A 57671-nucleotide genomic window follows, 5' to 3' on the forward strand; every position below is an offset into this window, starting at 1 on the left:
AACGCAACCAAGATCACCTGGCAAGCCCTGCTAGAATACGACTTCATCACTTTACAGCGCCCTTCTAGCGTACGCGCCATGATAGAAACTTCATTGCAAGAAATGGGCATGGAACTCAAGGTCGCCTTCGATGCTCATCAGCTCACCACCGTCGTCAGAATGGTCAGTGAAGGCATGGGCGTGGCCGTTGTGCCAGTCATCTGTCGCCAACAAGCTTATGAACAACACCTACTTTGTCGCCCTATTGTTGAACCCGAAATTGGCCGCCGAGTGGGAGTTCTATGTAAACCAAGATCCAGTCTTTCTATTGTCGCTGCGGCGATGCTAGACGTTCTCATAGATACTTATTCGTCAATTGAAAACGTGATACCAGCACAAGGCTCAATGGATTCTCAGTCAACGTAAACGGACCACTCGCTCTTTTTTTATCGGCATGACTCGCGTTATCCTATATACATACAATAGATAAATGCTGAGTCTTGCCGCCTACAACCGCCATTGCACGGAGTCGATATGCCGTTTAAAAAAACAGAAAAGCTCACTCAGGCAGCCAATACCTATAAATCGATTTTGAATGCGATGGAAGAATGGGTTGTCATCGTCGATCATCAATCAAAAATCTTCTTTATTAATCGCCCCTACGCACGTTTCCTAGGGGTTAAAGCCGAAGACGTTAAAGGCAAAAAAGTCACAGAAGTGATTGAAAATACGCGTATGCATATCACGGTTCAGACCGGGAAAGCAGAGCGCCTGTCACTACAAAAAATACTTGGCAGCACTATGATTGCCAATCGCTTTCCTATTATCGAACAAGGAGAGGTCATCGGCGCCGTTGGCACAGTGATTTTTCACGACACCCACGAATGGAAGCAAATCAACACGCACATCAAAGCCTTACTAGCAGAACAAGACTTTAGCAGCCAAAAGCAGCTTACATCGAATAAAACAGTGACTGGAGCCAGCTTTCAGCTCAACGATGTTATTGGCGATAGCCAAGTGATGAAATCTCTTAGCGCGAAAGTAAAGCAAGTCGCTTCAGGCGATGTGACCGTGTTAATTCGAGGAGAATCAGGCACTGGCAAAGAACTTTACGCCCACGCAATACACCAGCTTTCTGACCGTGCTGAATTTCCTTTTATTAAAGTAAATTGCGCCGCTATTCCAGAGAACCTATTAGAAAGCGAATTATTCGGTTATGAAGAAGGGGCTTTTACTGGCGCTAAACGAGGCGGCAAAGCAGGTAAGTTTCAACTCGCCAATGGCGGCACCTTATTTCTTGATGAAATCGGCGACTTACCCTTACCCATGCAAGCGAAATTACTGCGAGTACTACAAGACAGAGAAGTGGAATCAGTCGGCGGTACACATGCCACACCGCTCAATATTCGCCTTATCACCGCAACACATCGCCCTTTAGAAAGCTTGATCGCCTCCGGTGATTTTCGTGAAGATCTGTACTATCGGATCAACGTCGTATCGATTAACCTCCCAGCACTCAGAGAGCGACGCGACGATATCGCCAAACTGGCGGATTTCTTTCTACAAAAGCTGTCGCGTCGTACTGGAAGACGCGCGCCTAAACTCACCGTTCAAGCCCTCACTGCCATGCTTGCTTATGATTGGCCAGGAAATATTCGTGAGCTGGAAAATGTTATGGAAGCGGCGTTTTACACCAGCCATGATAGGAAAATCCCCTTATCCTTATTGCCAGTGCAATTATCTCAGATCATACCAAGGCCCCAAGAACACCAACCTCACTTTACGATCAAACAGGCCGAAGGCAGTCTAAAGGAACAGCTCAATGCAGCAGAAAGAGAGATCATCAAAGCAGCGTTAATAGAATGTGGTGACAACCGTACTAAAGCAGCTAAAAAACTGGGCATTAGTAAATCCACTTTTTATGAAAAAATAGACAAATACGGGATAAGCTAGCCACCTTCTTTACGAAAACTCAACAAAAAAGCCGAATAATCGTCCGATTATTCGGTCAATTTCCGACATACCGGACTATATTTGATAAATACCTAGCCTTATTCTTAATAACCGTCCGAGTTTTCGGAAGTTTATTCTGTTTTATTTTACAAAAATCTCAAATAAAACATAACTATATGATAAATAAAGATTTTATTTTTATGGCATTGTTTTTGATAGTAATCCTATTAGCTCCGAAGACGCCTTAACCTATATGGAAGATTCTTTGGCTTGCACGATATAAAAACTATAAAAATAATAGGATGAACACCATGAAAAAAGCTCTCGTAACAGCAATGTGCCTAACTGGTTTAACCTTTACAGCCTCTTCCTACGCTGACTTCAATAAAATACGCTGGCAAGTCCCTATGGCTTTCTCCTCTTCTTTAGTTGCGCTTGGCGATACCATGCCTGAAGTGTCTAAAATGCTAAAAGAAAGCAGCGGCGGTAAAGTAAACCTTAAGGTTTTTGAACCTGGCTCTCTTGTTCCTGCATTAAGTATTTTTGATAATGTCAGCTCTGGCAATATATCTGCTGGGTATTCATGGATGGGGTATGAGTGGGGACAAGTTCCTGCTGCCGCGTTATTTGGCGCGACACCTTTTGGCCTTGAATCAAATGAGTTTACCGCATGGATGTATTTCCATGGTGGCGACAAGATGCTTAAAAAGCTGTTTAAACCCTATGATGTCTACCCTATTCTTTGTGGCACAATCAGCCCAGAAGCCGCAGGTTGGTTCCGAAAAGAAATCAACACGGTTGATGACCTAAACGGACTTAAATTTCGTGCCGCAGGACTGGGTGGCGAAATCATGTCTGAATTTGGCATGTCGATTAACGTCTTCCCAGGCGGCGAACTCTACCAAGCGCTAGAAACTGGCGTACTAGATGGCACCGAATTCTCTATCCCTACGGTGGATGAGCAACTTGGCTTCTATCAAGTCGCAAAACATTACTACCTTCCAGGTTGGCACCAGCCTTCAACCAACCAATTCCTCTACATCAACACCAACGACTGGCAAAAGCTTAACAAGCAAACCCAATCGTTAATCGAAACAACCTGTATGGCAGCCAACACACTCGCGATTTCAAAATCCGAAGCCTTACAAGGCGGTGTATTAGCGAAGTTCGAAGAAAAAGGCGTTCAATTACACCAATACTCTCCTGAAATCTTAAAAGCTTTCGAAAAAGCCACCGACAAAGTCATGGCTCGCCATTCTAAAGACAACGCTCAATTTGCAGAAATCTATGCCTCTATGAAAGCGTTCCAAAAAGAACACAGCTCATGGAAAAAGCTAGGTTACTTACCGCGTGATTGGGATACGAAATAACTCTATTTGACACTCTGTTTAGTGAGTCGGCATCGAATGATGCCGACGTTTTTCACTGGATGCTAGCATCCGGAATCAAAGGAGAATGGTATGTCTGATCATACTACTGAGTTGGATTTGGCAGAAATTGAGGCAAAGCTATCGCACTCAAGCCTAAACCAGTTACCTCATACTAAAATTTCGAAAATCATCGAATCTAGCATTGAAAAAATCGGCCAGTATTCCTCTTGGCTATGGCTTATTTTAATGCTGCTAATTGTTGGTAACGCGCTCATGCGTTATTTATTCAACACCACTTTTGTCGCACTAGAAGAGCTGCAATGGCACCTATACGCCGTTGGTTTTATGCTAGGCCTTTCTTATTGTTATATTCATGATGGTCATGTTCGTGTCGATGCATTGGCAGAACACTGGCCGCTTCGCACCAGAGCATGGGTTGAAGTGTGTGGCATCACCTTATTACTGCTCCCCTTTTGTATTGTGATGTTTAGCTATGCTCTGCCCTTTGTTGAAAGATCTTATCGCTTGCATGAAGTGTCCCAATCTTTTGACGGACTGCCTATGCGCTGGATTATTAAATCATTCATTCCAATCGCTTTAGGTTTATTAATGATAGCCGCCACTTCTCGCTGGCTGAGATGCGTCGCTTTTTTAACTAAGACGCCCACCTCCAATAACCACACACCACGCTAATCATTAGGGGAAGAATGTGTTCGAAACATACGAATTTTTAGTCATAGCCATGCTTGGCTGCTTTATCTTACTTATTTTTTCTGGCTTCCCTGTTGCTTGGGTTTTAGCTGGGCTCGCCATCATTTTCAGTGTTGTCGGCGTTGTCACGTCTCAGTATCTAGACTGGGACACCTACTACATGACCGATTGGCGGATTTACGGCACCATAGTGCAACGGATTTACGCTCAAATGAGCAACTGGGTATTAGTCGCCCTGCCCATGTTTATTTTTATGGGACTGATGCTAGAACGCTCCGGTGTCGCTGAACGCCTGATGGTCAATTTTGTAAACCTATTTGGACGCTTCCGCGGCGGGCTCGGCGTAGCGGTTATCCTAATCGGTATCTTATTCGCCGCGTCTACCGGCATTGTCGGCGCCTCTGTGGTATTGCTCGCTATGTTGTCCATGCCGATCATGCTTGAGCAAAAATATTCGCCATCCTTTGCCAGTGGTATTGTTGCATCGTCAGGCACATTGGGTATTTTAATTCCGCCAAGTATCATGCTGATCATCATGGCTGACCAATTATCACTGTCGGTTGGTAACTTGTTCATGGGGGCGCTCGTTCCAGGGTTATTATTAGGCACCTTGTATATTGTTTACGTCATCCTAACGGCGATTTTTAACCCAAAAGTTTGTCATCCACCAATAGACTTACCCCCTATTAGCAAAGCATTAATCTGGTCTACGATGAAAGCGGTTTTTCCACCGTTAGCGCTCATCCTCTCTGTTCTAGGCTCTATTTTTATGGGCATTGTTTCGCCAACCGAAGCCGCTGGTGTGGGCGCCTTGGGAGCGACGTTATTAGCCATTCTAAATAAACGTTTTAACCTCGCCATGCTCGCAGACGTGTGCCGAAAAACCACCATCACTACTTCATTCGTATTTGGTATTTTTCTCGGTGCCACCGCTTTTGCTGTTGTCTTAAGAACCCTTGGGGGAGATGAGTTTATTAGCAGCCTGCTGCAAGGTATTCCATTGTCTCCAACCGGAATTATCATTGTTATTCTGCTCATCGCATTTGTGGCTGGTTTCTTCCTAGATTGGCTTGAAATAAGCTTGATACTGCTGCCTTTGGTTGGCCCTGTTGTTGTCGCTCTAGGCTTTAATTTAGTGTGGTTTGTAGTACTGTTTGCTTTGGCATTGCAAACATCTTTCTTAACACCGCCCGTCGGTTTCTCTCTGTTTTACTTAAAAGGTGTTGCACCCCCTAGTGTCACAACATTGCATATCTACAAAGGGGTTATCCCGTTTATTTTATTGCAACTATTGGCTGTACTTCTGGTTTTTATTTTCCCAGACCTCGTTCTTTGGTTGCCTAAAGTCATCTACGGCTAACCTTAATTGCTTTCTTGTTTGAAGAATAAAAGTTTGGAGAATAAAATGAATAAAAAAACCGTTTTAATCACAGGCGCAGCCAGCGGTATTGGGCTAGAAATAGCCCACGCTTATCTAGAAGCCGGCATGCAGGTCGCTATTTTAGACTTTAGCCAGCACGCCATCGAAGACGCCAAAATACGCTTTTCAGCATTCCAAGAGCAATGCGACTTCTTCATTTGTGATGTCACCCACGAAGCCCAGTTTATATCCGCCATTGATGACGCTATAAAAAGATTTGGCCACATCGATATCTTAATAAACAACGCCGGCATCCAATACATAGCACCGATTGAAGAGTTTCCGTCCGACATGTACCGCAAGCTAATTGATATTATGTTGATCGCCCCATTTGTTGCCATTAAAAAGCTCTTGCCACTAATGAAAGAAAAAGGCGATGGGCGAATTATCAACATGGCATCGATCAACGGCCTAATCGGCTTTGCTGGCAAAGCGGGATACAACTCAGCGAAACATGGCGTTATCGGCCTAACCAAAGTAACCGCATTAGAAGCCGCCCCATTCGGCGTCACCGTGAATGCACTTTGTCCAGGTTATGTAGACACCCCACTGGTTAGAAACCAACTGGAAGAATTGTCTAAAAGCAGAAATGTTCCACTCGACAACGTACTTGAAGAAGTTATATGGCCACTGGTGCCACAAAAACGCCTACTCAGCGTCAAGGAAATTTCAGACTACTGCTTATTTCTCACCAGCCCATCCGCAAAAGGCGTCACAGGGCAAGCCATCGTTATTGATGGGGGTTATACCGCCCAATAAGTAAAATCATCAAACAAAAAAAGGCATCGTGGAAAAATCAACACGATGCCTTTTTATTTTGCAATTTAACCTAGTCGTAAAAACAGAGCTTTCTTTGCAGTTACCCCGTGTATTGAATCGCTCTTAGTTGCTCTTCTGCGGCATGACCAAGATAGCTGCGTATGCTGGTAAAAAACTTAGGCCAATGAGCAGCGCTATTTTTTCTCAACATCATTTTGGCCAATTTTTCACGGGCATCCCCAATAGACAATCCTTCTCTGACTAGGTTTGTCATTTGAGCGTTCAGGTTATTCAAGCTCGCCTTACGAAAACGCCTTAACCGCTCAGCATCAAGATTCAGCTCATCAATGGTATTTTGGGCAACGGCTTCATCCACCCCTGCTTGCTCGCAAGCGTCTGAGTCAACAGAGAAAGCGCCTGTGGATCTGTCACAGGAAAATAGTTTAGGAAACGCAGGAACGTGGAGTGGGTTCAAAATAATACCGTCTAGGTTTTTCTCACCTTTTGGCACATCACAAGAACTTTCAGGACTGGTAAAACGCTGGCTCGCATCAACAACATGACGTTGGCTGCCACCGTGACAGCAGCCCAATAAATTTTGCCAATCTAAATGCCAGTTTCGAGAAGACGTGCTAGTTGATTTTGGGTGGAAATGCTCTACTCGAAAATCCGCCAGCGCTTCTGTATTCTTTTCAAGCAAATCAATTTCACAGTAAGCACACAAGCCGCCTTGATCTGCTTTCAATTGCTTTTGAACAGCCTGCTTTCTGTCTGTTTGCAAAGCAAATTGTTCCCATATTCCCGAAGGATGGTTAGTGCGAAATTGGCTAAGTTTTGCTGGTTCAATTCCTTTTGTCAGCCTTTTCATCCTTGTTCGCGCTCCCATTCTTTCATACGAATATCCATATCCAAACGAGCTAATTCTGGTTCATGCTCTGCGCCCCATTCATCTAGGTGCTTGCGCAGAGCAATGGCGTCTTCTGAATCCCATTGGTCTTTGGCGACAAGCTGTTGATACGCTTCTAACGTCTTCACTATCTCTAAAGACTCAACACGAGGGGAATCCAAGCCTAATACATCTAGTAATACTTGCTGGGCTTCTGCCCCTTCAGAAAAAGCAATGGGCAGCAATACAGGTTTGTCTTCTTGCCAGTCAATCACCCGTAGGCTTGTAGGTTTCACTGACGAAATAACCTGAGGACTGTGAGTCGACACAATAAATTGCACATTCGGGAAGGTACGCATCAAATCCAACAGAATGGTTTGCTGCCAACCAGGATGAAGGTGCAAATCCACTTCATCTATCATCACCACGCCTTCACTTTGCAAAGGGTCATCCATGCTTGGGTTCGCTTCTGCCATACGAGCCGCGATGTCCATTACCATCGCCAATGTTGTTCGGTAACCATCGCTCAGCTGTTCTATTCTCAGTGTTTTTTTGCTATCGCCTTGCAACCAATCCAGCTCGATACCAGCAGGGTAAGCACCACGGGGATTGGAAAAATCAGGGATCATCTTTTCCACGGCCCGACGAATGGCTTTCAATTCAGGAATTTCAAACTCAAAGGAACGACGCTCCTTTTGTTGTTTATTTTCTATCTCTTCAAGAGAATAAAAATATTCAACAAAACCTCGAAAATTGGTTCGGCTCTCTAAGCATTTTTTAAGGCTATCAAAACGAGAAAAGTGTTTACCAAAACCACGCTTTCTTGCCGGCACATCAAATACGCCACGGCCAGCGCCATAGTAGGCAAAGATGGGCAGCTCAAAAGGCTCATTATGATTAAACGCATCGATAAAAGAATCCGCATAATCATTCAGGGCTTTAATACCCAATGCATCAGGGATCAATTTTGCCGTGCTTTTGCTTTTATCTCTTTTTTCCGTTCTATCCCAACGAACCCCATCGTAAGACTGACCAGTGATTCGCATATAGGCAGGCTTCTTGCCATCCGCTAATAGCTGAAAGTCGGTGTCTTTCGGGTTCAAACCGCTGACACCCGGTAAACGAGTCAGAAATGGCCCCAAAGCAATCGCGAGCGCATCCAAAACACTGGTTTTACCCGCGCCATTTCTCGCCACTAACACCGTCAGTTTGTTATCAAACAAAAGTTCAAAATCCTCAAAGCGACGAAAGTGCTTTAAATCCAGTGATTGTATTTTCATAGACTAAAGCTCCGCTTACTTCGATTGCTTTCAGACAAAGGGGTTAGAAGACAAACTAACAAAATAAAAGCCAGTTTATCACGGACAGAAGAAAAAACTTGAGCGCTCATGTTAGCTCTTCTTCACTACTTTCTTCGTTGTTTTATTGGCGGCTTGCTTCGCCGCTTTAGCCAGCGCTTCACTTTCTGCTCGGGCGGCGGCGATGCGTTTTAGCAGTTGGTCGGCGGGTTCGTAGTGTTTATCCAATGTGTGTTCTTGTGGCACCAACTCACCTTTGAAGGCTTTGGCTAAAATAGATTGAGTGAGCTTGTCTACTCGCTGTTGAGCTTTTTTCACTTGTTGTTCAATGGTGTCAGCGAAGGCAAAGTATTGATCCACAAGACGGACGATTTCGGTTTGTTCTTCGATTGATGGTACTGGAATATATTGGATTCTGAATTTTTTCAAATTAACTTTTTGTTGAGCAACACCAGCAGAAATAGCTAAAACTGATTTTTGAAATAAGCTGGACCTCATTGCATAAGCTACATATTTCGTAATTGCTATAGCTGGATTAACAGTTAATTTTATGCAATCAGCAGTTATGACCGCTTCTGGTCTATGCATTGGATATATTGCAACATCTCCAGGAGGATCTCCCATTTTTGTAATTAAAATATCGCCTGATTTTACTCTATGTGCTTTAAGCTCTTCAAATTTCGAACCAGAAACAAATTTAGTTTTATCTGATTCAAATACTTTAGATCGAATATCTCTAACAAAAACTAAAGGGTGCCCCTCTAACCTATAATCATCAACTTTAAGGTTACTTCCAAAAGGCCCAATTCCTAATGAATAACGCTGTTTTATAGCAATTTCTTCAATTTTTAAGTCTTCATAATCTACTTGATCCCCTCCCCTCCACTCTTCTGTCAATTTCCCACTGACAGCGGCGGCGAGGACGGATTGGTGGAAGCGTTTTAGGATGGCGGGGATGCCGTCGAGTCGGGCTTTGATGGTGTCGACTTGCGCTAACACTTGATCCAGTTTCTCGACGATGCGTTTTTGTTCGGCGAGTGGGGGAAACCAAATTTCATGCGCTTTAATTATCTGCTGTGAAATATTAGGTTGTGCACCACCTTTTCCTTTCTTTATAAAGTCTTGTTTTTCATTTTGTAACAAGTAATAAAGAAAATTGGTTTCTGTAACTCCAGCTATAGGTGAACCAACAGCACAGGCCTGATTTGTAGATGCGTTAAAGTCTAAAATAGATGTTTTACCTATTGTAGCGCCATACATCGCAATCGCTACCGATCCCTTTAAAAATAGCTTCGCACTAGACTTCTTAAGCCCTTCTTCTGTTATAAACTCAGAGGAATGTTGCAAATATTTAGGACCTAAGTCACCTGTTTTTACCCATGGAATATCCCCTCCATAATAAGAGCTTTCATTTCTTTTAGGAGTTCCACCAGATCCCCAATTAGCTACTTTGTCTAAAGAGACCTCAACCCACCCTTTCGGTAATTCGCTCACGCTTTGTCTCCCTGCAACTCGCTTTTTTCTTCTAGACCAAAGGCTTGCTCTAAAAGTTGCTTTTGCGCTTCGGCTTCGTCGTCTGCGCCTAGGGCTTGCATCAGTTGGTAAAGTTCGCCCATGGCTTCGGTGAGTTCTGCCATGGCTTCGCCAGCGAGAATGTCGGGTTCTGGAAGGTTTTCTGAATTGCTGGCTTCGAGGTCTTTTAACCATGCGATGTCTAGGCTGTCGCCTTTTTGCTCGCGTATGTAGTCGCGGCTAAACACGCGCCAGCGGGCGTTGTCACTCACCTTTTCAAGGTTATTTTCTAAGGAATGATCTAAGGACAGCCCTTCGATTTCACCAAGCTGGCTTTCGTGGCTGCTTGCACCTTCCTGCCCGGTATAAACGCCTTCTTCTCGTGGAGATTGGCCATTGGCGTCGTCGCCATAAACGGCTTTAAAGGCGTCAAAGTGGCGTGTGGTCAGCGGGCGGCGCTTGCCGAAGGTTTGCATGTTGGTCCGCATGTCGTACACCCAGGTTTGTGTGGTGCAGTCGGTGTCTTGCTGTGGGTTGTCTGGCGTGCCTTTTTGGAAAAACAGCACGTTGGTCTTCACGCCAGCGGCGTAGAAAATGCCCGTTGGCAAGCGCAAAATAGTGTGTAGGTTGCACTTGTTCATTAGGTCACGGCGAATGTCGGTGCCCTTGCCGCCTTCAAACAAGACGTTGTCTGGAATCACCACGGCAGCACGACCACCGGGCTCTAAGGTTTCGACGATGTGCTGCATAAAGCACAATTGCTTGTTGCTGGTTGGGTGCACAAAGGTACGGGTAATGTTGGTGCTGGACGCGCTGCCAAATGGCGGGTTCGACAACACCACGTTGGCTTTTTGCATATTTTCGCCATCGGCGCCCAGCGTGTTACCAAGGTGAATCGCGCCGTGTTCTTCATCGCCTACCACATCGTGCAGTAAGCAGTTCATTAATGCCAAGCGGCGTGTTTCTGGTACTAATTCCAAGCCGACAAAAGCACGGGTACGTTGGAATTCTGCATCGTCGTCTGACAAGGCGTCTAAATCGTTCGTTTGGGATTTGATGTATTTGTCCGCTTCAATCAAGAAGCCTGATGTGCCCGCTGCAGGATCTTGGATGATCTCACGGGGTTGCGGTTTCATCAGTTCCACAATGGTGTTGATCAATGGGCGAGGCGTGAAATATTGCCCTGCACCGGATTTGGTTTCGTTGGCGTTTTTCTGCAACAAGCCTTCGTACATATCGCCAAAGTCGTCACGGCCTTTTTCAAACCAATCCAGTTTGTCCATTTCTGTTATGAGTTCATTAAGTTGCGCTGGCTGAGTAATCGTTGTGGTGGCGTTGACGAAAATCGCCTTCACAATGGCGTGATGGTCGCCATCTAGTTTGTTGAGTAAGTCTTTGTAGAATTTATGTTGTTCGATGCCGGTTTTTTCTTTTAGGTCTTTCCAGCGAAAGCCTTGTGGCAGTAAGTCGTCTTCTTGCCCCGTTTGTTCACACATTTTTAAAAACAGCAAAGACGCCAATTCGTTCACGTAATTTTGATAAGACACACCGCCATCGCGCAGATTGTCACACAGCTTCCAGAGTTTGGCGACTAGGTCGTTGTTGTTCATAAATACAGTCTCTTAAATGGTTTCTTTCTGTGGGGTCAATAAAGGTCGGCGGCAAAGAAGCAGAAAAGCGCCTGCCGACGTTTTAAAAGTTGGCGGTATGATACGGAGTTAAGCGGGTTCATCCCAGATATACTCATTAAATTTTTGCAGGATAGGCTCTAGCTCGCCGTTTAACGCTTGCTCTAGTCGGCGCTTGCCACCTTCTCGTTGGTAATTGCCTATTTTGTAGACATCGTCGTCGAGTACGACTTTGTCTTTGATGGAGCTGGCAAGACGGTCCAACCACTTGAGCTGTCCGCTGTTCCAATCGTTTTCACTTTTGATTCTCTCTAGGGCGTGATCCACACGACGGTCAAACGGTAACAGCGCATCGCCGATGGCAGCACGGCGAATGTGCCCCACCAGCTTGGCGGCAATGTCTTTGTTGGTTTTATTTTTCCACGCGGTTTGCAAGGCGGATTCGTCAAAGTGCTTGGCATCGAACCATTCTTGTAATTCCACCAAGCCTTTACGGGTCAAATCTCGTGGCCGATTTACCACGGCATCTAGTGCGGGCAGTTGATTGATATTGTGTTGCACGAGATGATCAAACGCTTCAAGAAAATCTTCTGGGTCATTAAACTCGCCATAAAGGCTCTCGGTGCCGATTACTTCGTCTGCTAAGTCGGAAAAAATCGGCCTATCTCGTAAGCTATTTAAGGTGCGCTTTAAGGTGTCTATTTGCTCTACTAGGTTGGGCAGCTCAGCAAAATACTGCGCCGATTGCTTTGGCCCTTGCTCGCGTAGTGTGTTGGCAAAGTCGACAAAGCTCGCCTTGGTCACATTATTAAGGCGCTCGTCGAGGTGGTTCATTTGTTGCTCTACGTCTCGGTCGCGATTGCGCTGGTAATTCGCTTGGGTGATTACCCGTTGTAACTTAGACACCAACTGCTCATGGCTATTATCTGCAAAGGATTGATCGTTGACTTCGATAACCTGATAGGTTTTCTCATCGCTGATTTCAGCCACTAACGTGGCTAAGGTCACATTGGGGCGAACCACCACGGCTTGCATGGTATCCACCGCTTCTAGCGTGCTGTACAGATCCACGGCGTCGAATATACGAAAGCTGGTTTTGCCAACTTCTGGACACAAGCGCGTGGCGCGACCTTTCATTTGCTCATACAAAATACGGCTGCGTACTTTGCGTAAAAACACCAGATTACAAATACTCGGAATATCGATGCCGGTCGTCAGTAAGTCCACGGTGACGACTATGTTGGGTAAGCGTTCTTTTTCAAATCGTGTGATCAGGGTTTGTATTTTATTGGCGTCTTTGTCCGCGTTGCCGGTGATCTTGATGATAGCATCGTGTTCAAGGTTGGCGTATTTTGCCTCGCCTGAGTCTCGGTAGGCGTTTTTTAGGGTCTCGACCACCATGTCCGCATGGGCGTTATTCACACAGAATATCAGCGTTTTTTGTCGGCTGGTTGGGTCGATTTGCCATTTGGGCTGGACTAACTCTTGGCAAATGGCTTGGTTAAACGCGGGGATGATCACTTGTTTGTTAAAATGATCGACCTCAAAATTTTGCTCATCTTCTAGGGTGTCTGTGACTAGCTGCCCGGTGATGTCGAGCCGCTCTACTTGGTCACCTTGGGCAAAGCAAACCCCTTGTGTATTGAGCTTGGTATTGATTTTAATCGGTGGTTCAAAGTCGTTTAAGTAGCCGTCTATCACCGCAGTTCGATAAGAATAGTTGTAAATAGGACGACCGAAAATCTCGGTGGTATGGAGAGCAGGCGTGGCGGTGAGGGCCAATTTAAAGGCGTCGAATTGGTCAATCACCCGACGATACGCTGAGATATAGTCTCGCTGATCACGAAATTCCGCTTCGCCTTCGGTTTGCTCTTTATCCAGAATATAGCCGCGATGGGCTTCGTCTATGATGATGGCATCGTACAAACCAACGGGAATAAACTCGTCATTTTGTAACACTCGCTTAACTAAGGATTGCACCGTTGCTACATGGATTTTGGTACTGTCCTCGGGAAAACGATCCGTTAAACCTTGTATGTGAAAAATACTGTTGAAGCTTTGGTTTTGGATGCGCATGTCGTCAAACGAACCAAGGGCTTGATTGCCTAAGGAACGACGATCCACTAAAAACAATACCCGTTTAAAACGCTGGGATTGGATCATCCGGTACATGATGGCAATCGCGGTGCGGGTTTTTCCGGTGCCCGTTGCCATGGCCAGTAAGGCGATGCGCTTACCTTGGGTTACGGCGGTTTCTACGGCTCTAACGGCATCTTCTTGATAATAACGCAGTCCCAGCTCGCTCATGTCTTGGTGGGTGGCAAACCAGTTATTCCGCTGCCCCGTGTCTTGGTTAAACTTACTAAGCAACTCCTCAGGCTTAAACCATTGTGGCAAGGCGTCGGGTTGATTCGTGCTTAAACGGACATCCCGATACCAGATGCCACTTTTGGTTTTTATCGCCGCGCTGAAAGCACGACCGTTGGCCGAAAAACAAAACGGGATATGAAAGCCAGTCGCCTTGTATTGGTTTATTTTTAACTCTGCAATTTTCTGCGCTATTTCCGTCGACATTTCCGGCGATATAGCATCGTCATTGGCGGCTTGCTGTTGTAATGCTTGTTCGTAACCGAGTATGTCGAAAGTACGACTGTAGCGATAGGCTTCATTGAGTTTACTGGCGACATCTTGGTTGTAACGTTTGGCTTCGACCACGCCTATCGGCAATAAACCGACAAATAAGACGTAATCGGCAAAACCCAAGTGCCCAGTTTCATCCATGCCGGTTGGCCATTCGGCAATGGCTATATTGCGACCTACTTGTGGTCGCGTGCCATTCGCGTAGGTGAGGTTTTGCGTGTCTGCCTCCCAGTCAGCTCGACGCAATTGCTCGTCTATCAGGTAGCGCGTTTCGGCTTCATTCAAACCCAACTTGTTATGGTTGGCTTGCGCCAGTACTTGGTGATGGAAGGCGTTACGATCTTGCTCACTTAATGTCGCTAGCTCGGCGTCTTTCTGTTTGAGTTGGGTTTCTAATGCCGCGATCCGCGCGTCACTCTGTGCAAGGGTTTCTGCTTGCTTACTTTCATAAACAGATAAGCAACCCTGTAACTCAATGAGCTTAGCTTGCTGTGCTTCTAACTCGGCTTGGCTTTTGTGCTCTTTTTGCTGGGCGTTTTTTTCGGCTTGGGCAAGTGCTTGTTTCAGCAGAGCGACTTCTTGTTGCGTTTGCTGGTTGCTTTGTCCGGTTGAGGCTTTGCTTGGTAAATTAAATAATGGTGAGGCAAAGTCTTTGTCTTTACTGATCAGACGGTAATACCAGACGGCTAAGCGAAAGGCCAAACGCAGGCACATCTCGGCGTCGCTCTCATCGTTGTGATATTGATGAACCACCTTGTTGCCTATACCCCGAAGCTTATGGAAGACATCAAGAATGGTGTCGTCGATTTTCGTGTTGCGGTTAATTTCCTCCAGCAGCTTAAACTGGGTTTCTTGTGGCTCGATATTCAGCAACTTGCCCAAATGATTCGCCACGTATTCGCCAAAAATACGCAACTTCACTAACGTGGTATTAGGATCATCGGGGTAATTCTTCTCCGCCGCCCGGGCTATGGTAAAAAGAAAATCGTTGTGGCCTTTGAGAAAGGCAAAATTAGAAGCTGAAGTCGTCATGAATAAAGTGAAAATCCTTCTCATTAAAAACAAAACTGTTTATCTAAGGATTTTTACTATTATTCGCCGGTAATGCAAATAAAATAACCAAAACAGGGAGATAACCCCACCCTAACCCTCCCCTTGGAAGACATAAGGGGAGGGAATAATGACATTGTGATCTGGCTCTCGACTTCAGTAGCCGTTTGTTAAGTCTATTTGGTTGTTCAATTCACCTTTACTGACAAAGCTTAGTACGTTGTCTGCGACTTGTTCGATGATGGTGGGTAGTGAAGCATCAGAGGCTAAATGCGGGGTGATTGTGACGCCTTTGGTGGTCCATAATGGGTCTGTGGCGGGTAAGGGTTCTTGGTTGAATACGTCTAATAAGGCGCCTCGTAGATGACCTGCATCGATCGACTCGATTAAGTCTTCTTGGATCAAATGACCACCACGCCCTACGTTGATGAGGTAACCACCCTCTGGCATTTTATTAAACAAGTCTTTGTTTAATATGCCTTTTGTCGCTGGGCTTAATGGCAATAAGTTTACCAGTAGTTCGGTTTCTTTTAGCATTTCACCTAGCCCTTCTTGACCGTGGTAACAATGGATGCCATTCAGAGTTTTAGGGCTACGAGACCAACCAGAAACACGATAGCCAAATTGCGCTAATCCACGCGCGACAAACTGCCCTAGCTCTCCTAACCCTAAGACACTGACGCGAATGTCGGACGCGGGACGCTGACGAAAGCCCTGCCATTTTGACTCGCTTTGGTTCGCACTTATCTTGTCAAAGTTACGCTGTACAGTGAGTGCGCCCCACAATACGTATTCCAGCATGCCTTGTTTTTGATGGTCATCCACCACTCGACATACAGGCAAGCCTGAGGTTAATAACCCCGCACCCAAGTGGTCGACACCTGCCGCGACAGAATGCAGGCATTTTAAATTTGGGTAGCGGGTTAATAAGTCTGCTTCTGGGTGCCAGCAAAGGGCCATTTGCGCCTGCTCTGCACCAGCATCACCAGCCACTAACACATTGATTTCTGGACGACGTGCTAAAAAGGCCGCTTTCAATTTGGCGGTATATTTCTCATTATTCGTGACAAGTAAAAGGTCATTGTTCATTGCGAATCTCGGTACGATGAATGGGCTCATGTGAATGTTCGTGATCAAGCCTGCCACAACAAGGAATACTTTTACAAATGCTCTTCTATATAAAGTTGCCAAGACGTTATTGCATGGCATTTTTTAGCCATTTAGCAGGGCTACCAACTATTCACCCGAAGCGGGATGCATTACACTCTTCGTTAAATATTAATAACGCCTTAAACGCAGTATAAACTGCCAAAAACCTCAGCAAAGGCTCAACAAAGCCCCTGATGTTGCAACAATTTAAGACAGACCACAAAGGACCCCACGCTGTGAAAAAAGTATTTATTGATGGTGAAACTGGTACCACCGGCTTGCAAGTAAGAGACCGTTTGGTCAACCATCCGAACATTAGCATCATCAGTATTGATCCCGCTAAGAAACGCGATGTAGAAGAGAAGCGCCGTCTGATGAAAGAAGCTGACGTCACCGTACTTTGCTTGCCTGATGACGCGGCCAAAGACAGTGTTGTGCTGGCTAAAGAAGAAGGCTGCCGTATTCTTGATGCCAGTTCCGTTCACCGCGTGGCGGATGGCTGGGTGTACGGACTTCCTGAATTGGATGTGACTCAGCGCGCTAAAATCAAAGACGCGCAGTTTGTTTCCAACCCTGGCTGTTACCCTACCGGTGCGATTCTGTTCCTAAAACCTTTAATAGAAGCAGGGTTATTACCCGCGTCTGGCGATTACTCTATCAACGCCGTTTCTGGTTACAGCGGCGGTGGTAATGCGTTAATCGATCGTTATGAAAGCACGCATAATGCACCAACATTCGGCGCTTACGGCCTGACATTTAATCATAAGCATTTGCCTGAGATTAAAACCTGGTCTGGATTAGATAAGTCCCCTATTTTTGTGCCAAGCGTAGGCAGTTTTCGTCAAGGCATGCTGACATTTTTACCGATTCAGCTAAAAGGCAATGTCACCATGGAGCAGCTACACGCTGAGTTGCTAAAAACCTATGCGACGGATGTCTTTGTAACCGTCAATGATTTTAATGCCGTGGTGGATAATTCGGCGCCGTTCTTAACTCCTCACGGTCTTGAGAACACGAATCAAGTTGAATTGTCTGTGTTGAGTGGCCCTGATAATCAATCAGGTGTATTAGTGGCTAAGTTAGACAACCTTGGCAAAGGTGCTTCGGGTGCTGCCGTGCAAAACCTAAACATCATGCTAGGTTTTGCTGAAGACATTGCCGTTACCCTGTAAATTTCGAATTTAGCGAGAAAAAGTCGAGCACTTGTGTTCGACTTTTTAATTTCTGCTTTTCATTTTTCTGCTTTTTGATTCTCTCTCTGCTTATCAGCAACCTTGGCTTACTACGCTCTTATTACGAGTAATGAGAAAGCTCTGCTAGCGGAGTATTCAACTCTTCCCACAAGGTTTTACTGGCCGTCCATACTGAATTCCCTTCAAGCAAACCATTATTAGCAAGAAAATTAGGCACACGACCACCCGCCTCTTCGATTAATAGCAGGCCCGCAAGAGCGTCCCAGCTGTTTAAGTGCGCTTCAAAATACCCATTTACCTGACCGGAAGCCACATGGGCTAACATCAACGCGCCCGAACCAAAACGACGATATTCAACATTGTGCTGGTCCAATAGATGCAGTACATCCAAATAATTTTTCAAAGGACGACGATTTGAACGGCCTAGGCCTATAATGGCTTGCCCACTTTCTGGCTCTTGTATTGTTAGACGTTGGTTATTTAAAAATGCTCCCTTACCTCTTTTAGCAACGAAAAACTCATCCCGATCTGGCGCATAAATAAAGCCAAGTTGGATTTCACCAGCGACCACGTAAGCAATAGATAAACACCAATAGTCCATTTTTTGCAGATAATTAGTAGTGCCATCAATGGGGTCGATCACCCAAACACCGTTCCCATCAAGCGTATTATTGGCTTTAGTCAGGCCACTTTCTTCACCCAAAAAATCATCGTCTGGGTAAAGAGAAAGTATCGTTTTTCTAAGTTCACTTTCAACAAAGAGGTCTGCTTGAGAAACAAAATCCTGACGCCCTTTTTGCGTCACAGACAATCCAGTTTTACGAATTTCTTGCGCTCGCATTCCGGCTTCTCTAATCGCATTTTCTAATAATGTGTAGTCTTGAATCGGTTCCATTAACAATGCCTTTTTAAGTTGTAGGTTCTTTTAAATGCTCTTGGTGCTTCGCAATAAAACACTTGCACGCTATCGCGGTTCTCTTATTTGGGGAGAGGTATGTCGCAGCACCAGCTTGACGGGAACCACTTCAAAACGTTGGTTGATATTTGCATCACGCCCTCTTGATTCTAAGCAGGACACGGCGCGAACGGCGGTTTCTTCAATATCTTGGCTAACCGTTGTTAGGCGATAACTGTATTGAGCGGTTAATGGCGTGTCATCGAACCCAATCAAATGAAAGTCCTTTGGCGCGTGAAATCCATGCTCTCTCATGCCGTCTAAAAACCCACACGCGAGCTGAGCATTCGCGCAAAACACGCCATCGGCAGACGCCCCTGATCGACAAAACTCATGCGCGGCGCTTCGGCCACCTTGATAACCGTCTTGTGTGGCTTCAATTTGAAGCAACGCAAACCGATCCTCTGCATGTTTCTCCATGATAATGCGATGAAAGGAGTCTCCTCGCTTTACACCCGCCCAGGTAGAGCCTGCGTAATTTAGCCATGCAAACTTTTTACAGCCAGATGCAATCAATTGCTCAGCCGCTAATGTTGCGCCTGTTTCGTTGTCTGAACAGACAAAGTCAACGTCAGGTAGATCCATATGACGATTGATGCCAACCACCGGAATATTATGCTGCACACAATCTTTCACCAGTTGCGTTGGCGGCTGACCAGAAGTAACAATAACGCCCGAGACCTGAAACTGAGTAAATCGACGAATGGTTTCTTCAAGCTCATCAGGGTTTCTTACTTCTGTGACCAACGCTTGGTAACCTTTTCTCTGGATTTCAGCCAATAAACCTTCCAGTAAACTACTGCGAAACGGGTCACTCAAGCGCGCTACAACAACACCGATCAATTGACTACGCTTGCGATTCAATCCTTGCGCTAAAAAATTAACTTGGTAGCCCAAGGCATCAGCGGCGCTAATTACCTTCTCCCGAGTGGCTTTGGAGACGCTACCATTGTTGGTAAAAGTACGAGATACCGCGGCTCTTGATACACCCGCTTTGGTGGCGACATCCTGTGCGGTTACCGTGAATTTCTTTGAGATTTTTGCCAAGAGCATCGCTCCTCTTTCAATCAATTTATAGTGCGTCAGCGGTATTCAGTATTAAGCCGTCATAACTGATAAATAGGTTTGGGATAGTGCCAGCAGCGTCACGGAGGTTTGGCAAAGCCGCATCAAAACAATGGTAAAGACCCAACTTTTTAACATTCGTATCTTTCAATAAACGAATACAGTCTGGTAAATCCCCATGAGAAGCGTCGTCGTCCAGCGCCTTAAAAGAAGCACACTCTTGAAAAGCCAGATCCGCATCTTGCATCAAGACTTTACTTGCCGCCGTAGGTCGGCCATCGCCACTGTAAAATAACGTTTGGCCGTCAACCGTAAGGCGAATCGCTCGATTGCTTATTTCATGCTGCGTGTTAGCCGTTTCAATCTCCCAGTGCTGCCATGTAAATGCATCTGTAATGTCGTGCCAACGAATATCAAAGCAAATATCGGTCTCTGGCCAGATTGCCAAATCCACTAAAGACGTTAGTAAGGGCTGCTGTTCAAGTTGACAGAAAATATCCAAAGGTTCAGCGCGTTGGAAACTTTTCCACTGGTTCACTAATGCCGCTAAGCCTGAACAGTGATCAGGGTGGCAATGTGTAAAGTAAATAGCTTGTATTGCATTCACCTCAATGCCACGTTGCCACAGCGCCCTAGGAATGGTGGGGCCACAGTCAATCAACCACTGATTATGGCTATTATCTTCAATGTGAATTGAAGATGTATTGTTAATTTCAGAGAACGCACTTCCACTACCAATCACATCAATTTTCATCTCGCCGCACCAAAATGTCTTTTTAGTTTAATTAAAATGTCATAAAGATCAGACAAAGTAGGCAACCATAATGTCTTCAATTGATTACATTTTTTTTACAAACAAGTGAACACGTGTTCATTTTTTAAAAATAAATTGAATAAAGAAAAAATAGGCCAGATTCGGAGCCCTATATGACGCAATTGAAAATTGAGAATCTACACGCTGGTTATGGCAGCAAGATGATCTTAAACGATTTTAATTTAGAGATTAATCAAGGTGAAATGATCGCCCTATTGGGCCCTTCTGGTTGCGGTAAAACCACATTACTGAATGCTCTATGTGGCTTCGTTCCTGCTTCTCATGGTGAAATTTATGTAGGCGATCGCGTCATTACTAAGCTTCCTGCAGAAAAACGAAATATCACTATGGTGTTTCAAAGCTACGCCCTTTGGCCTCACTTAACCGTGGCGCAAAACATCGGTTATGGGTTGAAAGTACGCAAAGTGAAAGCCGCTGAAATTCAAGATCGGGTTAACGAATTGCTCGTCATCGTTAAGCTAGAAGGCCTGCAAAACGAAAAAGTCACCTCATTGTCTGGCGGACAGCGACAACGCGTGGCTCTCGCCCGAGCTCTAGCCATCAGGCCAGATGTGTTGGTTCTTGATGAGCCACTTTCTAACCTCGATGCCAAGGTCAGACTCAATGTGCGTCACGAAATAAAGTCCCTTCAAAAGCAATTAGGCTTCACCTCTTTAATTGTGACTCATGATCAAGAAGAAGCGCTTGTAATGGCTGATCGAATCGCTGTGTTAAACCAAGGGAAAATTGAACAGCTGGGTACGCCTGAAGAAATATATCGCACACCAAGCAGTGCTTTTGTCGCTAATTTTATGGGGGCAGAAAATCACATTGAGTGGCAAAACGACGACAACACGCTGCCCGCTAAATCCGCTCAACAAATTTATTTTAGAAGCGAAAGCGTGCAGGTCACAGTGCCATCAGAAAAAGCCTCTTCATTGAGCAACGATGTTCACTTTGATTCCGATCTAACCTGCCAAGGTCATGTTTTACAGAGCGCCTTCTTTGGACACCATTACCGAATTAGTGTGCGCTGCGGGGCGCACACCATACAGGCTGATCACCATAGTGATTTGCCTGAGAATACCCCCGTTACGTTACGAGTTACTGCCGACGCACTGCATATCTACAACAACCAAGTAGAGACTGCAGCGCATCATGTTCCAACATCATTTCAGTCAAATAAATAAGGGATCATCATGTTTACTAAAACTAAAATTGCTGTACTCGCTGCTGTAGGCATCGCTCAATTCACAAGCTTTGCTCAAGCTGAAACGGTGTTAAACGTTGCTTCTGCTGGTGGCCAAAATATGGTGGATTACGTAAAAACTTACCTAGCCCCTAAGTTTGAAGCCATGCACCCAGGCGTTAAAGTGAACATCATCGGCACTGGGCCTGGTGATGCAGGTTCGCACAAAATCCTCGAAAAACTGTCAGCACAACAAAGCAGTAATCTGGCTAAATGGGATATTGATGTTGCCGTTGTTCATCAAAAAATTGGCGGCCAAATGGTAAGCGAAGGCCTATTAGCCAAATATCGTTCAGAGATAGACACAGGCAAACTTGTTTCTCGCGACAGTGCTAAAAACGCGCTAGGAACAAATGTAGAAGGCTATGTTATGCCTATGTTTCACAGCCAAACAGCCATCGCGTACAACAGTGACTTTGTTACAACACCGCCAAAGTCTTACGATGAATTAGTCACTTGGACTAAAAAACACCCTAAAGCCTTTGGTTACAACGGCATTAAAAATGGCATGTCTGGCGTCAGCTTTGTTACCGGTTGGATTTACGCTTACGGCACCGACGCTAAAACACTTTCAAGCAAACCTTATAACAAAGACGTTGAGTCAAATTGGGGTGAAGCGTTCGCTAAGTTAAAAGCATTCAATAAAAACATCACCTTTACACCAGGCAATGCTGGCACTTTAGACATGCTAAACCGTGGTGAAATTTTCATGGGACCAGTCTGGGTCGACATGTTCTACAGCTGGAAAGAGCAAGGCAAAATTCCGCCGTCTATGAAGCTTGCTCTGATTGCGCCGGGAATGCCGGGGCAACCAATGTATTATGTCACGCCAACCAAAGCGGCTCATCCAGAACTCGCACGTCAATTTATTGAGCTAGCCACCAGCCCTAAAGTACAAGCAGAAGGCATTGTAAAACGCTTTAACTGGTATCCAGGCATTGATGCGAAATACGTTAAAAGCGAATTGGACAGCGCCACTTGGAATAAATTATTTGCAGAAATCACCCCAGAAGATTTGTCTCAATACGGAAAAAGCTTCCCGATTGCATCCTATTTTGACGATATTAAAGAAGGTTACGAGCGCCAAGTTTCTAACTAATCGCTCCTGACTTAATAGCAATATTTGGAAAATCGAGCTAAGCAAGAAGTAAGGTTTTTATTGCGGTTTAGTTCGATTTTTTCCAATTTAAGATTTATTCAAAGGTCTGCTCTATGCACTTCAAAATATCAAAAAATCTTTGGCTGGTTGCTCCTGCGGCTATTATGGTGGCGATATTATTTTTATATCCTCTGTGTTTTTCACTTTATTCTGCCATCACTTTAGACAACGGCAGTTTCACACTAGAGCACTTACATACTTCCTTTGAGCTCTACTCGAACGACATATTGTTTACGATTTTGATCGTACTCATTTCAGTGATTCTTTTAGCACTGCTTTCTACCATTATTGCAGCGCTCATTGTGCTATCGCCTTTCCGCTCAGTGGTATTAATACTGGGGGTTTTATATCGATTGCCGTTATTTATTCCATTTATCGTCACCGCTCAGATGATGCGTACCTTTCTCGCAAAAAATGGGCTGATGAATAATGCCTTTATAGCATCAGGCTTAATGACACCAATGGACACGGTTTCATTCCTTGGCTGGAGCGGCATTATTATCACTTTTGTCTGGAAGCAACTCGCCTTCTCAACACTACTGATTACCGGTGCCATGTCCGCGTTAGACGAATCTCAAATTCGCGCCGCTCGTAATCTAGGCGCCTCTCGGTTCAAAATATTAACGCAGATAATCCTGCCACAAATTTTCCCTACGCTTGGCGTTGCCATGGTGCTATCAACCGTCACCATGATGTCCGTATTATCGGTTCCACTGATGATAGGCACAGGAACACCCACAATGATAAGTGCAGATATGGCGTTTCGCGTGAATTCCTATGGCGATTACCACGTCGCGAATGCATTAGGCTTGGTGTCGTATGCCATCTGTGCTGGATTGGCTTGGTTCTATCTTCGCCATAGTTTAAAAGATAAAGGGGCAACAGCATGATAAATACACACGTTACGATTCAAAGCATGGTGTTAGAAAAACTAAAAAACATGCCATTAAAATTCAACTTCTGGCTACAGATTTTATTTATCTTGGTCTTTGCTCTTGTGCTGTTTGGCCCAATCGTCAATCTATTGATTTGGACCGTTACTGAGGTGTGGTACTTCCCTCATGCCTTGCCGTCACAGTGGGGATTCAAATATTGGCATCAGGTCTTTAACCCATATAGCAATGTTTCTAGTTCATTATTTACCAGCATTATTATTGCCATATTAACGGTCTGTGTTTGTCTGCTGGTTTCTGTTCCGGCGGGGTACGCCTTATCCAAACGAAGCATGCCATTTAGGGTATTTTGGATGCTGCTATTTTTAATTCCTCAGGCGTTTCCAAATTTAACCGTGTACATGAACATTGCACGACTGTTTTATGAGTTTGGCTTAAATGGCACGTTATTGGGCGTCGTCTTAGTCCACAGTATTCATGGCCTCATGTTTTCTGTTTGGATTAGTGTCGCTGCATTTTCAACAACGGACCCTATGCTGGAACGCGCTTCGCGTAATCTAGGCGCTGGGCCAATTTATACTTTTTTCCATATTATTTTGCCGCAAGCTGCCCCAGGTATTATTGCTAGCTGTATTTTCGTTTTCTTGGAGTCATTGGATGAATTTACGGGGACTTTTTTCGTCGGCGCACCGGACATAAGTACGCTACCGCTATTGCTTTATAGTGCTAGTATGGAAGGAAACTATCAAATAGCGTCTATTACTGCGCTCATTCTCCTAGTGCCGTCGATCTTGTTTATGCTGATCATCAATAAATTTATGAGCCCTGAAATGCTCTCTAAACTTGGCAAGTAAAGCGCTGACTTTGCTCAATATTCCGTTGGTCGAAAATCATTAAGATCGACTCGATCAATGGAATAAATCAGCAAATGGCAAGATTACATCGTGGATAGCAACAAGCTGGTTTCGCTGTTTAATATGCCATCCACTTCGCGCACACGGCGTAGCACGCGATCGAATTCGCCTAGGCTCGTGGTTTGCAATTCGGCGACCAAATCCCACGCACCATTAGTCGAATGCAACTTGACCAGCTCTGGTATACCGCGCAGTTTTTTAATCACTTGTGAGGTTGACTGCCCCGCCACTTCGATCATCATCATGGCACGCACGGTTTCTTTCTCAACTTCTTGGTGAACTCGCACCGTAAAACCCAGAATGACACCGCTGGAGAGCAATCGATCTAGTCGATTTTGCACTGTTGCGCGTGAGACGTTAAGCGTCTCGGCTAAGTAAGAAATAGACGCTCGCCCGTCTTTGCGCAATTCAGAAATTAGGTCTGAATCTAAAGAGTCATAAATATAGGGTTTCATCGTCGCGCTCTTAAAAAAATATGAGGATAAAAACAAAACTGACAATTTGTCAGATCTATCTAGCTATTTGCTAAAAAACTCATCAAATAGTATTAATTTCTGACATATTAAACAACAGCAAGTCTCTTTATTATGGCCTCTCTTCTTTTCTCTGTGCCTGAGGGTCTGTTCATGGCTAATACAATCAGCGATACAATCACCAACACACAATCTCCAGAAGCCATTGTCATGGTGCGCCCTCATTGCTTTATTTCGAACCCAGAAACCATGGCGGACAATGCTTTTCAGTACGCCTGCACATCGAAAAACGCAGCCTTGAGTGCCTACAATGAAGTCTCCACTGCGGTTGCCAGCTTGCAAGAAAAAGGCGTGATCGTGCATGTTTTCGAAGACCAATCCATCCATACTCCCGACTCAGTTTTCCCTAACAACTGGTTCAGTACTCATCACAATGGCACCCTAGTTCAATACCCTATGTACGCCCCCAATCGTCGTAACGAATATCGCCAAGACATCATGGATTTTCTGACGACACACTATGGCTATCACAGCACGGTCAATTTGCGAGGGCATGCTGACCAACAAGAATTTTTAGAAGGGACAGGGTCCATCGTCTTCGACCATCAGAACAATATCGCCTATGCGGCGCGATCCAATCGAACCAGTGAAGGGCTATTTCGACGCATTTGTCGTGATATGGGCTATCAGGCGGTTCTGTTCGATGCAGCAGATGAAAATGGCGTGCCGATTTATCACACCAATGTGATGATGTGCATCAGTGCGCAATTCGTCATGATCGGCATGGATATGGTGGCGGAACAAGATCGACCCGCGCTGTTTAGTCTCTTTCAGCAAAGTGGTTTAACAGTAATTTCGTTGAGCAATCACCAAGTGCGTCATTTCTGCGGTAATGCCATTGAACTGCGCGGTTTAAACGAAAACCTACTCGCGCTTTCTCGCACCGCTTTTGAAGCGCTGACTAGGTCACAAAAAGCCATTATCGAAGCGTCTGTCACCTTGCTGCCACTCGCGATCCCTACTATAGAAAGCGCGGGCGGCTCGGTGCGCTGCATGATCGCTGGCATACATCGTTCTAATTTGGCTGGGTAGAACCAACGCCAACAAATTCATCCCAATAAGGCGACGCCCCGAAGTAGCCGTCTAAAAAATCCACAAAGCATCGTACCTTGCTGGCCAACAATTTGCGGTGAGCATAAAGCGCGTACAAGCCCATCACCTTAGGCTCAAAGTCTAATAAGATGGGGACCAACTGACCTTTTCGAATCGCCTCTCCAGCAATGAAGGTCGGTTGCAACGCTATACCAGCTCCCGCGATAGCGGCTTCAACAAGTACATCGCCATTGTTACTCTGGAACAAGCCGCTTTTTTCAACATTTTTACTACGTAACCAGGGAAAAATAACTTCTCTGTCATCCATCTCCATGTAGCTGTAATGCAAATAACGATGGTGCTTAAGGTCTTCTGGACACATCGGAATGCCGTGCTGCTTAAGGTAATCTGGCGACGCACAAAGAATCACTCGCACCGGAGCGACATATTTAGCCACTAAGGACGAGTTTTTTAGTTCACCGATTCTGAGTACTACATCAAAGCCCTCATCGACCACATCGACCTTACGATCATTAAGCTGTAAATCCAGATCAATGAGCGGGTACTCTTGCTGAAATTTAGCCAATAAAGGCGCTAAGTGCTTAATCGAAAACGACACTGGTGCGCTAATTCGTAAGGTACCTTTGGGGTTCTGATGCAGGCCGCCGAGTTGCTGATCCATCTCATCGACACTGGCTAAAATCTGCTGAGCATGTTGAAAATACTGCATGCCCGCTTCTGTTAAATTGACCCGACGCGTTGTTCGATTAAGCAAACGCACGTTTAACTTGTCTTCTAATTGTGAGACATATTTGCTCACCAGCTGTGGCGATAGTTGCAACAACTCCGCCGCGCGACTAAAACTGCCTTCTGCCACCACAGACACAAAGGCACGCATTGCATCAATCCGATCCATATCAACACCCCACCGACAATGAAATCTATTATCGCCATTTTGTTGTTAATAATTCAACATCATCCCTATTAATAATAAAAAATATTGATAGTAAGATAGCGACATCTTCTAGCAATAGACACTTATTAGACCTTATAAAAACGGAATCCAACATGAGCTTACAACTTTTAAAAAAACTGGTTAGTACCAACAACAGCCTAGCGGCTTTCATTTTACGCGCACCTATCGGCATCATCTTGATGGCACACGGCTCGCAGAAACTGTTCGGCTGGTTTGGTGGCTACGGACTAGAAGGAACAGGTCAATGGATGGCGAGCATTGGTATTGAACCTGGTTATTTGATGGCGTTACTGGCCGGTAGTGCAGAATTTTTTGGTGGTTTGGCGTTACTGATTGGCTTACTCACTCGCCCTGCCGCTATTGTTGTCGCATTTACTATGTTGATCGCTATTTTCAGCGTGCACATCAGCCACGGACTATTCCTTTCGAATGGCGGTTATGAATACGCATTAAGTCTCTTTGTTGTCACCTTTGCAATCGCGATTCAAGGCGCGGGCAGATTATCCATTGATAAAGCGATTCAAGAGAAACTGTCTTAATTATCAGCTTGAAAGTGAATTGAACAACTTGGACTCAGATAACGCTAATTTCTATGTTTTATCTGAGTCTAATACTATGAATTCCCGCCTTACCTCATTCAAACGAAACGCCTACGTTCATTATCCAATGTATCAACCATAACCACGGATAAGCAGCCATGGTTGATACGATCAAGTGAAGCAAAATTTTAGCTTGTTGTTGTTTAGCTCAAAGTTAATTAACTCAAAGCGACTGCAACGTTAAGAACCACTGTTTCTATATCGCTAGATGTGATTATTAATACGTGCCTCTAATTGGATAATTGTTCTCAGGATTACGAATAAATTTTAAGCCCATGATTAGCGAATTAAGATCAGGACGAACAAAAGGAGCGTTCGAGGTATCTATAATTTGTAGTTGTTTCTTTTCATTGATAACAAACAAACCGGGTTCCGCAAAAGGGCTGTCTGTCTCAGCCGCTGATCTTGGGTTGGAGATATACAAACCTAATTCCTGCATCTGCTCTATTGTTAAGCCATAACCAACCGTAAAATCAGGCGTCACGTCTTTCATCTGGCTCTGTGCTTTTTCCAAAGTATCTGACGACACGGCGACAACCCCTACCCCAAGCGCTTCGAATTCAGGCAAAAGACTATTCAATGTATTCAAGTATTGAGTACATAACGGGCAATGTTTGCCACGATAAACAACAACCAACTTCCAATCGAAACCAGACATATCTGCAAGGTCAAGATTTCCGCCGTTCAAATTTGTTACCGTAATATCTGGAAAAACCTGCCCTGCTAGTAATTTTGTATTGCTCATAATGTTTCTCTTTAATTTTGTAATGATCATTATTAAAGTAGATAAAAACCATATCGTCAATAATTTTTTATCAATCACTACAAAACTATAACATTCGCGGTTTAATAAGGAAGAAAGCTCCTCTTTATATCCAATAAATGAAAAAACATACCCCTCCATGCTATGCTTTAGTTCTGTGACAAATGATAATAAATAAAAGCATAAATAGACGACCCCGTTTTCAAGAGCCCATAAATAATGAACAAGAAAAAGACCGGTAGACCTCTTTCATTTGATCGCAATACCGCGCTGCTCGCGGCGATGAATGTTTTTTGGCTGAAAGGTTATGAAGGTGCTTCGATGAAGGATCTAACAAGCGCAATGCAAATTAATAGCCCAAGTCTATACGCCACTTTTGGCGATAAGCATACATTGTATTTAGCCACCATTGATTACTATGCATCAAGCGATGCTTGTAGCCCACTGGTTGCGTTTGAAACACAGCCTGACATTGAATTGGCCGTACAATCTTTCATGGAAGCGGTAATTGATTACAGTACAGACAATAATAGCGGCGCTCGTGGCTGCTTTTTAAGCTCTAGTGTGTCGACAAGTTCAGGGGAAGTAGAAGGCGTTGAGGCATTATTGCAACGCGCTATTAACGATACAGATGCTCGGCTTGCAAGGCGCTTTGAACTCGAAAAAGCCAGAGGCGTCCTACCGGAAAACTTTCCTTCTACTGAACGGGCAAAGCTCATGTTTGACCTTCGCCAAGGTTATGTCTTTCGAGCACGAGCGGGAATGACGCCAGAAAGCATGAAAACAGACATCGCGTTTAGAGTGAAAATGATACTTTCTTAATAAAATGCCGATGCACCAACTGCTATTAACGGGCGTTAGCTAAGTTAATTCAACACAGTTAAACTTATGGATTTAAGGTTTTTCGTTAATCATGGGCTTATCTGTTCGGTCTTTATCTGACCAGAAATTAATATTGAATTGCGCATCATCACTCAACTCAACACGATGCCAATATTGTGGTGGCGTCGTAGCAAATTGCCCTGCTGGGATCACTACTTTTACATTTGGTTCGGTTGCTTCGCTATCAGCAAAGCCATAATACGTAACAACTCCCTCCATGACACATATCTGCCCAAACACACCTTCTGCAGTATTATGGTGCGTTAGTAGCGCTGCAGGCACATTTTCTTTCGTGAAAAATGGTGTAGACCGCTGGATTTTCCAATTAGCTGGGATACGTGGATGACTCATAACATTCCTCAAATTAATAATGATGCTTATTTCACATCTTTAATATGCTCACCATGAACCTGAACTTGCAGCTCAAGTGTCAAACGTCGAATCTCTTCAAGCTGCCCTAACAAGGATTGCAGTTGAGACTGTACAAAATAATGTCGCTCATCGTCGTCGGATGGGCAATCTTCAAGGGTGTTTCTCAGTCGCTCAAATTCTGCCGAACTATCCGTTACTAGCTGTTTTTGCTCAAGACATTGCGCGACTTCTTGCAGGCTTTCTACTATATAGTTACCCGCATCGGCCAATAACTGATTACTCGGTTGTTCGATCAAGGTACCACGGTGGGCACTAAATGCCGCGATGTAATTAAATAAGGTATGGCTACGAATAACCAAGCGCTGCCATAGCTCGGTATCACGACGGAAGTGACCCAGCTCTTGCTGCATGCTCACCAATGTAGAGGTTAACAATGCATCGGCGTTATACGCCCGACGACGACTATGACGATACACCTGCTCGCTGACGTTGTCTTCTTGATAGAAGCGCATCAATTCACGCAAATAATCGGCACTGCGACGTAAGCCTTCTGCGAAGGTCATGGGTAATTGACGATGAGACCAATCCGGTAAGATGAAAAATACCGCTAACCAAGAAATAATACTGCCAATCAAGGTGTCTATTAATCGCGGCCAGATCACATCATAACCATCTGATACCTGATTAAAGCAGCACACCACCATCAAAGTAATAGCCGCTGTTGCCAAGACATAACGATTGTTACGAGATAGGAAGAACACCACACCAGCCGTAACCGCAATCACTAATTGAATAACTTCTACTGGGAATAAAGTGATCAAGGCCCAAGCAGCGATAGATACGTTTGCGTATGAATAAATAATAGCATTCTAATATTTAACTTAAATAGAGACAATTTACACGGTAGATTATCCCTTTATCTGCTCTAAAACCGACCCTATTACGAAATCATTAGCTAGCTAATGACATCAAAACGAATTATTGTTTTACCACCATTCTCTATAGTATTTCTACCGAATCGAGTATTAGCTTCTAACATGCCATTGAGACTACCTGTCATAAAAAAGAACTCACCTTGGTAGCCGCGGCGCACACATTCAACTAACCCTTGCTTTAGAAAAAACTGCTTTTCTGCTAGTAGTTCAGGGGCTGTGGAGCCGTATTTAAACACCTGATCAGAGCTGCTGATGTTGAACTGAAAATCCCCCACAACTGGCTCATCGGCGACAATAATGCCGTAATTAAAAAAGAAATCACAGCCAATATGGCTCAATAGATTTATTTTCTCACGCATAATCTCGATCGCTACTTTAGGCTGGCTTGCCGCTACCACTGCGTCTACCTGTATTTCAGTGTCTGGCACTTGCACTTTATAGCACAGCTCAACTTCAAAGCCGGTCACTTCTGCTAGATTAAACTGCTCACTGTGATTATTGGCTAACTGAAAGTCAAAAATAGGCGAAATAATAAAGGTGTTTTTATCCTCGACAATCTTCCAGCCTTTAATCGTCGCACCCTTTGCTTGTAAACTCGCGATAAGCTCGTCTTGAGCACGGCACATACTTTGGTAATCCTGACTGATGGACTCAAATTGACCATTTTGAAAGTCCCTAAGCATGCCATAATAGGTTTCTCTATTCATCTCACTCATCTCACTCATCTTCACACTACCTATATATTGCTATTAATCACAATTTTCTTGTTTTGCGATTTCGGTATTTAGCCTAATACGATAAATTGAAGTACTAGCCGTTACATATAATGTCATCCCTTGTTTAAAGCGTTTCTCTCGAGCAAAAGTGCAATTTGAGACAGTTTCCGGAACCATTATTTTGCCCAACAAGCTGCCATCATGATGATAAATTTGAATACTGTCTGCTGAAGACGTATATATCCAACCATTCCGATCCACCCGAAAACCATCGGGCAAGCCAGGATTTACCATGGCAAATACTCGGCCATTTTCAAGCTCCTGACCATTCACTACATCAAATACCATAATATGATGACTACCTGAACCGTCTTTACGCAGCGCCGCTGACGTATCGGCAATATAAAGCCGCTGCTCATCAGGCGAAAACGCCAACCCATTTGGCTCTTCCATGGTCATGCAGACCGGCTGTAAGTTGCTTGTTTTTGGGTCAAACCGATAGACATAATTGCCAGCTTGCTCTGACTCGGCCTGATAGCCTTCTGTATCCGACAAAATGCCATAAGGCGGATCTGTAAACCAAATCGAACCGTCAGATTTCACCACCAAATCATTGGGGGAATTGAGTCGTTTTCCTAAGTAACAATCCACTAAGGTAGTGACTTCATGAGTCGCTAGGTCGGTTTTAACAATGCTTCGCCCGCCGTGACTGCAATGCAACAAATGCCCTTCCAAATCAAAGTAATGCCCGTTAGAGAAGTTAGCAGGCTGACGCCAGACCGACATACCTTTCTCCTCATTCCAACTTAAAATTCGGTTATTCGGGATATCACTCCATAACAAAGTTTGTTCATTTTCTAGCCACGCTGGCCCTTCGCTCCAAGTCGCTCCCGTGCAGACTTTTTCTAATACAGAATCCTCGAATAGTATCGTATCCAAACGCGTATCATAACGCTCAATACCTAACGTTTTTACTAATGCATTGGCTGACATAACCGACTCCCTTATCCTCTTACCCTGTCGATAGAATCAGCAGTTTCTTAACACAAAGAAACCACCGATGTTAACTAAATCCAACTATCTCCAAATAGCTTGGTAAGCTTCACGATAATGGTTATCTGGATCGAATACCCCACGTTCACCGCCATCAAATGAAATATTTTTCGGCGTCACAAGGTGTACTGGTGTTGAGAAGCCACTTGGTGGCTGCCCTGAAAAACTGCGATTTAGTTCATCCACAATCTGCCAGCCATGCAAGTTCAACGGTTCTGGAACCGTACCTACTTGAAACATGTTGTTACGAATGCGTGCATACGCTGATTGGCTACCATCTCCTGCGGATAAGTTGCGAGGCAACTTATTCTCAGGTAAACCAGAAGATATCAAAGAAGAACCAATGTAATCAAAATACAAATCGTTGATGCCTAGTGAATAAGTCCATTTTCCGTAATAACGCTGCAATAAAGAAGTTGTTAACTGAGGCATGCGAGTAGAAGTATCAGACAACGGCGTGTCTTCTACTGAAATAAGAGTACATCCTTTACATTCCTTTATAACTTTTGCCATCGCATCGGATTTCGCAATCGCAACGGAATAAGCGGAATCAGTAAAAATAACCACACCCGCTTTACCATTCGAATCTGCTACCGCATATAACGCAGCAATAGAAGCAACATCGTCAGCGTCAGTCGTTATATTCGTATAGATATGTTTAGACGGAATAGGTCCTGGCTTAGGAGCGGCATGCCAACCCACCACCGTAATACCATGATCTGCAGCTGTATCGATACCCGCAGATTGTTCATTCACATCAAAGCCACCCAAAATAATTCCATCAGGCTTTAATGCGATTGCTTGATTAAAAGCAGATGTGCGACCAGATACAGTTCCTTGGCCATCCAACACCCTTACTTTCCAACCAATCGCTTTTGCAGCTTCTTCTACCCCTTTACTTACTCCTAATACACCACCGTTACGCATGTCTGATGCCAAGAACACAATAGTTTTGTTCTGCGTTGCTTTAGGACCTGTGGTTGGACCATCCCACTTAGTGTACGGTGCCGTTGCCGCATTCACTTTGGCTTTGGCCATATCGAGAAAACTGTCTGCTAACACAGGTGTACTCATTACCGCCAAAGACAACGAAATCGACACCATATTGGTTCTAATAAACGAAAAAAATTTATTCATAATAAAACTCCATAACTGTTATTTTTTTTATTTTTGAAGTGGCCTAAATAAGTCTTAACACCTATCCAAAATCACTCATGAATTAGTTTTTGCCTTGCGACGTATTTTTCCTCCTCGGCGTTGCGCATAACCAGCAATACCAATGGAAATAAGTAACGTGGCACCATTGAATAGAGGCTCAATGTAAAACGCACCACCAAGCTGTTGAATACCTGAAATACCCACCGCTAAAATAGCTACACCAACAATAGTTCCCCATACGTTGACGCGTCCAGGACGAATTGTCGTGGAACCTAAGAAAGCCCCAACCAAAGCAGGTAATAAAAACTCCAAGCCAACATTCGCCTGACCAATTCGTAATTTGGCAGCAAGAATCACTCCTGCAAATGCAGTTAACAGACCAGAGGTAACAAATGCTCCTATCACATATTTGCGTGATGGAATGCCATTCAGATCTGCCGCTCGTGGATTCGCACCAATTGCGTATAAGGTACGGCCAATTGGCATATATTCAGTAATCACCCAAAGTACGATAGATATCGCTATGACATAAAATGCAGGCGCAGGTAGCCCTAAAAAAAACGAACTGGAAATCGCATAGAAATTAGGATCTAACATGCCAATTACCTGACGACCACCTGTGTACCAAAGAGCAACAGCGTAAATCACAGTTCCCGTCCCTAATGTAGCGATAAAAGAGTCAATCTTCGCCATTTCAACTAACAAACCATTTAATAAGCCAAAAACCATACCGCATACCAATACGATTCCGACTGACGCTTGCCATGAGAAACCAAACTTAGTTTGCAAACTGATCGCTAAAATATGCCAAAGCACAATGCCGTAGCCAACGGTCAAATCAATCTTACCCGTTAGCATAGGAACCATTGCGGCCAAAGCAAGAATCGCAATAATCGACTTATCACTTAAGATAGATCGAAGGTTTAGTAATGTCGGAAACGTATCCGGCAATAAAACAGAAAATAGCAAAATCAATAATAAGGTTAAAATAGGCAAACCATAAACGGGTAAATGACGACCAAGGTAAGCCAAAATACCCAGTTCTTTTGGAATTCTATTGTCATTGTCTGGCTCTAACGCCGTAGACTTAATTGAAGTACTCATCGCAATTCCCCTTACACTATTATTATTGTTAATCTAATTTTACTGAGTCGATAACGCCTCAGAATCTGCTGATGCAACTTTAAGCATGCTAGCAAAAGTAATCTCTTCATCTGCCAACTCACACACAACCTTCCCCTTACTAAAAACAAAGCAACGATTGCAAATTTTTTCTACTTCTTCAAAATCCGTCGATACAACAATAATGCTAGTGCCAGCCTGCACAGCTTCTTTTAATAAACCGTAAATTTCAGATTTTGCCCCTACGTCAACTCCAGCAGTTGGCTCTTCTAAAATTAATACCGGTTTATTTAAATTAAGCCATCTTGCCATAATAACTTTTTGCTGATTACCACCACTTAGATTCTCGATAATTTCGTCAGGGTTATTAGGACGAACATCAAAACGATCCGTAAGTACTTGAGCGTCTTCATGTTCTTGAGACGGTAAGTTAAACTTAAAAAAAGAAGATTTTTTCAAAAGTGGATTGAGGTGTAGATTTTCTGTGATGGTCATCGACATGGCGAGATTTTCATTACGCTCCCCTGCGACAAATCCGATCCCTGCTTTGATTGCCGCTAGTGGAGAATGTAAATCCAACGCATAACCATTAAGCAAAACTGAACCCGATATCATAGGGTGATCGCCAAACAAAGCGCGTCCTGTTTCTTCTTGTCCACCGCCACGCAAACCAATCAAACCAAGTATTTCACCTTGTTTTAGATTAAACGATACCGGTCCCGCTCGACCCAATTCAAGATTACAAACATCAAGCAGTATCGGTGCTCCAGCTTGAACTTGAAGAGGATGGAAGGCTTTTTGTGCGCTGCCGACAATAAGAGACACAAGCTCGTCTGCATCAATGCTTTGGGTTTCCCTTTGCGCCACTAAATTTCCATCACGCATGACGACCAATCGATCGGAGATTTCCATCACTTCATCAAGGCGGTGTGAGACATAAATCATTCCCACTCCTTTTTCTCTCAAACTGCGAATCACATCAAACAATCGCTTAACGTCCGCCGCAGGCAAACTAGCAGTGGGTTCATCTAGGATTAATACCTTGGCTTTGCAATACACTGCTCTAGCAATTGCCAGTAGAGATTGTTCTGAGCGAGACAGGTTAAAGACACGTGTTTTCGGATGAATGTCCGCATTAACCATAGCCAATGCTTCTGCGGCACGAGCATCAGTGGCTTTCCAGTCTATGCAACCTGCTTTTTTACAATAGCCCATAGACAACGCCATATTCTCTGACACTGTCATCCAATCCACCAAACCAAGATCTTGGTGAATAAATGCTATATTGCCAGAGCTTAATTCTTTTTTATCCAACGACTTACCGCAAAATACAATATCGCCTTCATCTTGATGATAGATGCCTGCTAAGGTTTTGATTAGCGTCGATTTACCCGCACCATTTTCCCCAAGTAAGGCCACAACAGAATGCGGAAATACATCAAAAGACACATCATTGACGGCAGTATTAGCACCAAAACGCTTAGTAACATGCTTAAACTGTAATAACGACTGACTATTACCCTGAACACCTTGTGTATCCATAACTTAATAACCCCCAGTGAATCGCTTCCTCTTTAATTGTTTAGGGAAGTGAGTTTTTATTTTTATTGGTCTGGTAATACGTAACATTATTTGTAAACCCTTTTGTTGCACTTTCATAAACACAACAGAGAGCTGTCAGAACTAGTTCAGTTCAAGTCCGGATTCTCTTGCGATGCTTTCTAAGCGTGCTTTGGCTTTGGCGATGTCGTCAAACCAATGGTCATTTTGCGCCCACATTTCAATCACTAACGGTCCTGCGTAGTCGATTTCAGCCAAGGTTTTAAAAATTCCATGGAAGTCGACCTGCCCTTCTCCAATCACCAAGTCACGGAACTGACCTTTACAATCAGGGGAAACACGCAATGTGTCTTTTAAATGCACTTGCACAATATGCTGATGAGACAACTTTAGTTCCGTTGGCACATGGTGGTTCCAGCCGGATATATTGCCCACATCTGGGTACGCCATAAAATAAGGCGATGGAATTTTCTGCTTGAGCACTTCAAATTTGCTGAGCGAATTTAGATACGGCGTGTCCATGATTTCAACGCCCAATAAAACGCCAGCGCGCTCGGCCATTTTGGTGGCTTTTTGCATGCCTTCAATAAAGCGTTCATGGGTTGCTGCTGATTGAGGCTCATAATAGACGTCGTAACCCGCCATTTGGATACAACGAATGCCCATCTTATAAGCAAAGGCAATGGCCTTTTCCATGATCTCAAAAGCGCGTTCACGAACCGCGTCGTCCATCGAGCCGAATGGATATTTACGGTGCGCACTCAAACACATTGACTGCAATGGCATATCCAGCTCTATGCACAAGTCTCGTAACGCATAAATTTCTTTATCTGACCAGTCTAGTCGAGCTTGCCTATCGTCTGTTTCATCCACCGAGATTTCAACAAAATCAAAGCCCAGCTCTTTCGCTTTGGTCAGCCTTTCACGCCAAGACAACTCAATAGGCAAAGCTTTTTCATAAATGCCCAAACGGAATTTTTTATCAAAATTGATCATCACATGGCCTCAAGATAGGGTTTCTTCGATCGCCAGAGCCGTGCTCGCTAAACGCTCAGCCAAGCTTTCAAAACCCATTCGGTTCATTTTTGGAGTTAATGACGAGATACTGATGGCATAGATCGGCATCTTATCTTTATTAAAAACAGGCGTCGCCACACAGGAAATACCCGATTCATTCTCTTCATCGTCGATCGCATAACCACGTTCTTTAATGCGATCAAGGGATTGGAAGAACTCTTCTTTGTCTAGAATTGTGCGCTCAGTTAAGCGTTTCATGGTGTTGGCATTACGTTGCCAATAAGCCTCACGAACTTGATCATCGGCAAACGCCAAAAAGCATTTCCCCGCCGCGGAACAGTACGCAGGAGAATGCAATCCCACGTAGGTTCGAGTGCGAAAAGACGCGTCTCTTGGCTCCAATTTATCTTTGAAAATAATATTGTCGCCATCAAAGGAGATGAAGTTCACCGTTTCATTGACCGCTTCTAACAAACCGGTCAGATGAGGTTTGATGTAACCGGTAACATCGGAATTCAATGCGCTTTGCCCAACATGCAGTAGCTTCATAGTGAGCCGATAATCACCACCACTCGACAGCTGCACAACATAGCCTTCGCTTTCATAGGTAGATAACACTCGATGAACAGAAGACTTGGTCATTTTTAGCTCTTGGGAAATATGATTCAAAGAGGTTCCATTTGGAAACTTCCCTAAAAACTCCAAGACACTTAACGCTTTGATTAATGATTTGATTTGCTCACTCATAAAAAAGGACCTACCAGAATTTTGCTATTTCGCTATGAAATGCTTCTGCAATAGACACACCTTCATCACTTGCCAGCGCGCGGCCAGCAATAAAAGATTTCACTTTTATTTGTTTAAATAGGTATAAATCTGCAGGCACAATTCCACCTGTTATGGACAACTCAATACCAATATCGGAAAGCTGCTGCATTTTTTTGAGGTCATCGTCTGTCCAGCTTACGCCAGCGAGTTCTGCGTCTCGTGAGCGATGATAAATGGCTTGAGTAATGCCCATATCGTACCATGCTCTGGCGTCATCAAAGGTCCAATGACCATAAAGTTCTATTTGTATTTCGCCTTGATGCTGATCCGCGACTTTTTTTGCAGCACGAATGGTCTCAATGTGTGCTGCTGCACTCACCGTGACCCAGTTTGCCCCGGCTTCTAACGCTAACTTGGTTAGAATGGCACTGGCATCGGTGATTTTCATATCACACACAACAATATGATTAGGGTATTTTTCGCGGACTTTAGCGACACTATTCACACCGTCGGCGAACGCCAATATGGTACCAATTTCGATGACATCCAAATGCCCGGCCACTCGAGAAACAGACTCAAAAGCGGTGTCTAAATCGGTGGCGTCTAACGCCATTTGCAATAAAGGTTTAGTCATTCTTCTGTTCCTCGAATTCTTTGAAAAAAGCAACCAATTGTAGGTAGCGACGATACTTGCGCTGATATTGGTCGTAGTGCGTTGCATTAGGCTCGAACCGCTGGCTATCGACTTTCATTGCGGCTAAGCCCGCTTCAATAGAAGGGTATTCATTGGCACCAACCATGGCGACTAACGCGGCACCTAAAGAACCGGTTTCTTCGATGCTTGGAATGTCGATCGACATGCCCGTTAAATCGGCCAGCATTTGCATCCAGACTTTAGAGCCCGTTGATCCGCCCGTGACGCGCAACGACGCTGCGTCAGGGAAACGCACTCGCATACGATCCAAATGCACGTTATGGCAAAATAACACGCCTTCCCAAATTGCTTGGATCAAATGCGCTTTCGTATGGTGTGCTTGCAAGCCGTAAAAACCAGCTTTCAAACCCAACCCCATGTTTGAGCCGTATAAAAAAGGCACAAAAAACAATTCACTGCTGGCCGGCTCTAGCGCCGCCACCAACTCTTCGTTTTCTTGATGATTGAATTCACCGTCTTCGCCTAAATAGTCGACGAACCATTCATAGTTACCGGCTGACGTTGGGCTTGCTTCATGAATAATGTATTGCCCATCCACCACGTAATGACCATAAACGTAGCGATAATCGAGAGCCGTAATAGAATCGGCAATGCCCGACGTCACCGCCCAAGTACCCATTACGTAATTCAATGAATTGGCATTCGCATCAACGCCAGAACAAATGGCGGTAGACACCACATCAAAAAGACCACCGAACACAGGCGTGCCGACTTTTAAGCCAATTTCACTAGCCACATCTGGGGTCACATAGCCCGCTAATTGATCAGGTTTAATAATCGGCGGCAAGGCGGAAAAGACTTCTTCTATACCAAATAGCGCCAATAATTCAGGGTCATATTCCCCCGTATTGGCATTGAAAAAATTACTTTCTGAGATATTGGTTAACTCTGCATTCACCTCGCCCGTTAGACGAAAACGAATGTAATCGTGAGACATTAAAATAGCGCCGATACGAGCATAATTTTCCGGCTCATGTTCTTTTAGCCAACGTACAATCGACACTGGATGACCCGTCCATAACGTTTGCAACGTCATTGGGTAGATGGTTTCTGGCAGCGCCTCAGCTTGCCATTTTTTAACAATCTCCAAAGAGCGAGAATCGGAGGAAATAATCCCATTTCGTAGATTTTTCTGGTTCTTATCTAGTAGATAAACGCCCTTTCCTTGCGCCGAAATACTCAGCCCTTTGATGTCGTCGACAGACACATCAGTCGCACTCAGCAACTTTGAAATGGCCGTTTTGGCGTCATTCCATAGGGCATCTAGATCACGTTCAACCCAGCCTTGTTGTTTATTAACAACTTTTGCTGAGACTTTGGCGATCGCAACTTGCTGACCCGTACGGTCAAACAAAGCGGCCTTCATAAAGGTGCCGCCGGAATCCAAACCAATAAAATAGTTCATCGCTGGTCACCTAATGGATGCGTCGATGTCAGGTATTCAGGAAAAAGTGTCTGCAACAATTCCGCCACGGTATGGTCGTTGTCATTGTTGGTGCGAGTGATTCTTTTAGCGTAGTTTTTTAGGCTGTCATCGGCGTTTTCCATCGCCACGCCCATACCGACCATTTTTAGCATGGAAATATCATTATGATGATCCCCCACCGCAACCACTTGCTCAGGCGCGATGCCTTTTTGCTGAATTAATTGCGCCAGTGCAGACCCCTTGGTGTTGCCTATGCTGGCAAAATCAATGCGATTCGACCACGACTTCTCGCCGGTAAAGTGCTCGCGAATAAAGGGCATCATGGCAAACTCGTCCACATCGTCTCCTTCCACCACAAATTTCCAAATGCACTCCGCGCCTTCGACTTCCGGCAAAAAATCATCTACTTGGCGAATAATCGGTTTCACTTCGCCAGAAAACCCTTCTGCCCATTTCGCCAACCTTGCCACATGCATCACAGGGCGTTGGGAGGAATACAGCATGGCGTCTTTTAAATAGACAACCACTCTGAGGTTGCGCGCTTCTGCCAGTTGTAAAAATTGCATCGCGTTGCTTTTTTCAATCGCGTTATGCTGCAACACAGTGCGATTTTGATAGTCGTACACATAAGTACCATTACAGCAGATCGCCGGTGTCGTTAGGCCTAATTCTTGATAGTAAGGGCCCGCGGTGGTGTGATGCCGACCGGTGACAATCAACACCGGAATGCTGCGGCTCAAGACACGCACGGTATCCACTAACACAGGGCTGATCGTGAAATCAGATTTTAACGAGGTGCCATCTAAGTCCAGCGCCAATAATTGGTACATATGTACTCCTATTTTTGACCGTAATACGCGTTTTTACCGTGTTTGCGCAGGTAATGCTTAACCAATAACTCTTCTTGCACCTTGATCTCAAGATTGAGCGATCGGGTGGCAATGGCCATCGCTGATACCTCTTCTAGCACCACCGCATTGTGAACCGCATCAAAGGCATCTTTGCCCCATGCAAATGGTGCATGACCGGAAATCACGGCACCAGGAATCGCCATCGAATCCAACCCGCGTTGGTTGAATTCTTCGACAATCACAATACCGGTATTTTTTTCATAATCGGTGGCAATTTCAGCAGGAGACAACTGCCGTGTACACGGAATATCACCATAGAAATAATCAGCGTGAGTGGTGCCTAATGCGGGAATATCTAAACCCGCTTGGGCCCACACAGTCGCGTGGCGAGAGTGGGTATGAACAATGCCGCCAATATTAGGAAACGCCTTGTATAACTCGATGTGCGTAAGGGTGTCGCTAGACGGGTTTAACGTGCCTTCTAATCGATTGCCTTCTAGGTCTATCACGACAATGTCATCAACGGTCATGTTTTTGTATTCAACGCCAGATGGCTTGATCGCAATGACGCCTTTTTCTCTGTCTATCTCAGAGACATTACCCCAGGTAAAGGTCACCAAACCATACTCAGGTAGCTGTAAATTCGCCTTCAAAACCCGTTCTTTTAATGTTTGATACATAATCATTTCCTCACTACCAACCTAGCAACCCAATTGTGCTGCGTGCTATGAAAGTAAAAAGAGGGACCCTGTAAGCAGTATCATACTGATCCCCTAGCTGGTTATTTTACTTTTTAAAGCAACTGAAAATATTTCAATTAATGAGTGATTCTATTTGTTGCCAAATCGATTCATGAATTTCAATGCCGCCGGCACGCTCGTGTTTCTCTAAGAATCTTTCGATGCTGCTGCCAGCCACTTGAACCGTGCCTGTTTCAGCAGGCTCTGAAGCCAACACATAGTCTCGAATACGTTTCATTTCTTCGGAGAATCTTGAGGCTTCGATGGTTTTACTTAGGTCGATGGCAATCAGGAATTGAGACACGCCAAATTCACCGCCCATGTCTTCGGTCAACGCAGGAACAGAGTTACCGCCGGTAATGGCTGTCAGCATCATGTCTAATACCAATGACATTGAAGAGCCCTTCCAAAAACCCATTGGCAAAATACGTTTATTTTCCCATAACACATGCGGGTCTTTGGTAAGCTCGCCGTTGTTGTTATAACCACCCACTATCGGCAACTCTTTATCTGCTAGAACGTAGTTTTGCAACTGACCATAAGAAAACTGAGACATAGAGCAATCAACAAGAACCGGTGGATCACCAGCGATTGCCATAATAAGAGGATTGGTGCCTAAACGGTGGTCTTTCCCCCCCCAGGCTGGCATAACAGCGGTAGAGTTAGTGGCAGCAATGCCTGCAAACCCTTCACGCGCCATGCGGAGTACATAAGAGCCACCGCGCATCCAGTGATTCGAATTGCGCATTCCCACCATACCGATGCCATATTGGCGTGCTAATTCCATCGCACGATCTGAACAGATTAAACCATTCAAAACACCTGGACCAAAATGACAATCCCATTGTTCCAATGCGCCCATACTATTCACGCATTTCGGGGTTTCATTTAACTTGATTTGGCCTTTATCAACTTGCGAGATAAAAACCGGGAAACGGTTAATGCCGTGGGAATAAATCCCTTCATTGGCCATTTCTACAAAACCTTCCGCTAGACGAATGGCATTGTCTTTCTTCATGCCTCTAGAAAGCAAAATCGTTTTGTAAGTATCAATAAGATGCTCTACAGATATGATTGGCATAGTAAAACTCCGTATATTCCGCATTGCGGAATTTGATGCTGTTATTATTCCATATATTGTCATTATATTAATTTAATGGGAAGCCTGTTTTATTTATTTTCAAACGAAAAGTAATTTAGAAAATAAAAAAATAACGTAAAAAAGTACCATAAATATAACTAATAAAATAAAAAAACCAATTAAGTCAATAAGTTAAAAATCAACAGATGAAATTAAAAAAATGTAAAAAAAAAAATACCTTTTGGACTGATTTTTTACTAATAAGATTGTAACCCCCCTTTCAAGAGATTTTTTTTCATAACTTATCTTTCTAAAAAAGAATACTGCTTATTAATTTTAGGTATAAAAAAGCCAGCGCATTGGCTGGCCTCTCTATAATTCAAAATACTCTTAACGTGCTTTCTACAACACTACCTAAGATAGAGATTTAATATGCTCACCATGAACCTGAACTTGCAGCTCAAGTGTCAAACGTCGAATCTCTTCAAGCTGCCCTAACAAGGATTGCAGTTGAGACTGTACAAAATAATGTCGCTCATCGTCGTCGGATGGGCAATCTTCAAGGGTGTTTCTCAGTCGCTCAAATTCTGCCGAACTATCCGTTACTAGCTGTTTTTGCTCAAGACATTGCGCGACTTCTTGCAGGCTTTCTACTATATAGTTACCCGCATCGGCCAATAACTGATTACTCGGTTGTTCGATCAAGGTACCACGGTGGGCACTAAATGCCGCGATGTAATTAAATAAGGTATGGCTACGAATAACCAAGCGCTGCCATAGCTCGGTATCACGACGGAAGTGACCCGGCTCTTGCTGCATGCTCACCAATGTAGAGGTTAACAATGCATCGGCGTTATACGCCCGACGACGACTATGACGATACACCTGCTCGCTGACGTTGTCTTCTTGATAGAAGCGCATCAATTCACGCAAATAATCGGCACTGCGACGTAAGCCTTCTGCGAAGGTCATGGGTAATTGACGATGAGACCAATCCGGTAAGATGAAAAATACCGCTAACCAAGAAATAATACTGCCAATCAAGGTGTCTATTAATCGCGGCCAGATCACATCATAACCATCTGATACTTGATTAAAGCAGCACACCACCATCAAAGTAATAGCCGCTGTTGCCAAGACATAACGATTGTTACGAGATAGGAAGAACACCACACCAGCCGTAACCGCAATCACTAATTGAATAACTTCTACTGGGAATAAAGTGATCAAGGCCCAAGCAGCGACCAACCCTATTACCGTACCGGCAATACGCTCATACAGGCGTTTTCGAGTAGAACCAAACGTGGGTAGACAAACAAACAAAGTGGTTAGCATTACCCAATAACCAACCGATAAATTCATATTTTGAATGATGGCATAACCACAACTAAGCGCTAGCGACATACGCACAGCGTGCCGAAACACCTGTGACTTTGGTGTCAATTGATCTGCAATTTGGCTTAAAATTGAGCGAAAAGTCACCCTAGGCTGAGGAATTTGTTGCGATGCATCCGATAACGAGATGTCTTCTAATTGACGTGCTTTATCAAGCTCCTGCTGCAACGCAATAACGTTATCGGTAAGCTGGCGCAACGAACGAAACAGGCGCCATTGTGTAGGCTCAGCTTCACGCTCTAAATAGTCTATCGACCTCAAAACGCCGGCTACCGTTTCTTCACTATCACGCAAATCAATCGCATGCCCTCCGTGAATCGCCTCTCCTATTTTACGACAGCTGGTCCCAGCTTCAGATAACTGACGCTGCAAGCGAAACAATATATCGCTGTGAAAAAAGGTTTCCGCTAGATCGCTATAATTGTAATGAGAAGAACTGGCGCGCTCGTGGATTCCTTGAGCAATAAAATAAAATCGTATATAGCGCCCTAACCTAGGGTTCGTAGGGTTGCTGTCTATTCGACTCACCAAAATCTCGCGGACTCGATTTAACGCAACGACCACTTGCCCATGCTGTTGAGCTAGGTCTAAACGCAACGAATCAACCGCTCCGCGTGTCGGCAATGGGAAAAACTTAGACTTCAGCTTTAGATACAAACCAATTTCAATATAAAGGGACGTTAACGCTTGGCGCAACGTAACATGAGCAAACAACGCCGCCCAGATAACGGAAAGTATGCCGTACCATAAAGCACCAAAGCTTAGTAAAACCGGCTCATACCATATGGGCATTTCATGCGTGGCCTGATTTAGACCTATCATGGTGTACACGGCCAAAATCAACGTCGCTTGAGCCATCACCCCATAACGCCGACCCAGAGCGCCACACATCGACAGGCAAAATGCCACCAAAGCAATCGAGATACCAAATACCCATGGGTAAGGCATCAGTAAGCGCACACCAAATGCCGTGATAATAAACAGCACTAAGGTAATCAATAATGCTCGAACACGCCCTTGCCAACCATCTTCCGTTTCCGCCAATGCACTGGCAATAATGCCCAAAAAGAGCGGTATCACCATATCTATTTGGTTGATCCCCCAGCTCAGTGCCATGGCACCACACAGCGCAATAAACACACGTATTCCATAAGAAAGTTGGCTAATCCCCCCTTCCTTTCGTAGTGTTTGCAAGGAAAACTTAAAAGACTGTATAGACAAATTGCGTCTCCTCATCGACGACAGCAACACATAAAATATGACTTAAAAATCAAGTCTAAACGGGGCTACGCCCAACTACAAGATAACAAACATTATCTGCAAAATAGTTACTAATAGTTTGATTAAAGGCGTTTTCTTAATGGTTTCTGCACTTCTTTAAGGCACAGAACAACAATCATAATAAAACTTGAAAAAATCAACTTCTTAAAGAAATGACAGCATGGGCGTTTCTTTTCATTCGCTTTCAAGTCAGCCTTGAATCATGGAGAATAGTAAGCAGATATCAGACAACCGCCACATTGAGCGGAACTTACAATACATACATCAATAAATTTTTATTATTTTATCAAGGATTACCCGATGTCTCGCTATAACGAAACGCCAGAAAAAATTGCTCAAGCCACCGAAGGCTATGTGATGCAACAAACCATGTTGCGCATTAAAGACCCTCAAGTGTCTGTAGATTTTTATCAAAACGTATTAGGCATGAAACTCCTTGGAAAATACGACTTTCCTGCCATGCAATTCACCCTTTATTTTCTAGGCTACGAACAGGAAATCCCAGAAGGCGATGATAAAACAAAGGCTGAATGGGTATTTCGCCGCCCAGCACTCATCGAACTCACTCATAATTGGGGCAGTGAAAAAGACGAAAACTTCCCGGGTTACCACAGCGGCAATGAAGACCCTCGTGGCTTTGGTCATATTGGTATTAGCGTACCCGACGTTTATGCAGCCTGTGAGCGATTTGAAAAATACGATGTGGAATTTGTTAAAAAGCCAGACGATGGCTCAATGAAAGGCCTGGCTTTCATCAAAGACCCAGACGGTTATTGGATTGAAGTGTTATCGGCTGAAGGTATTACTGAAATCATTCTTTCCCAGTAATATTTAAACAGTTTAAGGTAAACAAAAAGTAGCCAACTTTTCGTTTACCTTAATTCGACTACATACTGGCGATGTTGAGCGAAGAATATAGAAACATCGTTCTTGTAGGTACACCTCCGATTTTAAAAAACTCTAACCAGAGAACGTATTTCTGTTTATCTTGAAAAAATCACTTCTCTGGTGATTTGCCAGCGCCCACTCTCAAAAACAAAGTCGATACTCAACGTAACATCGAGCTGCTCACCGCCTCCTAAATTGACCTTACGATCTATCAGTACATGACCATTTTTCTCATCTGCTTCAACGATGTGATATTTAGCCCATGTACTCGGAGTATTATTTTCTCCGCTAGATAATTTAAGGTAATCAATAAAGTCACGTTTGCTCATTTGATGTAAATCGTGATTTTTATCAAACATGTAGATTTTCATTTCATCATGATAAAGCGTCTCAAGAATATCAAGGTGTGCGTTTGAGGCAGAATGAATGAGATTGTCTAATGTCTCTTTTATTACTTTAACTTGCGTTGGATTAGCGTTCATTTTATTTTCCTTTCTGAGGTGAGTGTTGGTGCCACATGTCAGTAACTATCTTCCAAGTACTGCCATCAGGACGAAGAACGAATAAATAAGTACCTGTCGCATCAAGTCCGACTTTTTCCATTTTTGCGTCTACAGAGCCAATCATTACAGCTAAACTGGCATCATCAGATACGAAAAGACGATCAATGGTGTGTGTGACTTGACCTTTATTCGCTGTTACAAAATTGAATAACTTACGAGGCTCTTCTAATCCCTGAGTTGCAGGCTTACCTTGCTCTATCCATAGCGTATCTTTTGCGTACATATCAACTAAGTCGTCGGCATTGCCTTCAACTACAGATTGATTAAAGCGGTCATTAAAAGCATTAAGACTAGCAACGGCTTGAGAATGTTTGTCATCGGCAAAAACAGAAAATGACGTAACCATTAATAGAACAATCGGTATTATTTTGAGCATAAATTTTCCTTTGTTTATTTGTATATGTAACGATTGATATATATAATCATTTCATTGGTATTTAATGTCAAGGATTATTATATTGAACGATACAAATAAAAAGGGAAGACCTCGCACTTTTAACATCGATGATGCCTTATTGGCTGCCATGAGTACCTTTTGGCTAAAGGGTTATGACGGCACCTCGATGAAAGATTTAACAAAAGCAATGGGGATCAGTGGACCAAGCTTATATGCGGCTTTTGGCGATAAACGCGAGCTCTATCTTAAAACGATAGATCGCTATGCTGATGTTAATAGTTGCGCTCCTATTGTGGCTTTTGAGGCAGAAAAAGACATAGCTCAAGCGGTAAAAGGCTTTTTAACTTCCGTGATTATTCATTCAACTGCAGACAAAGATGGCCCACGTGGCTGCTTTCTTGCTTCCTGCGTATCCACAAGCGTTGGTGAAATAGAAGGTGTTGAAGAGCGTATGATAAAAGCGATTGAAGACACAGATATTCGACTTGCGAAACGCTTTAATCTCGAAAAAGAGAAAGGTAATTTACGACAGAACTTCCCATCCCTAGCTCGGGCAAGACTTTTATACGATATGAGACAAGGCTATGTTTTTCGAGGACGCGCTGGATGGAGTGCAGAATCATTGATGATAGATATTGAAGACCGAGTTGATATGGTTATTTCTTAAATTAATCGACTAAGTTTATAGTTTTCTTATTTTAAGCAACAACGACACTTTGCATAATTTAAGGTAAGAACATCTCCTTAAATTTAGTCACATTTAGAGGGTGAAAAAGCAGCTGACCTTTTTCTATACGGCTATTTCACCCTAGTCTATGCTATATTTTTAACACTTCTTAGGCTCTTGCTTAATATTAAAAGCGAGCAAAGACGACTTGAGCAATAGTGTGAGCGAGCGAAATTAGCATCAAAAAAAGTAGGATCGGCGTTACTCTGATCCTACCTTTTAGTCACTTACCTTCAGCTACTTACCTATAATGTCTCTAAACCTGCTTTAAAGCTGGCTAGCAAATCATCCGTGTCTTCAATACCAATAGAGCAGCGGATCATTTGTTCACTGATACCAGATTTTGCTCTATTTTCTGCTCCCATCTCATAAAAGATAGTACTTGCCATAGGCAGCGCTAAGGTACGGTTATCACCTAGGTGTGTCGCATTAACCACGATCTCAATAGCGTCTAATAATTCCGCGCAATCATAGCCTTCTTTTAGATCAAAGCTAAGAATAGAGCCATAGTGTTTAAATAATTTTGAGGCTTTATCGTGCTGTGGATGAGACGCTAACCCGGGGTAATACACCGCCTCCACTTTGTCATGAGCATCCAGCATTTGAGCAAGAGCAAAGGCATTAGCACAAGAACGATCCATACGTAATGCCATGGTTTCGGCGCCAACTGCAATTTGATAAGCCGCATCAGAACTAAGCGAACCACCCATATCACGTAACGATTTTTTCTTAATCTGCTTCATTGACCATTTGCTAGGGTCACCTTTTCGATAAGCTTCGAAAATATTCGGATAATCTGTCCAATCGTACTGTCCCGTCTCAGTTACCGCACCACCTAATACCGTTCCATGGCCACAGAAATATTTAGACAAACTGTTAACAACTAAACTCGCTTTAACTTTAACCGGTTGAAATAAATATGGCGAGGTCATTGTATTATCAACAAAATAAACCAGTTTTTGCTGCTCACACCAATCACCAATCGCTTCTAAATCAACAATTTGTGTACCAGGATTGGCAATAGTTTCAACAAACACCATGAGTGTATTATCTTGTTTAGCCGCCATCACTTCGTTAACATCTGTGGCATCAACCAACGTAATCTCAACGCCAAAATTCTGTAATGTATTAATAAAACTATAAGAATTACCGAACAAATAGCGACTCGCGATTAAATGATCACCTTGCTTCAACAAACTTAAAAAAGTCGCACTGATCGCGCCCATGCCAGTCGCAAAAACCAAGCTATCGAGACCTGATTCCGCTTGAGTAACCATAGACTGCAAGCTTTCAGTCGTTGGCGTGGATTGTCTCGCGTAGCTTTGACCCGATGCTTTGCCTTGAAACACATCCATCAAATCTTGTGTTTTTTTATAGCCGTAAGGAACGGAATTGTAGATGGGAGTATGAATAGGGTTGTCGTTATAATCTAATTGACGGTCATGATGGACAATATTACTGGTAAAACCCTTTAACTTTATCATTGATGTATCCACATTAAATCTTTGAAGAGCGGTGAGTGTTTCTTGAATAATGACAATCATAATACGCTTCTAAACGCTATGCTAGGCCAGACCCGCAGTATCCATGCTAGGACACGCACCTTAAAGTACCCATGCTAGGACACGCACCTTAAAAGCAGCATTCGTGATCAAATATATTGAAAGAAGACCTGTTTATATCTTTTGAATAAATTTTGTTGCCAACACTGACAATCCAGCTTCCGTAATAATCTCAATATTATCCTGATCAACCACATCCCCGTGTTTAATCAATACGGTTCTGGGATAACCTGGACCACCAAACTGAGCAGTCAATTTTTCATGTTCCCCGCTAATAAAACAGCCCTTGTCCAACTGAACAGTCACTTGCAGGACATCCACACCATGAGACTGCATATTCTGCCCAAAGCCATCGATATACTGCTTTTGCCTTTCTGTGCAATCTGGACACCACGCTGTGACGACATTAACAACAAAAGTATCACCTGCCACCATACGACGATAAACCTCCGCAGGCTCTACTATTTTCAAACTGCTAACTGACTGAATTGTATCGTTTAAATCAAGCTCTACTTCCATATCTATTCCACCCTTTCTAATTACTAGTAATTACTAGTAATTACTAGTACACGCACTTTATCTTATAAGAGGCATCTTATTAGCATCTTATTAGGACACGCACTTTAAAACATGACGATGATAACAATAAAATAAGAAGCACACCCTTTTCAGAACGTCTTCATTGGATTTTTCAATTTATTTATAACGTAGAAAGCCAGATTTTTAGCTGAAACTCGTATTCAAGACAAAGCAAAGCCCTAAAGCCTGTTCAGTGAAGTAACACATTGATTGGAAGGCAATTTAGCCAAGAAGCTGACGGCTTTGTCGACACGGCTTTCGCAGTCGTTGATGGGACTCACAATAATGTGCGACAGCGTACTCTTTACCAACCACACAGCCTGTTGTTTTACCAAACTGTGTGGCGATACAAAGCCAGTTATCAGAAGAAATATTAAGCCGTTGCAGTATCGGTAAAAGCGATGCGTCAATCACCCCTTTTTTGTTTTTTCGAATAATTCGTCCGGTCATATCGACCAATGCTAAATAGTCTTGCAGCAAGAAAGGCAAACCGTCTGGCATATCTTTTCTTGGGTTGCCGACAAAAGGAAATAACACTTTGGGTTGATTGTTTTCTTTGGCAGAATTTATGCGCCTTTTAACGCTCGTAAAAGCTGAATCCTCAGGCGTATTACTCATGTTAGATCGCACTGGATTCAAATCGACATACGCCATGCAAGCAATAAGCGCCGCTTCATCCAATAGTGCTTGAGATTTAAAGCGCCCTTCCCAAAACCTGCCTGTGCAGTCGTCTTCAGTATTCGCTTGTCGCGCAATCGGCTCGTTTAACTCTTTCATAAACCAACTGATGTCCATCAATCTATTTCTAAATGTCTCAGCAGATGCCTCAACCAAGCTCAAAGCAAAAGCGGCTTGAGGCTCACCTCTGATATATTGCTGAGTAAAAAGAGTGCCTTGATGAAGTTTATGCCAACGCTGCAAAACCTCTAACGTTGACCAAGATTTCGCTTTTTCTTGATTAATATGCAACACCACATGAAGATGATTACTCATTACAGCATATGAACAAATATCGATGGAAAACACACTAGCCAGAAACAGCAAACGTCTTTCGACCCACCCCCTCCGATGCTCGTAACTGTTCCCTGTTAGCTTATCTTCGCCACATAAAAATGCCCTGCGTACACATCTTGAAATGCAATGATAATAAGGAGTGTCAGCAACACTGATTTGTTGGCTTCTTGATCTAGGCATAACTTGACCCTTTTTAAGAATTTATACTGTAATTATATACAGCATAGTTCGATTCCTAAAAAACGCTCGGTTTTACCTAAACATCGGGTATCACTGGGGTATAAGGGTGGATGGCATCTTAAAAGACTCACCTTAAAAGACTATTAAGAGGTTATCGCTTAGCAGGTTGATTTGACCAACAGTTCATCTCGAATCAATGACAATAAAAAAGTTTCTCGTTCAATCGACATGCCTTTTTTATCACTGTTTTTGATGGTCTCTAGGTTATGTTGAATCGCATCGTGAACATTGATCCATACGGCCTTCATTCCGTTTTTAACTTCGTAATCTTCAAGGCTCGTCTCGCCCAATGTTTCATCAATATCACAGGTGTAACAATAAGATTTCATCCGCATAATATTAAAATCATCTTTGTACCAAGGGCGATACTCTTCGTATAAGCCAAACGCTTCTACATTGCGAATGTTTTGCGCGCCCGTTTCTTCTGTTAGCTCTCGGATCAATCCTTGAACCTGATTTTCGCCTGAATCGATGCCTCCACCCGGCAAGGTGTAATCGTCGTAACGCTGTGTATACAGCATTAAAACACTCTCACCTTTTAGAATGATGCCACGCGCTGCAAGACGTAAAAAAGAAGGCTGATCGATAGACTTAATATCGGGGTGTACGGTCGACTTTAACAAACGCATAAATAGAAGCACTGTGGTTATTTAAATAAAGGCTGGATGATAGCGTTTCAGTCATAACCAATCAAAGATTCTAAGAATTGGTGACACACCGCCCCTAGTTTTGATTTCATTTTGAGCAAGGTATTCAGAAAAATGCTCGTTATGACTAAGTTTTAAGGGTGGGTGGCACTTTAATCTTCACTCACTTCTTTTGCATCGCAGACACATAACGAGGCTGTAGAATTTCTCATTCTTAGCCAGTGTAATTAATGTAAATCCACAATATTTTACATACACCTAAGATTCAATAGACCATTCTTTTTTCCATCATAGATCACAGATATCAAGCTACAGATAAAATGAGGACGTCAAGATAGTACAACCGCTGCTCATCTCAGATGTTCAAATACAGTTGATTCGACAAAAGCGCAGGGCAACTCGCTAGGGCAGGCTCACATAGCCATTTTTTTGAGTTGTTCTTTAAGAGGAACCAAGACGGAGTTGCTTGAGAGATTTAACGCCTAAATTTTTAAAGGGATATGGACTCTTCGGACGGGAAGGCCTGCTATGACTGGGTTTTAAAGGTGGGTGGCACTTTAATCCCTTTAATGCCCTAAGAGGAAAAGCATGGCTATCTACAATTGTGAGAGATAGCCAAGTGTTATTTTTTATGCCACAGCAAAGTTAACTGCGTGGACATTTGTTAAGTTGACTTGTTGTTTAGCATGCCAAAGATCATAGTTATCTTGCATTGCTAACCAACTCTCCGGCGTTCTGCCAATTGCTTTAGATAAGCGCAGTGCCATTTCTGGAGAGATAGCACTTTGCCCCTTTAAAACCCTATTTAAAGTAGACGATGCGACATCCAGTTGTTTTGCTAGATAACGACAGCTAAGACCTGCTGGTTCTAGATATACGTTGTAAATAAACTCTCCAGGATGTGGCGGATTATGCATAGTCATTAGTGATAGTCCTCATAGTTGAGAATGTATGCATTACCGTCAATGAATTCAAAAGTAATGCGCCAGTTACCATTTACGGTAATAGACCAAATCTCGTTACGATCCCCCTTTAGTGGATGCAATTTAAAACCGGGTAGATTGATATCATCAATCACTTGTGCGGTATCTATTGCTGTCAGTTGCATCCGTAATTTGCTTTGATGCTTAGCCTGAATTCCAGCAACACTTCCAGTTTGAAAGTATTTCTTAAGGCCTTTGTGTTTAAAAGATTTAATCATAACGCTAGTGTAGCGTGATGCGCATCAGTCGTCGATAAAAATTAACGCCTTACTAAGTTGTGAAACGAAGCAGAACCATAGCAACTGTTATGAATCCTGCTTAGAGGGAATCCCCCCCTAGCCCGAAAGGCCCGCTATGACTGGAGTTTAAAGGTGGGTGGCACTTTAATTTCTGATTTATTCAAACTAATCCTAATTTGATAAGTTGTAATCTATATTTCCAGACATCATTATTTGTATTACAATGTAAAACAAACAACATACATTGGGGTGTATTATGAAAACCGAAATGCTCACAACTCGTATTGATCAAGACACTAAAATTGCCTTCACCCATGTTTGTGATGAAATTGGTTTGAGCCCATCACAAGCAATCAAACTCTTTGCCCGTGCGGTCATTAATTACGGTGGAATTCCTTTCGAACTAAGAGCCAAACAGCCTAACGACGTAACAGCAAACGCAATCCAAGAACTATCGCAAGGTAACGGACACCAAGCGGAAAACATGGCGCATTTGATGTCAGAGTTAACAGAAGGAAAAGTTAGCGATGTACACTCTTGAATACTCAAACCAGTTTAAGAAAGACTTCAAGAAAATAACCAAAATGCCTATTCCAGATATCATAGAAATAGGCAACGTCATCTCGACACTTCAAAAAGGCTTAACACTCGATGCAAAATACGTAGACCATTCTCTCATAGGGAACTGGACCGAATTTCGAGATTGCCACGTAAAACCGGACCTCGTTTTAATCTATCGTATCCATAAGAATGCGTTGCAACTCGCTAGAATTGGATCACATAGTGATTTATTTTAGACGTTCTTTTAGAGGGATCCGGCTTGAGTTGGTTTGATTTAACCCTGACCCGATTTATTACAGAAACATATCGGGTGAAAGTTGAAACCCTTTGTATTACTGGGTTTTAAAGGTGGGTGGCACATTAATGTTTCGGACGGGAAGGCCTGCTATGACTGGGTTTTAACGGTGGGTGGCACTTTAACCCTGTGGCGGATTATGCACAGTCATTAGTGATAGTCCTCATAGTTGAGCGATATGTGTCAGCGTCTCAGGGTGATTTTTAACTAGCTTCAACAGTGTTATCGCTTGGCCATTTGGCGTGCTGCGACCTTGCTCCCAGTTTTCTAATGTACGAGATGAAGTATGTAACAGACGAGCAAACACACCACGCGACATATTAAACTGCTCACGGATATTCACAATCTCATCAGGCGATATTTGCAGCTCACCAACATCGCCGACTTTATGTGTTTTTAGCGTTAGCTTACCTTCTGAATGTGCTTTTGCTTCAACAAGAGAAGCACTTAACTCTGCAAATAAATCACGACTGCTCATTACGCCATGCCTCCATAAAATTTTCGATTACTCTATTTTAGGTTAATCATTAACTCGGCTTGAAAAAGCCTGAGGTGGTCATCTAGGAGTTTTTCAAATAGAGTTAACTTAATGAGTATACGCTTCATGTTTAAACATGTACGCAATTAGCGTATAGCTGGTAAATTCACAATAACAAAAAAGGATGCCAACTCGCTAGAGCAGGTTCGCATAGTGATTCTTTAAGATGCTGTTAAGGAGGAATCAGGACGGGGCTGCTTGAGAAATTTAACGTCTAATTTTTTAAAGGGAGATAGACTCTTTGGACGGAAAGGCCCGCTATCACTGGGGTTTAAAGGTGGGTGGCACGTTAATCGCTCGCTTTAATCCTCTCAAATATCAGCCTTGAGATTGTCGTATTTTTGCATTTGTAAATTGTCGTATTTTTGCATACTATATAACCAATAAATACGGGGGCTAAGATGACAATTCAAGACAGGATAAAAACAAGAGTAAAACGCTCTAAGCGTTCTGTTTTTCTGCGCTCTGATTTTAAAGACATTGCCGAATACGACCAAGTCGGACGTGGTCTTAGAAACCTTGTTAAAGACGGCTTATTAATGAAAATTGGTTATGGTCTTTACACCCGAATCAGACAAAATAGAATTACAGGGAAGCCTATGCCTGACAATGCTTCTGGGGCAGATGGTGTATTAATTGAAGCGATGGAAAGGCTTGGTGTCGATTACAAGCTAGATAACCTATCCAGTTTGAATATCTCTGGGGAAAGTACTCAAATTCCAGCCAACATCAAAATAATTCTCAACAACCCGCGCTTTACCCGTAAAATTTCGATAGGAAAACAGGGCATCAATGACGATCGATAGTTCACTCTTTGTTGATGTTGCCGACGCCATTGGTCTTGGCAATCCCGCTCATGGGAAGACGCACTCACCGTGTTTTCAACGCTAACAAACCAAGTGTTAGATCGTATTGAAGCGAACTTTTTGATGACTGCATAATGACCGGGATGGTTAGCCTGCTGAGTATCAGACGGGGAGTCACCAACCATGGTCAAATCCTTTTAATCGCAGAGCATTTAGACGTCAATAGCTCTGTAGAATTTTAAAGAAAATGTCCCCTTAGTCTGAAAGGCCCGCTATGACTGGGTTTTAAAGGTGGGTGGCACTTTAATTTTTCCTGCGCGACCCCCGGGTCATGGGTGACCATGACGATGGTGTGGCCTTTGCGGTTCAGTTCCAACAGCAACTCGATCATTTCCTTGGAACTCTTTGTATCAAGCGCGCCGGTGGGTTCATCCGCCAGGATCACCTCGCCGCCGTTCATCAAGGCGCGCGCCACGGAAACCCGTTGCTGTTGCCCCCCCGAAAGCTCGCCGGGGCGGTGGTCTAACCGGTCGGCCAAGCCGAGTTGGGCTAGAAGATCAGAGGCGCGTTTGTGCCGGTCTGCGCGACCCTCACCGGCATAGATCGCGGGCACCTCGACATTGCCCACTGCGTCAAGATCGGGGAGCAGTTGATAGCGCTGAAAGATAAAGCCGAAATGTTCGCGCCGCAGTTGGGCAAGCTGATCGGGGCCGAGTTCGCTCACATCCTGACCGGCAAAGCTGTAGCTTCCCGAACTGGCACGATCGAGGCAGCCAAGTATGTTCATCAGCGTTGATTTACCCGAGCCAGAAGCCCCAATGATCGCCACCATCTCACCCGACCTGATGTCAACGTCAACATCGCGCAGGACAGTGATGGTTTCATCGCCCGCCTGAAAGCTGCGCGAGATCCCGCGTGCTGAAATCAGCGGTACCTCCATCGTCATATTCTCACCCGTGGCGTGCTGGTATTGCTCTGTGACGCAGAGGGGGCCACCACGGCGGTGCCGGTAACAACCTCATCGCCCTCACTCAGCCCCGATGTGATCTCGGCCCTGATCTTGTTATTCAGCCCGACCTCAACTGGCACAGTCGTCGTTGTGCCGTCTGCGGCATCATACCGTTTGACGGTATAGCCATCGGCACCTTTGCTCAGCGCCGCGGACGGCACAGTCAACACGTTTTCCGCCTTGTCCAGAATTATTGAGACTTCAGCCGTCATGCCGATGCGCAGCAGATGGTCTGGATTGTCTACCTCCAGCAACCCATTATAATAGATCGCCACATCGGTTGAGATGGTGTCGCTGGTCTCAATTGACGAAGGCGCAGGCTCGACAGCGCGCACAGTGGCAGAGAATTTGTGATCCGGTTCTCCCAAGATAGTAAAGAACACTTGCTGCCCGGGTTTCACATGCACCACGTCAGCCTCGGATATCTCCGCCTTCACCACCATACTGTCCAAATCGGCAAGCTTGACGATTGTCGGCGCGCTTTGCGAGGCATTCACCGTCTGGCCTTCGTCATTGACGATTGCCACGACGGTTCCCGAAATCGGCGCAGTGATCTTGGTCCGGTCAAGCGCGATTTGCGCAGTTGATACGGTGACCTCAACGCTGTCTTGCTGTGCGGCCAGCGCGTCAAGCTCGGCCTTGTAGACATCAACGTCGGCCTGCGCCGCCTCAAGATCCTCTTTCGAGCCGTAATCCGAGGTGGTCAGCTTTATCTGCCGGTCCAGCGCCCGCTTGGCCTTGATCAGACTGGCATTCTTGGCGGCGATCTGGGCCTTGATATTGGCCAGGTTCGCCTTCGCCGTCAGCACGGCATTCTGCTGGTCCTGACTGTCGATCTGCGCAATCAGGTCACCCTTCTCGACCTTATCGCCAAGGGCGACCGCCAGTGTTTCGATCTGACCCGAGACCCGTGCGCCAACGCTGACCAATTGTTTGGCCTCCATCGTACCCGACGCCAGCACCGTCTCTTCAACGGTGCCAAGTCTGACAAGAGCCGTCGTCGGAGGGGCCTCGGGTTCGTTCTGGGCCAAATAGAACCAGCCTCCAACCG

57 protein-coding genes (2 of these 57 cut by a window edge) are annotated in these 57671 nt (G+C 44.1%); 19 read left to right on the forward strand and 38 right to left on the reverse strand.

Going from position 1 to position 57671, the window contains the following annotated elements:
- The 6 genes from V6259_RS09330 to V6259_RS09355 form a co-directional block, all read left to right on the forward strand.
- Window positions 1-405, forward strand: the final stretch of a protein-coding gene (locus V6259_RS09330; protein WP_341584311.1) for a LysR family transcriptional regulator. It extends 528 nt beyond the left edge of the window; 405 of the gene's 933 nt are visible here — the last part of the coding sequence; its start codon lies beyond the left edge, outside the window; the stop codon is at window positions 403-405.
- A 108-nt stretch (window positions 406-513) separates the two neighbouring features.
- Entirely contained in the window at window positions 514-1932 is a 1419-nt protein-coding gene (locus V6259_RS09335; protein WP_133010332.1) for a sigma-54 interaction domain-containing protein, read from the forward strand.
- A gap of 311 nt (window positions 1933-2243) precedes the next feature.
- Entirely contained in the window at window positions 2244-3302 is a 1059-nt protein-coding gene (locus V6259_RS09340; protein WP_133010331.1) for a TRAP transporter substrate-binding protein, read from the forward strand.
- 90 nt (window positions 3303-3392) lie between these two features.
- Entirely contained in the window at window positions 3393-3995 is a 603-nt protein-coding gene (locus tag V6259_RS09345; RefSeq protein ID WP_133010330.1) for a TRAP transporter small permease subunit, read from the forward strand.
- A 16-nt stretch (window positions 3996-4011) separates the two neighbouring features.
- Window positions 4012-5373, forward strand: a complete 1362-nt coding sequence (locus V6259_RS09350; protein WP_341584312.1) for a TRAP transporter large permease — start codon at window positions 4012-4014, stop codon at window positions 5371-5373.
- Window positions 5374-5418: 45 nt separating this feature from the next.
- A complete protein-coding gene (locus V6259_RS09355; RefSeq protein WP_207923171.1) occupies window positions 5419-6192 on the forward strand; it encodes a 3-hydroxybutyrate dehydrogenase in 774 nt (257 codons plus the stop codon).
- A 100-nt stretch (window positions 6193-6292) separates the two neighbouring features.
- On the opposite strand, the gene ptuB is transcribed toward V6259_RS09355, so the two are convergent.
- The 6 genes from ptuB to V6259_RS09385 form a co-directional block, all read right to left on the reverse strand.
- Window positions 6293-7060: a retron Ec78 anti-phage system effector HNH endonuclease PtuB gene (ptuB, locus tag V6259_RS09360; RefSeq protein ID WP_341584313.1), complete on the reverse strand. Its 768-nt coding sequence runs from the start codon at window positions 7058-7060 to the stop codon at window positions 6293-6295.
- Complete coding sequence (locus V6259_RS09365; protein WP_341584314.1) at window positions 7057-8358, reverse strand: AAA family ATPase; 1302 nt, start codon at window positions 8356-8358, stop codon at window positions 7057-7059. Before V6259_RS09365 ends, ptuB begins: the two co-directional genes overlap by 4 nt.
- Window positions 8359-8469: 111 nt before the next feature.
- Window positions 8470-9870 carry a restriction endonuclease subunit S gene (locus tag V6259_RS09370; RefSeq protein ID WP_341584315.1) on the reverse strand — a complete coding sequence of 467 codons (1401 nt, stop codon included), beginning with the start codon at window positions 9868-9870 and terminating at the stop codon, window positions 8470-8472.
- On the reverse strand, window positions 9867-11498 hold the full coding sequence (locus V6259_RS09375; RefSeq protein WP_341584316.1) for an N-6 DNA methylase: 1632 nt from the start codon (window positions 11496-11498) through the stop codon (window positions 9867-9869). The genes V6259_RS09370 and V6259_RS09375 overlap by 4 nt, the downstream gene beginning before the upstream one ends.
- A 108-nt stretch (window positions 11499-11606) precedes the next feature.
- The gene (gene hsdR / locus V6259_RS09380) at window positions 11607-15188 is read right to left on the reverse strand and encodes a type I restriction-modification system endonuclease (RefSeq protein ID WP_341584317.1); all 3582 of its coding nucleotides are present in this window, start codon (window positions 15186-15188) and stop codon (window positions 11607-11609) included.
- A gap of 174 nt (window positions 15189-15362) precedes the next feature.
- On the reverse strand, window positions 15363-16295 hold the full coding sequence (locus V6259_RS09385) for a 2-hydroxyacid dehydrogenase (RefSeq protein WP_341584318.1): 933 nt from the start codon (window positions 16293-16295) through the stop codon (window positions 15363-15365).
- A gap of 296 nt (window positions 16296-16591) precedes the next feature.
- On the opposite strand from V6259_RS09385, the gene argC reads away from it, so the two are divergent.
- Window positions 16592-17527 carry an N-acetyl-gamma-glutamyl-phosphate reductase gene (gene argC / locus V6259_RS09390; protein WP_341584319.1) on the forward strand — a complete coding sequence of 312 codons (936 nt, stop codon included), beginning with the start codon at window positions 16592-16594 and terminating at the stop codon, window positions 17525-17527.
- 121 nt (window positions 17528-17648) lie between these two features.
- Here the strand turns inward: argC and V6259_RS09395 are convergent, their stop codons facing one another.
- From V6259_RS09395 to V6259_RS09405, 3 genes are all read right to left on the reverse strand, one after another.
- Window positions 17649-18443 carry an inositol monophosphatase family protein gene (locus V6259_RS09395; RefSeq protein ID WP_341584320.1) on the reverse strand — a complete coding sequence of 265 codons (795 nt, stop codon included), beginning with the start codon at window positions 18441-18443 and terminating at the stop codon, window positions 17649-17651.
- Between the two features lie 69 nt (window positions 18444-18512).
- A complete protein-coding gene (locus tag V6259_RS09400; protein ID WP_341584321.1) occupies window positions 18513-19550 on the reverse strand; it encodes a LacI family DNA-binding transcriptional regulator in 1038 nt (345 codons plus the stop codon).
- A gap of 25 nt (window positions 19551-19575) precedes the next feature.
- A complete protein-coding gene (locus V6259_RS09405) occupies window positions 19576-20322 on the reverse strand; it encodes an MBL fold metallo-hydrolase (RefSeq protein ID WP_341584322.1) in 747 nt (248 codons plus the stop codon).
- A gap of 173 nt (window positions 20323-20495) precedes the next feature.
- Between V6259_RS09405 and V6259_RS09410 the strand changes: the two genes are divergently transcribed.
- The 4 genes from V6259_RS09410 (at window position 20496) to V6259_RS09425 (ending at window position 24537) form a co-directional block, all read left to right on the forward strand.
- On the forward strand, window positions 20496-21572 hold the full coding sequence (locus V6259_RS09410; protein ID WP_341584323.1) for an ABC transporter ATP-binding protein: 1077 nt from the start codon (window positions 20496-20498) through the stop codon (window positions 21570-21572).
- A 9-nt stretch (window positions 21573-21581) separates the two neighbouring features.
- Window positions 21582-22730, forward strand: a complete 1149-nt coding sequence (locus V6259_RS09415) for an ABC transporter substrate-binding protein (protein WP_133010316.1) — start codon at window positions 21582-21584, stop codon at window positions 22728-22730.
- Window positions 22731-22843: 113 nt separating this feature from the next.
- Complete coding sequence (locus V6259_RS09420) at window positions 22844-23680, forward strand: ABC transporter permease (protein ID WP_133010315.1); 837 nt, start codon at window positions 22844-22846, stop codon at window positions 23678-23680.
- On the forward strand, window positions 23677-24537 hold the full coding sequence (locus V6259_RS09425; RefSeq protein ID WP_240536916.1) for an ABC transporter permease: 861 nt from the start codon (window positions 23677-23679) through the stop codon (window positions 24535-24537). The genes V6259_RS09420 and V6259_RS09425 overlap by 4 nt, the downstream gene beginning before the upstream one ends.
- Before the next feature lie 83 nt (window positions 24538-24620).
- Here V6259_RS09425 and V6259_RS09430 read toward each other — a convergent pair whose 3' ends face one another.
- On the reverse strand, window positions 24621-25052 hold the full coding sequence (locus V6259_RS09430; protein WP_341584324.1) for an Lrp/AsnC family transcriptional regulator: 432 nt from the start codon (window positions 25050-25052) through the stop codon (window positions 24621-24623).
- Between the two features lie 171 nt (window positions 25053-25223).
- Between V6259_RS09430 and ctlX the strand changes: the two genes are divergently transcribed.
- Window positions 25224-26162: a citrulline utilization hydrolase CtlX gene (gene ctlX, locus V6259_RS09435; RefSeq protein WP_341584325.1), complete on the forward strand. Its 939-nt coding sequence runs from the start codon at window positions 25224-25226 to the stop codon at window positions 26160-26162.
- Here ctlX and V6259_RS09440 read toward each other — a convergent pair.
- Window positions 26146-27078 (reverse strand): LysR family transcriptional regulator, encoded by a 933-nt coding sequence (locus V6259_RS09440; RefSeq protein WP_341584326.1) that lies wholly within the window; start codon window positions 27076-27078, stop codon window positions 26146-26148. The genes ctlX and V6259_RS09440 overlap by 17 nt on opposite strands.
- A 152-nt stretch (window positions 27079-27230) precedes the next feature.
- On the opposite strand from V6259_RS09440, the gene V6259_RS09445 reads away from it, so the two are divergent.
- A complete protein-coding gene (locus V6259_RS09445) occupies window positions 27231-27677 on the forward strand; it encodes a DoxX family protein (RefSeq protein ID WP_341584327.1) in 447 nt (148 codons plus the stop codon).
- Window positions 27678-27954: 277 nt separating this feature from the next.
- Here the strand turns inward: V6259_RS09445 and V6259_RS09450 are convergent, their stop codons facing one another.
- Window positions 27955-28482: a peroxiredoxin-like family protein gene (locus V6259_RS09450; protein WP_341584328.1), complete on the reverse strand. Its 528-nt coding sequence runs from the start codon at window positions 28480-28482 to the stop codon at window positions 27955-27957.
- A gap of 237 nt (window positions 28483-28719) precedes the next feature.
- On the opposite strand from V6259_RS09450, the gene V6259_RS09455 reads away from it, so the two are divergent.
- On the forward strand, window positions 28720-29322 hold the full coding sequence (locus V6259_RS09455; protein ID WP_341584329.1) for a TetR/AcrR family transcriptional regulator: 603 nt from the start codon (window positions 28720-28722) through the stop codon (window positions 29320-29322).
- A gap of 72 nt (window positions 29323-29394) precedes the next feature.
- Here V6259_RS09455 and V6259_RS09460 read toward each other — a convergent pair whose 3' ends face one another.
- The 15 genes from V6259_RS09460 to yccS form a co-directional block, all read right to left on the reverse strand.
- On the reverse strand, window positions 29395-29733 hold the full coding sequence (locus tag V6259_RS09460; protein WP_133010307.1) for a DUF1971 domain-containing protein: 339 nt from the start codon (window positions 29731-29733) through the stop codon (window positions 29395-29397).
- Between the two features lie 26 nt (window positions 29734-29759).
- Window positions 29760-30617, reverse strand: coding sequence for an FUSC family protein (locus tag V6259_RS09465; protein ID WP_341584361.1), 858 nt, complete (start codon window positions 30615-30617; stop codon window positions 29760-29762).
- A 92-nt stretch (window positions 30618-30709) separates the two neighbouring features.
- Complete coding sequence (locus V6259_RS09470; protein WP_341584330.1) at window positions 30710-31414, reverse strand: hypothetical protein; 705 nt, start codon at window positions 31412-31414, stop codon at window positions 30710-30712.
- Between the two features lie 24 nt (window positions 31415-31438).
- Window positions 31439-32398: an SMP-30/gluconolactonase/LRE family protein gene (locus tag V6259_RS09475; protein ID WP_341584331.1), complete on the reverse strand. Its 960-nt coding sequence runs from the start codon at window positions 32396-32398 to the stop codon at window positions 31439-31441.
- Window positions 32399-32482: 84 nt separating this feature from the next.
- Complete coding sequence (locus V6259_RS09480) at window positions 32483-33595, reverse strand: ABC transporter substrate-binding protein (RefSeq protein ID WP_341584332.1); 1113 nt, start codon at window positions 33593-33595, stop codon at window positions 32483-32485.
- Between the two features lie 75 nt (window positions 33596-33670).
- Window positions 33671-34720, reverse strand: a complete 1050-nt coding sequence (locus tag V6259_RS09485) for an ABC transporter permease (RefSeq protein WP_341584333.1) — start codon at window positions 34718-34720, stop codon at window positions 33671-33673.
- 39 nt (window positions 34721-34759) lie between these two features.
- Window positions 34760-36280, reverse strand: coding sequence for a sugar ABC transporter ATP-binding protein (locus V6259_RS09490; RefSeq protein ID WP_341584334.1), 1521 nt, complete (start codon window positions 36278-36280; stop codon window positions 34760-34762).
- A gap of 141 nt (window positions 36281-36421) precedes the next feature.
- Window positions 36422-37294 (reverse strand): L-ribulose-5-phosphate 3-epimerase, encoded by an 873-nt coding sequence (locus V6259_RS09495; protein WP_341584335.1) that lies wholly within the window; start codon window positions 37292-37294, stop codon window positions 36422-36424.
- A gap of 9 nt (window positions 37295-37303) precedes the next feature.
- Window positions 37304-38062 carry an IclR family transcriptional regulator gene (locus V6259_RS09500; RefSeq protein ID WP_341584336.1) on the reverse strand — a complete coding sequence of 253 codons (759 nt, stop codon included), beginning with the start codon at window positions 38060-38062 and terminating at the stop codon, window positions 37304-37306.
- Window positions 38063-38072: 10 nt separating this feature from the next.
- Window positions 38073-38717, reverse strand: coding sequence for a 3-keto-L-gulonate-6-phosphate decarboxylase UlaD (locus tag V6259_RS09505; protein WP_341584337.1), 645 nt, complete (start codon window positions 38715-38717; stop codon window positions 38073-38075).
- Window positions 38710-40203: an FGGY-family carbohydrate kinase gene (locus tag V6259_RS09510; protein WP_341584338.1), complete on the reverse strand. Its 1494-nt coding sequence runs from the start codon at window positions 40201-40203 to the stop codon at window positions 38710-38712. Before V6259_RS09510 ends, V6259_RS09505 begins: the two co-directional genes overlap by 8 nt.
- The gene (locus V6259_RS09515; protein ID WP_341584339.1) at window positions 40200-41054 is read right to left on the reverse strand and encodes a Cof-type HAD-IIB family hydrolase; all 855 of its coding nucleotides are present in this window, start codon (window positions 41052-41054) and stop codon (window positions 40200-40202) included. Before V6259_RS09515 ends, V6259_RS09510 begins: the two co-directional genes overlap by 4 nt.
- Window positions 41055-41062: 8 nt before the next feature.
- Window positions 41063-41755, reverse strand: coding sequence for an L-ribulose-5-phosphate 4-epimerase (locus V6259_RS09520; protein ID WP_341584340.1), 693 nt, complete (start codon window positions 41753-41755; stop codon window positions 41063-41065).
- Between the two features lie 133 nt (window positions 41756-41888).
- Window positions 41889-42896, reverse strand: coding sequence for a 3-dehydro-L-gulonate 2-dehydrogenase (yiaK, locus tag V6259_RS09525; RefSeq protein ID WP_341584341.1), 1008 nt, complete (start codon window positions 42894-42896; stop codon window positions 41889-41891).
- A gap of 414 nt (window positions 42897-43310) precedes the next feature.
- Window positions 43311-45512 (reverse strand): YccS family putative transporter, encoded by a 2202-nt coding sequence (gene yccS / locus V6259_RS09530; protein WP_341584342.1) that lies wholly within the window; start codon window positions 45510-45512, stop codon window positions 43311-43313.
- 360 nt (window positions 45513-45872) lie between these two features.
- Here yccS and gloA point away from each other — a divergent pair, with 360 nt between their 5' ends.
- Complete coding sequence (gene gloA / locus V6259_RS09535) at window positions 45873-46400, forward strand: lactoylglutathione lyase (protein WP_133010305.1); 528 nt, start codon at window positions 45873-45875, stop codon at window positions 46398-46400.
- A 155-nt stretch (window positions 46401-46555) separates the two neighbouring features.
- Here the strand turns inward: gloA and V6259_RS09540 are convergent, their stop codons facing one another.
- Both V6259_RS09540 and V6259_RS09545 read right to left on the reverse strand, forming a co-directional pair.
- The gene (locus V6259_RS09540; RefSeq protein ID WP_341584343.1) at window positions 46556-46942 is read right to left on the reverse strand and encodes a hypothetical protein; all 387 of its coding nucleotides are present in this window, start codon (window positions 46940-46942) and stop codon (window positions 46556-46558) included.
- Between the two features lies 1 nt (window position 46943).
- Window positions 46944-47399: a YybH family protein gene (locus tag V6259_RS09545; protein ID WP_341584344.1), complete on the reverse strand. Its 456-nt coding sequence runs from the start codon at window positions 47397-47399 to the stop codon at window positions 46944-46946.
- An 82-nt stretch (window positions 47400-47481) separates the two neighbouring features.
- Between V6259_RS09545 and V6259_RS09550 the strand changes: the two genes are divergently transcribed.
- Window positions 47482-48087, forward strand: a complete 606-nt coding sequence (locus tag V6259_RS09550) for a TetR/AcrR family transcriptional regulator (protein WP_341584345.1) — start codon at window positions 47482-47484, stop codon at window positions 48085-48087.
- Between the two features lie 305 nt (window positions 48088-48392).
- On the opposite strand, the gene V6259_RS09555 is transcribed toward V6259_RS09550, so the two are convergent.
- The 6 genes from V6259_RS09555 to V6259_RS09580 all read right to left on the reverse strand — a co-directional run bounded on the left by V6259_RS09555 (window position 48393) and on the right by V6259_RS09580 (window position 53390).
- Window positions 48393-49631 (reverse strand): cystathionine gamma-synthase family protein, encoded by a 1239-nt coding sequence (locus V6259_RS09555; protein WP_341584346.1) that lies wholly within the window; start codon window positions 49629-49631, stop codon window positions 48393-48395.
- 192 nt (window positions 49632-49823) lie between these two features.
- Complete coding sequence (locus V6259_RS09560; protein ID WP_341584347.1) at window positions 49824-50228, reverse strand: hypothetical protein; 405 nt, start codon at window positions 50226-50228, stop codon at window positions 49824-49826.
- 282 nt (window positions 50229-50510) lie between these two features.
- On the reverse strand, window positions 50511-51482 hold the full coding sequence (locus V6259_RS09565) for a transposase (RefSeq protein WP_341584348.1): 972 nt from the start codon (window positions 51480-51482) through the stop codon (window positions 50511-50513).
- Window positions 51483-51640: 158 nt separating this feature from the next.
- The gene (locus tag V6259_RS09570; RefSeq protein WP_341584349.1) at window positions 51641-52171 is read right to left on the reverse strand and encodes an NUDIX hydrolase; all 531 of its coding nucleotides are present in this window, start codon (window positions 52169-52171) and stop codon (window positions 51641-51643) included.
- 647 nt (window positions 52172-52818) lie between these two features.
- Window positions 52819-53112, reverse strand: coding sequence for a HigA family addiction module antitoxin (locus V6259_RS09575; protein WP_341584350.1), 294 nt, complete (start codon window positions 53110-53112; stop codon window positions 52819-52821).
- Entirely contained in the window at window positions 53112-53390 is a 279-nt protein-coding gene (locus V6259_RS09580) for a type II toxin-antitoxin system RelE/ParE family toxin (protein ID WP_133010297.1), read from the reverse strand. Before V6259_RS09580 ends, V6259_RS09575 begins: the two co-directional genes overlap by 1 nt.
- A gap of 277 nt (window positions 53391-53667) precedes the next feature.
- On the opposite strand from V6259_RS09580, the gene V6259_RS09585 reads away from it, so the two are divergent.
- Together V6259_RS09585 and V6259_RS09590 are read left to right on the forward strand one after the other, a co-directional pair.
- Window positions 53668-53952 (forward strand): type II toxin-antitoxin system RelB/DinJ family antitoxin, encoded by a 285-nt coding sequence (locus V6259_RS09585; protein ID WP_341584351.1) that lies wholly within the window; start codon window positions 53668-53670, stop codon window positions 53950-53952.
- 43 nt (window positions 53953-53995) lie between these two features.
- Window positions 53996-54208, forward strand: a complete 213-nt coding sequence (locus V6259_RS09590) for a type II toxin-antitoxin system YafQ family toxin (RefSeq protein ID WP_341584362.1) — start codon at window positions 53996-53998, stop codon at window positions 54206-54208.
- A gap of 222 nt (window positions 54209-54430) precedes the next feature.
- Here V6259_RS09590 and V6259_RS09595 read toward each other — a convergent pair whose 3' ends face one another.
- Window positions 54431-54745, reverse strand: a complete 315-nt coding sequence (locus V6259_RS09595) for a helix-turn-helix domain-containing protein (protein WP_341584352.1) — start codon at window positions 54743-54745, stop codon at window positions 54431-54433.
- A 461-nt stretch (window positions 54746-55206) separates the two neighbouring features.
- Here V6259_RS09595 and V6259_RS09600 point away from each other — a divergent pair, with 461 nt between their 5' ends.
- The gene (locus tag V6259_RS09600) at window positions 55207-55611 is read left to right on the forward strand and encodes a DUF6088 family protein (protein ID WP_133002869.1); all 405 of its coding nucleotides are present in this window, start codon (window positions 55207-55209) and stop codon (window positions 55609-55611) included.
- A 238-nt stretch (window positions 55612-55849) separates the two neighbouring features.
- Here V6259_RS09600 and V6259_RS09605 read toward each other — a convergent pair whose 3' ends face one another.
- Both V6259_RS09605 and V6259_RS09610 read right to left on the reverse strand, forming a co-directional pair.
- Window positions 55850-56557 carry an ABC transporter ATP-binding protein gene (locus V6259_RS09605; RefSeq protein WP_445928507.1) on the reverse strand — a complete coding sequence of 236 codons (708 nt, stop codon included), beginning with the start codon at window positions 56555-56557 and terminating at the stop codon, window positions 55850-55852.
- Window positions 56554-57671, reverse strand: partial view of an efflux RND transporter periplasmic adaptor subunit gene (locus V6259_RS09610; RefSeq protein WP_341584353.1) — the 3' portion only. Its footprint extends 46 nt past the window's final position; only the last 1118 of its 1164 coding nucleotides appear in the window; its start codon lies beyond the right edge, outside the window; its stop codon occupies window positions 56554-56556. The genes V6259_RS09605 and V6259_RS09610 overlap by 4 nt, the downstream gene beginning before the upstream one ends.

It is taken from the genome of Marinomonas sp. TI.3.20 (assembly GCF_038155025.1).
Classification (GTDB): Bacteria; Pseudomonadota; Gammaproteobacteria; order Pseudomonadales; family Marinomonadaceae; genus Marinomonas; species Marinomonas flavescens.

What these genes read in the sequence shown, in the direction of transcription:
- V6259_RS09335 (WP_133010332.1), top strand. Translation starts at nt 514, where the DNA reads ATGCCGTTTAAAAAAACAGAAAAGCTCACTCAGGCAGCCAATACCTAT.
- V6259_RS09340 (WP_133010331.1), top strand. Translation starts at nt 2,244, where the DNA reads ATGAAAAAAGCTCTCGTAACAGCAATGTGCCTAACTGGTTTAACCTTT.
- V6259_RS09345 (WP_133010330.1), top strand. Translation starts at nt 3,393, where the DNA reads ATGTCTGATCATACTACTGAGTTGGATTTGGCAGAAATTGAGGCAAAG.
- V6259_RS09355 (WP_207923171.1), top strand. Translation starts at nt 5,419, where the DNA reads ATGAATAAAAAAACCGTTTTAATCACAGGCGCAGCCAGCGGTATTGGG.
- ptuB (WP_341584313.1), bottom strand. Translation starts at nt 7,060, where the DNA reads ATGAAAAGGCTGACAAAAGGAATTGAACCAGCAAAACTTAGCCAATTT.
- V6259_RS09365 (WP_341584314.1), bottom strand. Translation starts at nt 8,358, where the DNA reads ATGAAAATACAATCACTGGATTTAAAGCACTTTCGTCGCTTTGAGGAT.
- V6259_RS09375 (WP_341584316.1), bottom strand. Translation starts at nt 11,498, where the DNA reads ATGAACAACAACGACCTAGTCGCCAAACTCTGGAAGCTGTGTGACAAT.
- hsdR (WP_341584317.1), bottom strand. Translation starts at nt 15,188, where the DNA reads ATGACGACTTCAGCTTCTAATTTTGCCTTTCTCAAAGGCCACAACGAT.
- V6259_RS09385 (WP_341584318.1), bottom strand. Translation starts at nt 16,295, where the DNA reads ATGAACAATGACCTTTTACTTGTCACGAATAATGAGAAATATACCGCC.
- V6259_RS09395 (WP_341584320.1), bottom strand. Translation starts at nt 18,443, where the DNA reads ATGGAACCGATTCAAGACTACACATTATTAGAAAATGCGATTAGAGAA.
- V6259_RS09405 (WP_341584322.1), bottom strand. Translation starts at nt 20,322, where the DNA reads ATGAAAATTGATGTGATTGGTAGTGGAAGTGCGTTCTCTGAAATTAAC.
- V6259_RS09410 (WP_341584323.1), top strand. Translation starts at nt 20,496, where the DNA reads ATGACGCAATTGAAAATTGAGAATCTACACGCTGGTTATGGCAGCAAG.
- V6259_RS09415 (WP_133010316.1), top strand. Translation starts at nt 21,582, where the DNA reads ATGTTTACTAAAACTAAAATTGCTGTACTCGCTGCTGTAGGCATCGCT.
- V6259_RS09420 (WP_133010315.1), top strand. Translation starts at nt 22,844, where the DNA reads ATGCACTTCAAAATATCAAAAAATCTTTGGCTGGTTGCTCCTGCGGCT.
- V6259_RS09425 (WP_240536916.1), top strand. Translation starts at nt 23,677, where the DNA reads ATGATAAATACACACGTTACGATTCAAAGCATGGTGTTAGAAAAACTA.
- V6259_RS09430 (WP_341584324.1), bottom strand. Translation starts at nt 25,052, where the DNA reads ATGAAACCCTATATTTATGACTCTTTAGATTCAGACCTAATTTCTGAA.
- ctlX (WP_341584325.1), top strand. Translation starts at nt 25,224, where the DNA reads ATGGCTAATACAATCAGCGATACAATCACCAACACACAATCTCCAGAA.
- V6259_RS09440 (WP_341584326.1), bottom strand. Translation starts at nt 27,078, where the DNA reads ATGGATCGGATTGATGCAATGCGTGCCTTTGTGTCTGTGGTGGCAGAA.
- V6259_RS09445 (WP_341584327.1), top strand. Translation starts at nt 27,231, where the DNA reads ATGAGCTTACAACTTTTAAAAAAACTGGTTAGTACCAACAACAGCCTA.
- V6259_RS09450 (WP_341584328.1), bottom strand. Translation starts at nt 28,482, where the DNA reads ATGAGCAATACAAAATTACTAGCAGGGCAGGTTTTTCCAGATATTACG.
- V6259_RS09455 (WP_341584329.1), top strand. Translation starts at nt 28,720, where the DNA reads ATGAACAAGAAAAAGACCGGTAGACCTCTTTCATTTGATCGCAATACC.
- V6259_RS09460 (WP_133010307.1), bottom strand. Translation starts at nt 29,733, where the DNA reads ATGAGTCATCCACGTATCCCAGCTAATTGGAAAATCCAGCGGTCTACA.
- V6259_RS09470 (WP_341584330.1), bottom strand. Translation starts at nt 31,414, where the DNA reads ATGAGTGAGATGAGTGAGATGAATAGAGAAACCTATTATGGCATGCTT.
- V6259_RS09475 (WP_341584331.1), bottom strand. Translation starts at nt 32,398, where the DNA reads ATGTCAGCCAATGCATTAGTAAAAACGTTAGGTATTGAGCGTTATGAT.
- V6259_RS09480 (WP_341584332.1), bottom strand. Translation starts at nt 33,595, where the DNA reads ATGAATAAATTTTTTTCGTTTATTAGAACCAATATGGTGTCGATTTCG.
- V6259_RS09485 (WP_341584333.1), bottom strand. Translation starts at nt 34,720, where the DNA reads ATGAGTACTTCAATTAAGTCTACGGCGTTAGAGCCAGACAATGACAAT.
- V6259_RS09490 (WP_341584334.1), bottom strand. Translation starts at nt 36,280, where the DNA reads ATGGATACACAAGGTGTTCAGGGTAATAGTCAGTCGTTATTACAGTTT.
- V6259_RS09495 (WP_341584335.1), bottom strand. Translation starts at nt 37,294, where the DNA reads ATGATCAATTTTGATAAAAAATTCCGTTTGGGCATTTATGAAAAAGCT.
- V6259_RS09500 (WP_341584336.1), bottom strand. Translation starts at nt 38,062, where the DNA reads ATGAGTGAGCAAATCAAATCATTAATCAAAGCGTTAAGTGTCTTGGAG.
- V6259_RS09505 (WP_341584337.1), bottom strand. Translation starts at nt 38,717, where the DNA reads ATGACTAAACCTTTATTGCAAATGGCGTTAGACGCCACCGATTTAGAC.
- V6259_RS09510 (WP_341584338.1), bottom strand. Translation starts at nt 40,203, where the DNA reads ATGAACTATTTTATTGGTTTGGATTCCGGCGGCACCTTTATGAAGGCC.
- V6259_RS09515 (WP_341584339.1), bottom strand. Translation starts at nt 41,054, where the DNA reads ATGTACCAATTATTGGCGCTGGACTTAGATGGCACCTCGTTAAAATCT.
- V6259_RS09520 (WP_341584340.1), bottom strand. Translation starts at nt 41,755, where the DNA reads ATGTATCAAACATTAAAAGAACGGGTTTTGAAGGCGAATTTACAGCTA.
- yiaK (WP_341584341.1), bottom strand. Translation starts at nt 42,896, where the DNA reads ATGCCAATCATATCTGTAGAGCATCTTATTGATACTTACAAAACGATT.
- gloA (WP_133010305.1), top strand. Translation starts at nt 45,873, where the DNA reads ATGTCTCGCTATAACGAAACGCCAGAAAAAATTGCTCAAGCCACCGAA.
- V6259_RS09540 (WP_341584343.1), bottom strand. Translation starts at nt 46,942, where the DNA reads ATGAACGCTAATCCAACGCAAGTTAAAGTAATAAAAGAGACATTAGAC.
- V6259_RS09545 (WP_341584344.1), bottom strand. Translation starts at nt 47,399, where the DNA reads ATGCTCAAAATAATACCGATTGTTCTATTAATGGTTACGTCATTTTCT.
- V6259_RS09555 (WP_341584346.1), bottom strand. Translation starts at nt 49,631, where the DNA reads ATGATAAAGTTAAAGGGTTTTACCAGTAATATTGTCCATCATGACCGT.
- V6259_RS09560 (WP_341584347.1), bottom strand. Translation starts at nt 50,228, where the DNA reads ATGGAAGTAGAGCTTGATTTAAACGATACAATTCAGTCAGTTAGCAGT.
- V6259_RS09565 (WP_341584348.1), bottom strand. Translation starts at nt 51,482, where the DNA reads ATGCCTAGATCAAGAAGCCAACAAATCAGTGTTGCTGACACTCCTTAT.
- V6259_RS09570 (WP_341584349.1), bottom strand. Translation starts at nt 52,171, where the DNA reads ATGCGTTTGTTAAAGTCGACCGTACACCCCGATATTAAGTCTATCGAT.
- V6259_RS09575 (WP_341584350.1), bottom strand. Translation starts at nt 53,112, where the DNA reads ATGACTATGCATAATCCGCCACATCCTGGAGAGTTTATTTACAACGTA.
- V6259_RS09580 (WP_133010297.1), bottom strand. Translation starts at nt 53,390, where the DNA reads ATGATTAAATCTTTTAAACACAAAGGCCTTAAGAAATACTTTCAAACT.
- V6259_RS09585 (WP_341584351.1), top strand. Translation starts at nt 53,668, where the DNA reads ATGAAAACCGAAATGCTCACAACTCGTATTGATCAAGACACTAAAATT.
- V6259_RS09590 (WP_341584362.1), top strand. Translation starts at nt 53,996, where the DNA reads ATGCCTATTCCAGATATCATAGAAATAGGCAACGTCATCTCGACACTT.
- V6259_RS09595 (WP_341584352.1), bottom strand. Translation starts at nt 54,745, where the DNA reads ATGAGCAGTCGTGATTTATTTGCAGAGTTAAGTGCTTCTCTTGTTGAA.
- V6259_RS09600 (WP_133002869.1), top strand. Translation starts at nt 55,207, where the DNA reads ATGACAATTCAAGACAGGATAAAAACAAGAGTAAAACGCTCTAAGCGT.
- V6259_RS09605 (WP_445928507.1), bottom strand. Translation starts at nt 56,557, where the DNA reads ATGACGATGGAGGTACCGCTGATTTCAGCACGCGGGATCTCGCGCAGC.